Raw genomic sequence first — 43,246 nt, forward strand, 5'->3', positions numbered from 1 at the left:
CGGCTCGCTCGTCCGTGCCGCGGCCGAGCCTTCAGTGGACGCTGTCGGCGATCACCGACGGGGTTGCGTTCGTGCGGGACCAGCGCCAGGACCTGCTCGCCACCAACGCGCTCGGCCGGGCGTTCTACTCCCCGGTGATCGGGGACGGTGGCCGCATTCCGAACCTCGCCCGCTTCCAGTTCCTCGACCCCGCGGCCCGCGACTTCTACCCGGACTGGGACCTGTTCGCCGAGATGTGCGTCGCGATCATGCGCGCCGAGGCCGGCCGCGACCCGCACGACAGAGGCCTCCAGGATCTCGTCGGCGAGCTCTCGACCCGCAGCGACACCTTCCGCCGGCTCTGGGGCGCCCACGACGTCCGCACCCATGGCGCCGGAACGAAGCGGTTCCACCACCCGGTGGTCGGTGACCTCACCCTCGCGTACGAGGAGCTCGCCATCACCGCGGAACCCGGCCAGGTGCTGATGGTCTACACCGCCGAACCCGGCTCACCGTCGGCCGAGAACCTGCACCTGCTCGCTTCGTGGGCGACCGACCACGCAGGCACCCCCCAGGAGAGGAGCACCAGGTGAACCTTCAGGACTTCGTCGACCACGTGCGGACCGGAGCCGTCATCGAAGGCGGCTCCGCGCAGCACACGTTCCAGCACGAGAGCGCCCAGGCCGCGCTCCGGATCACCGCGGAGCTCAACAGCGGCTACCGCACCCCGGAGGAGGTCCGCGAGCTGCTGTCCCGGTTGACCGGAAGGCCGGTGCCTGAGTCGGTGACTCTCTTCCCCCCGTTCTACTGCGAGTTCGGCAAGAACCTGGTGCTCGGGGAGGACGTCTTCGTCAACATGGGCTGCACCTTTCAGGACGCCGGGGGCATCACAATCGGGGACGGCACGCTTATCGGGCACGGCAGCACCGTCGTCACCCTCGACCACGCCGTCGACCCTGCCCGTCGGGCCGACATGGTCCCGGCACCCGTCGTGATCGGCCGCAGGGTCTGGCTGGGCGCCAGCGTCACCGTCGTGCCCGGCGTGACGATCGGCGACGGTGCGATCGTCGGCGCCGGCGCCGTCGTCACGAAGGACGTGCCAGCCAACACCATCGTGGCCGGCGTACCAGCCCGACCGATCCGCTCAACGGGGTTCGACGCCTCCGAGTCGAGCCCGGTCTGGAGTCCCGCGCTCTGACCGGCGCAGCCCGATCACTCTGAGAGTCGTGCGCCCGTGCGTCACAGCCGAAGGCTCGGTGACCGACCCGAAGCAGCCGTCATCGGGACTTCGCTAGGGTCGCCTGCATGTCCTTCGACCTCGCCATCTGGCGTCGCGCGCCCACTGCGAAGACCGCGATGATTGTCGAGGTCTACGACGTGCTCGGTGACGGCGAGCACGAGCACCCAGCGGTCGGGATGTTCGATGCGCAGGAGTTCGTCACCGCCGCCGGAGAGATGTTCGGCAGGCTCCCCGAGTCAGGCGAGGACCCGACTCAGATCTATGTCGCGGATGATGCAGGTGAGGTCGCCAGCGTCTCGTTGTGGGCCTGGACAGGCCGGACGTCCGCGGCCGTCCACGTCTCCGGGCCGTTTCCCTGGCGCAGGTCGGCGATCGGCACGCTCCTGCCCCTCGTCGAGGCGCGCAACCTGATGCTCTACGACCCGCACTTCCAGACGGTGTACAACAACCGGCGCCAGTATCCCGAGCTTCGCGCGGAACGCTGACCGACGACTCCGTCGCCGGGGCGTTGACCGCAGGCGTGCTGCGGGACGTGGCTTCAGAGCTAGTTGCCGCCGGCTGATTTCCACGGGGCTGGGGAGTCGTACAGCGCGGCAAGGCCAGCCGTCAGGTCATCCGTGGCAACCGTCACGCCGCTGAGGGCGCCAGGCACCGCGTCGAAGGTGGCAGTCTTCGTGGCCGTGTCGATCGTCGACGATCCCACGGCCTCGTACCCGGAGCCGGCCGATCCGAGCGCGCTCGAGACCAGGAAGCCGAGGATCTCCTCGCCTGCTGCCGGCACGTCGGCCTCCGTCGGGAAGCCTCCCTCAGTGACGTCCGCGTGGTTCCCGACAGCCGACGTCTGCGCGGGATCAAGGACGTTGAAGCCGACGGGGATCGTGTCACCCTTGTTGAGCTCGGCTGGTGCATCGGGGCGAGCTCCCACCACCTCGGTCACCACCAGGTGCACGACCGCGTAGTGCGTCACGTTGCCCGGCTCGATCTCACCGAACGAAGGCTTGTCCACGACAGTGCCTCGCACGAGGTACTCGCTCGCCTGAGCCAGCTGCTTCGGATCCGTGAAGTTCGTGAAGCTGGCGATGTCACCCGACGTTCCACGGGGAACGTGTGGGGAGTTCACGGCGCTCACGATCAGGACAGCGGCGGCCAATCCGCCGACGGCGGCGCCTGCAATCACCAGCACTCGCCAGCGGCGCGGCCGTCGTCCCTTCGCCGATGGACGTGCTTCGGCCTGCACGCCCCTCTCCAGTGCCGCGCGCGAGACGAGCAGGGCGTCAGGGTCTGGCGGAACGTCGGGGGCCAGGGCCGCGATCTGCTCCATGGCGGCAACCCCGTTCGCGCGAGTCATGAGCTACTCCGGTGGCTTGACGTGGTCATCTGGTCGGTACGAGCGAGTTCCGGCGCGTCCTGGACCTCGATCGCGCTCGTGAGATGCCGCCGTGCGCGTGAGAGTCGCACTTTGAACGCGGCGATTGAGCACCCCGCCACCGTGGCTGCTTGCGCACCGCTCAGTCCGTCCCAGGCCACCAGGAGCAGCGCCTCCCTCTCCTTCGCTGAGAGAGCCGCTAGCGCACCAAGGGCTGTCGCGCGCGCCTCGGATGCCTGATCGGAACTCGACGACGGCTGCGCAAGGTGCGCCACCCGAGCCATCTCACGCTCCAACCCGCGAGCGCGGTGGTGCGACCTGCGTTGATTGGAGATCGTGTTGCGAGCGACGACCAACAGCCAGGGCAGCGGGTCACTCGGGACGTCCTCGAGACGCCGCCAAGCGATCAGGAACGTCTCGGAGACGACCTCCTGGGACGCGTGTCCGTCGACGTGCCTGAGCGCGTACGCCTGAACGCGCCCGGCGTACTGCTCCCACAGGTCCGCCAGCCGACGGCCATCGCCGTCCGCACCCACACGATCTCCGCTCACACTCAGCAATGTCCGGCAAGGCCACCAAGGTGACACGTCGATCGCACATTTCGCTCCGACGCAATCCCGCCGAGGGGACCCGAGGCGCCGCACCGCTGCTCACGTCGCGGCGCGACGACATCGCGGGATCCGTCGACTTCATGCTCCAGCCCGGCGAGGAGGGCCACGACGGTGCCCTGATCATGATCTCGGAGGGCGCGCTCGAGGGCCGTCTGGCGACCGCACGAAGTGTCGAGGAGCACTGTCGATATCAGCTAGATGCCGCGCTCAGTTCGCCGCCGGCCTGGGAAGGCTCCGGCGAGGCCGCCGTACCGCCGTCCTTCCACCAGCGTGCGCCGGCCGCGGCGACGAGCAAGACCAGGAAGCCGGCACCCGACACCACCCAGAAGCCGGACAGCTCGCCGAGCTGCGTGGCCGCTATTCCGCCGATGAAGGCGCCGGCAGCCATGCCGATGACCAGACCCGAGTCCGCGATCGCCATTCCCTCGTTGAGCCGCTCCGGCCGGGTGAGCTGCTGGAGCAGACCCATGGCCGAGATCATGACGGGCGCCGTCGCTGCTCCCACGACGACGGCCCAGAGACCAAAGAGCCAGAGGTTGCCGTCGATGACCAGCGGAACGGGGAGCATGCACAGGAAGAGGATCACGGACAGCAGAAGATTGCGCCGGCGGGTGTAGCTCGTGAGCTTGAGGTTGCCGTAGATCAGACCGGACACGCTCGCACCAAGGCCCCCGAGGGCGAGGAAGACGCCCGGAGACATGTTCGTGTTGAGGGACCCGACGAAAGCGATCGTCGAGATCTCCATGGCCCCCGATGCGAGACCCACGATGGGAAAGAGGGCGACGGCCGCGCTGACTCCCGGGGCCAGCAGTCGGTGATGGACCGCGTCGGGGTCGTGCGGGAACGGGGTCGGCTCCGTGCTGCGCTGGGCAGCGAAGAGCAGGGTTCCCACCAGGAGCAGCGTGTTCGCGGTAAGAAGGCCGGCCGCGGGGCCGAACGCCACGCACAGCCCCGCGGCCACAGCGGGCCCGGAGATGAACGTGATCTCGTCGACGACGCGCTCGAAGGCGTTCGCCCTCTGCATCATCTCCGGCTGGCTCTCGTAGATGCGGACCCACCGGGCGCGCGCCATCACTCCGACGAAAGGCACGCCCGCGGAGAGGAAGTAGGTCACGTAGAGCGTCCACCGAGGCGCGTCGGAGTACGCGCAGATGATGGTGCCCGTGCTCGCGACGACCGAGATCACCGTCGCGGGAACGGCGATCCGCGCTTGTCCGTACCGGTCGACGAGCCTGCCCACGCGGGGCGCGGCGATTGCCACGCCGACGAGCCCAGCCGCGGACACTCCACCGGCGACGGCGTAGGAACCCGTGGCGTCGGCGACGAGCAGCAGGATGCTCACCCCGAACATGCCCATCGGAAGGCGGGCGACGAGGCCGGCGAGGGTGAAGCGAACGCTGCCCTTGGCGGAGAAGAGCAGCCGGTACGAGCGGATCATCGAGCGAAGCTCCTGGTGTGGAGGTGTGTCGTCTGCCCTGAGCAGGACAAGACGATAGAGGCGGCGCCTACCGAGCGGAGGGCGTGGACACAGGTCGGGCGTCGGGAGGGCACTCGGGCCGACGCAACGCGCGAGGGCATCACGGATTCTCCCAGGACAGGGAGCCGACGGCGACGGTGACCGAGCCGCTGCGGGCGTCCTGGCGCAGCAGGTCCGCTCCTCGGTCGCACAGCTCCATGATCCCCGCCAGCCAGCCAAGCCTGGCGAACGGCTCCGCCGCGCACGGGGAGCCCGTCGAGTCGGTCCCTGCACGGCTGCTCTCGCCGACCGTGCGAAGACGAAGCTCAGAGTCGCCGGTGACGGGCTTCGCGAGAAGCAGGGCGAAGCCGGCGGCGGACGCCGGCGCCTTCGCGCGTCCTGCCGGCCCGCTCAGCTCCAGGTGGGAGACGCGAGGGTTGGGCGACGCCTCCACCCCTACGACGAGCACGTCGTGAACTTGAGCGAACCCGAGGAAGTCGTCGACGACCGCCCAGACCTCTGCTGCGGGGTCCGGCCCTCGCACGGAGATGCAGGCCATAGGCCCGAGGAATCCATGCACTCGTGACAGGTGACCGAGCGCCGCGGTAGGCGCCGACTGGAAGAAGAGCAGGGGATTGACAGGCTGGTCCGCGGCCAGACGCTGGGAGGCACCGTCCAAGGTCTCGGTGTCCCCGTGGACACTCGCAAGGACGAGCGCCGTCGCTGCGCCGCCCGAGGCACCCGCAGAGGCTCCGTTGATGCACTCCGTCGCCACAGCGACAGCGAGGGGACCGTATCGGGTGTAGGCGAACCCGGGGACCGAGGGGAGCTCTTCGGGAGCCGCCCCGGGAAGCGCGTCGGCCTCGTCCTCTCCCCAGGGGGCCAGGCTGCTCAGGCCCTTGACGGCGAATACCCGACCAGATCGCTGCACGGGAGTCACCGGGCGCTCCGCTGCCGGACGAGCTCGAGGAGGGAGTACGTGATCCGCGCCGGTCCTCTCAGCGAGTCGAGCTCTTCGACGTCGAACTCGGCCTCGTGGGCGAGCTGCCGGAGCAGAGCCTCGTTCCCGAGACTGCTGAAGCCGAGCAACAGGCGCCCGCCCGCCGAAAGGAACTCGGGAGCCTGCTGGAGGAACCGACGGTGCACGACATAGCCGGAGTCGAAGACCGTGTTGGCCAGCTCGGCCGGGAGGCCGGCAGGCGTGGGCTCGTCGACGAAGGCGGAGTTCCAGAAGACGACGTCGAACTCACCGGCCGGAACGTCGTCGAACAGGTCGCTCTGGAGGGCGCTCACCGAGTCCGCCACGCCATGGCGTCGGGCGTTCAGAGCGGTGTTGCGGACAGCCGCGGCGCTCACGTCGACGGCCATCACGCGAGTGCAGCCGCGGAGTGCGGCCGTCACCGCGGTCACCCCCGCCCCGCACCCCATCTCGAGGAACGTGCCGGTGCCGTAGGGCATGCGCGCGGTGAAGAAGGCAGTCGAGAAGTCGTCCGTCGGCGAGAACACTCCCTCGAACAGGTCCCAGTCCCGCCCGTTGAGCGTGCACACCGTCGGGCCCGTCCGCGCGGCATTGCGCCTGACGAGACCTGCGGCGAGATCGAGGCTCATCGGGCACCTTCCACAGGGGTCTGTTCAACGGCGTGTCGACGCAGGACGCCGGCGTCACGTACGACTTTTCCGGAGACGGTGCGTGGCAACGCATCGCACACGACGAAGGTGGACGGGATCTTGTAGCCCGACAGGTGCTCACGGCACCAGGCGATGAGACTGGCAGTCTGGACGCCTCCGCCGGGGGAGCCGATGTAGGCCTTGACCGACGAGTCCTGGATGACCACGGCCTCGGCGACCTGCGGATGCCGGCCCAGCAGGATCTCCACCTCACGCAGGTCGACCTTCAGGCCGCCTACCACCACGAGGGAGTCGGCGCGGCCCTGGAGCCGGAGCTCACCGGTGGCGTCGAGGGTCCCTCGGTCGAAGGTGCGCAGCCAGCCGTCACGGACCCGGTGCTCGTCGCCCCGGCCGAGATAGGGCGACGTGCCGACGTGCACGAACACCTCGTCGTTCTGCACGACCACACGAGTGCCGGGCAGGACTTTCCCCACGGACGGCGGGGGGCAGACAGCGACCAGTTCGGCCGAGATGACGCCGGTCTCGGTGGTTCCGTAGACCGGGCTGATGGGAACTCCGAGACGCTCATGGAACCTGGCCCAGACGTCGTCCTTCATGATCTCGCCTGCGGAGACCGCCAGTCTGAGCGCCGGCAGCGCCACGGCCGAGATCCGGGAGATGACGTCGAAGTGCATGGGGACACCGAAGACGGCCCGGATCGTCGCGGCCTGCGGCCCTCGCAACGCTGCCGCCAGCCCCTGGCCGGTAGGAAGCATCACTTCCGCTCCGACATTGAGCGCGTGGAGGATCCCGCCGACCAGACCCATCGTGTGAACCGGGGAGTTGAGGACCAGCGTCCTCTCGCCGGCTCGCGGCATGCCCGGCAGCGCAGCGTACTTGGCGAGCTCGTCCTGGATCGACCGCGCCGACCGGCCGATGATCTTCGGCGTGCCCGTCGATCCGGAGCTGAACTGGACCAGGCAGTGCGTCCCCTCTGCCGGCTGCCCGTCTCGGAGCTCCTGCAGGTCGACGCGGCACTCCTCCGGTGCTGCCGAACCGGTGGCGTCGGCCGCAGTCGTCACCAGGGTCTGGGGCCGGCTGAGCTCCAGAAGCCGGCGCAGCTCCGACGAGGTGTGCCGGAAGTCGATGAGCACGACCGTCGCCTGTCGAGACCAGAGCGCCAGCAGCACCTCGATGAGCGTGAAGCTCGGCGGCAGGCACAGGGCGACCGAGCTACCGGGTCCGATGCCGGCTTCGGCGAGCCGAGCGCCGTGATCACTGACGCGTCGCGCCAGCTCACCGAACGTCAGTGTGCCGCCGATGCGGGCGAAGACCGCGTCAGGGTCCGCATCGTCGAGCAGACTGGCGCCCCACCATGCCGGCGCGGGCGTCAGCACCAGGACCCCGCTTTCACCGTACTGAAGAGGAGTGCCGCATTGGCGCCGCCGAAGGCGGCGTTCAGGGAAAGGGCGTGGGTGAGCTCCGCCTGCCTGCTGCTGTGCGGAACGCAGTCCAGGGCGCACTCCGGGTCGGCCTCCAGGTGGCCGACGGTGGGTGGGACACGCTGGTCCGTCAAGGACAGCAGTGTGATGACGGCTTCGACCGCACCCGTGGCCTCCAGCATGTGCCCCGTCGCCCCCTTGGTGGAGCTCACCGCGACGGCGGCACCCTCGCCGAACACCTGGTGGACCGCGGAGGTCTCGGCCTTGTCGTTGACCTTGGTGCCGGTTCCGTGTGCGTTGACGTACTGGACCTGTTCAGGCGAGCTCCCTGCGGCGCTGAGCGCCGACCTCATCGCGCGTGCCATGCCGCCGCCGGTGGGGTCGGGCTGGATGGGGTGGTACGCGTCGGCGGACATTCCCCATCCCTGCAGGAGCGCGAGCGGTGATGCCCCGCGTCGGTCTGCGGAGCGCACGGACTCCAGCACCAGGACGGCTGCTCCGTCGCCGTGCAGCATTCCGTCCCGCTGCTTGCAGAAGGGGCGGACCACGCCGGCACGGCTGAAGGCCCCGCCCGCGTCGAACTTCGAGAAGATGTCCTCCGACACCACATGGGCACCACCACAGACCACCTGGTCGGCCCGGCCTGAGCGGATCAGCTGGGCGCCGTAGGCCACCGCGGTGGTCGAGGCTATGCAGGCATTCGTGAAGGTCACCGGGGTGGCGCCGAAGCCGAACTCCTCCGCGAGGGTGGCGGAGAGCGCAGCAGGCGCGCTGGTCTCGAGCCGGGCGTCCCACCCCTCGCCGTCTTCTCGCCTGCCCCTCCAGAAGTCCACCACCGCGGACCTGTCGCCAAGGGTCCCGAGGAGCAGGGGAGCACCCTCAGCCGCTGTTCCGGCCATCGCGAGCGCCTCCGCCACGGAGGCGCGAAGCAGGTCCAGCTGGTTCGGCCTGCCAGACGCCCAGACCGCGTCATCGTCGCGCAAGGTCGCGGCAACTCCAGCGCGGTAGGGCGCGACGTCGAAACGGGTCACCGGCCGGATCCCCGTCTCGCCGGAGAAGATGCCGCGGCGCAGGGCCTCGACGCCCGCGCCGAACGCGGTGCATACGCCGACCCCGGTCACCGCCACAGGAGCTGGAGGCGAGAGGAGCTCAGACATCATCGACCGTTGCTGAGGCCGTGTCGTCGCAGACGGGCAGAGTCATGAGACGGACGCCGCTTGTGGCTGGTCCACGGACGGGGCGCCTGCCGTGAGTGCGCGCCGCCGGGTGAGCAGGGACAGGCGCGCGGGCAGTCCTCTGTCTTCCACCAGGGTGACCCAGTCCTCGGCGACGCGGAAGAAGGCCGAGTTCAGCACCTGTCCCGGCGAGACCTCGCCCGGCGCAAGCACGCCCCACCGGCTCAGGCTGTTGACGAGGTGCGGATCGAAGGCGGTCCAGACCTCGTCCAGCAGGACCTCGGGCCAGTAGTGCTCCAGCGAGTAGGGACTCGAGAGCAGCAGCCCGAAGCTGCGTCGGGCCTGCCATCCCTCCTCCGTCGCCCGTCGCACCAGGTACCGCGTCGCGAGCTCGCAGTCGGCGAGCGACGTTTCGGCCAGGAACGCAAGGTCGCTCCGCAAGGCCTCAGGGAGAAAGTAGAACTCGACTCCGGCGAGCTCGGCGAAGACTGTCTGCAGGCGCGAAGGAGCCTCGCCGGTGCGACCACAGCCCCCCACGTCGCGGCGCAGTCTGAAGGCTCGCGGCCCTTCGTCCGAGGCCGTGACGAGCGACTTCACCGGACCGGGCAGGCCGAAGTCGCACCGGTGGCCGGGGTCTGCGGAGCCGCACTCGGCGACGACCTCCACCTCGTAGCGGACCGGGTCGTCGGCCACGACGGCACGGAGCACGTCGGGCCACCGTCGCATGGCGAGGTACCGGGGCGAAGGCAGATGCAGGGTGAGCGAGACATTCGCCAGGTCCAGCTCATCGAAGTAGCGCTCGCCGCCCGACAAGCGGTGCGGAAACCCGAGATCCAGCAGAGCGGACAGAACGTCGGGCAGGATCCGATGGACCTTCTGGACCAGGGAGGTGTCCTGGTCGAAGACCCGGTGCTGGTCACCGACGAGGCGAGTCCGCTCCACGACGTCCCGGAGCAGCTCTGCGCTCACTCCGTCCCCACCAAGAACGGGCACGCCGACACCACGGCCTCCGGGAACCCGGTCACCATGCGTCATCGCGCGAGCACCCCCTCGGCGGGTGGCATGACGATGCCCGAATCTCGCACCGCCTCCGGCCATGAGCCGGAGCGCCGTGCGCAGCGGTTGGAGGGTGGTCAGACACTCGCCGCCCGCCCGGTGCCGTAGAACTTCTTGAGCATGGCCACGAGGTCGGGGGCGTAGCGCGCGGCCGCGAGGATCTCAGGGGGCGGCGTGAAGTCTGGGTGGATCATCTCGGCGAACCGGGAGAACTCCAGCCGCAGGCTGTGCTCGATCGTGCGCGGCCACTCGACCGGTACGCGCCAGTCGTGCTCGTAGCCCGTGGCGACCATGTGAGTGACCGCCGTCTCGACGATGTCGCGACGGCTCGCGGTCTGCACCGGAGCACGGACCGGCGAGAACAGGGAAAGGTCGAGGCGACCCTCCTCGCCCAGGATCCTGGCGGACAGCTCGGCAGCCAGAAGCGGCGAGAGGTGGAGCCCGTCCCGGTAGGTACCGGTCAGCATCCACAGCCCCGGCACGGCCGGACCGATGATGGGAAAGCCGTCGAGCGCGACCGGGCGGTTGCCCACCTGGATCCGCTTGACTCCGGAGGTCCAGAAATCGCGGTGCAACTGCTTCGCCGCGCAGTCGAGAAGGAACTGCAGATCGCGCGTGACCGGAGTGCTGACGGGCGAGGTCGAGATGATGTTCGTTGCGCCCACGTACACCTCGCCCGCATTCCTCGGCACGAGGTGCAGACCACAAGCGAAAGCGCGATTGGGAGTACGGATGACGTGCTCCGGTTGCCGCCGCTCCGGCGACGACAGAAGCAGCGAGAGGCCATATCCGGAGATCAGCGGAGGCACCTGTGCCGCGATCTCGGGAACGCTGTTCAGCACCGCCTGGGACGCCGCCCCCGCTGCGAGCACGACCTCCCCGGCCGAAAGCGTCGCGCCCGAAGCGAGAACGACCCCTCGAACGCGGTCACCGACGTGATCGAGGGCGGTGACGGAATCGTCGGCGAAGACCCCGCCGTGGGCGAGGAATGCAGACTCGAGGGTCGCCAGAAGTTCGGCGGCGTTCACGGCGTGCTCGTCAGGCAGGAACATTGCGCGCAGGGGTCGGGCCAACGCGTCGGGCGAGATCCAGTCGACGTTGTCGACGTCCAGATCTTCATACTTCTGCTCGTACATCGTCAGGGCTTGATGAATCGCACGGTAGTTGGCGCTGTCGATGCCGGGGACGCCAATGGCGTTGAGGAGGACCACCGTTCCCTGTGCGGTGAGCAGCTCGGCGGAGGTCCGACCGGTGTCCGCCTCCAGGGTGTCGAGCCACTGCGGCCAGAGCTGCTGGGCCTGCACGCCGAGATTGAGCTTCTGCCGGCCCTGACTGCTCGCGAGGAGCGTGGCCGTCGTCTCCCCGAAGGCCCCCAGCATCGCTCCAGCTGCGGCGGAGGCCGAATACGGGCGGGCCTTCTCGCCCACCAGGACCACGGAGAGGCCCCGACGGGCCAGGCTCAGGCCGAGGGAAAGACCAAGAACGCCATTCCCCACGACGACGACGTCGTAGTTCCCGTTCATGACAACCTCAATGTGCGGCACAAAAGTCTCCTTGGCGGGGCAACGGGCGCTGTTGCTCGATTGCGGTAGGGCTCACGACTCCGGGCTACCGTCGTCAACTGCCGCGAACGTGTCGGGGCTGATGTGGGCCAGGTGGCGGTGAATGGCGCGAGGCGAGTTGAACGTATCCATCACGCCGCGCCCGGGTTGCTCAAGATCGAAACCGCATCGCTCCTCGAGCAGGTGCTGCAACCAGACGAAGCCAAAAGAGTCCAGGGCGATCTCGGTGTCGTACTCAATCGGGACATCGACCATCTGGATGGACATGCACTCCGCCATGATCGCCGTGATGTCACCGCTTGTGAACATTACTTCTCCTGCTCTTTCACGTGTTCGCACCGGCGCGCGGAAGCGTCCCTGCTGGTGTGGTGGGAAAGCGAACGTCACGCTCGTGGGTATGAGCAGACGCTCGCGTTCCGGCTTTGGACTCGAACGCCAAACACACCCATTCGGCGTGACAGCAGCGCGCAGTCTATCCTGCACCCGAGGGGTTATGTCCAGCGCGCCCCACCCGACCGAAGAACGCCATGCGGGGCCGCCGTGACGATCGCCGCCCGGCCGCGTCAAACTGCTCTTCCGTGGGTTTCGGGCAGCTGAAACGATTTCGTGGCGACTGCTCTCCGCCACCCTGTCTTTGGGCCCGAGCGTCGGTGATGAATCGATGCGCACCGCGTGGCCTCGCCGCTGCTCGGGCACCTCAGACCTCGTCCCCAGGCAGGGTGAGGTACCGGTGGCACACCTCGTCGAGGAGACCGGTTGCCGTGTCGTAGGGAGTGTCGTCGAGTGCGGCGATGGGCCGGACGCCGACCGCGGCGCTCGTCGCGAAGGCAACCGGGAAGCCGGCTGCCGCCCTGAGGTCCAGCTCGCGGGTCACCGACGTGACGACGCCGAGGGACTGCACCAGGTGCATCGTCACGCCGAGCAGCTGCTCGCCGGACGGCCACACCAGCTCGGCGCCGTCGTGAAACCCGATGTTCCACGTGGTGCCCTCGAGGACGCGCGAGCGGTCGTCGACGAACAGCGCGTCGTCGAATCCCGCTCGCTGGGCGAGGCGTCTCTGCCGGACCGCCTCGAAGAGCCCCACGTGCTTCACGTCGGGGACGTCGCGCCGGTGTGCCACGGACCGCAGGCGAAGCGGCGGCAGCTCTCCGCCTGGCGCGGGCCGCGTCGTGACGAGGACGTGGGCGTCCAGGTCCGCCCCGGGCCGGGCCAGCTGAAGCTGCGGTGCGTAGACCGTGACACGCACCGTCTGCGGTACCTCGCTGTCGACCCGACGGACGAGCGCACGCACGCGGTCGACGTCCAGCTCGGCGTCGAGCAGCTTTCGACAGTCCCTGACCAGGCGCTGGAGATGCAGGGAGAGCCCCCGCACCCGCCCTTGGCTCATCAGCATCGTCGTGAAGTGCCCGTAGTTGCACAGGGCGAGCCCGGCCACATCGTGTGCTGTGACGGCACGGCCGTCGAGCTCCATCACTCCGGCGACGGCGCGTGCACGTCGTTGCTCACTGACCGCCGTGCGGGCGGCGACGCGCTCGTCTCCGCCGCACCGGCGGGCTTCAGGCCGGTGAACAGCCCGGTGGGTCGACGCAGCTGGAGCGCTGCCTGGAACCCGCCGTAGTCGAAGAGCAGCTCGACCGAGGCGCACGCGAGGCGTTCCACGACGCCGCCCGGTGAGGACGGGTGGTCGCCTCGTAGCCGCCGGGCACGCAGGGCCACGATGAGTCCGAGGACCACGGGCGCCACGATCAGGCTCCATCCGCCGGTCCGGGGCGCGAGCGCGACTCCGGCCGCGGCGGCAAGCGCCGTGACGGTGAAGGCGTTGAGCACCGGCTGGCGGTGGTGGGGATGAACGCTGCAAACCCACTGTTCCGAGCGACCGTAGCCGTAGAGCCTGCGGCCCGCGGTGGCGACAGAACTCGTGATTTCCTGGTCGTGGAACACGACCGCCTCGGGGTCGCAGGTGATCGTGTATCCGGCATCCGAGATCTTGATGCCGAGGTCGCAGTCCTCGCCCCCGACGATGTCGAGGCTCTCGGAGGGGAATCCGCCGACCTCTTCGAACACCTGCCGGCGAACGGCAAGGTTCGTCGTCGTCGCCCAGGTGACCTTGGCGGCTTGGCCGGGGCGCTCCAGATCGTCGTTGATCAGCCTGGACCACCGCAGGACCCGACCGGCCCGGGTGTCCGGGTGCTCCACGAAGGTAGGGCCCGCGACGGCCCCGACGGTGGCGGCGGCGGCCCGTAGCGTCTCGACGTGACGCTCGAGGACATCCGGTGACACGCGGCAGTCGGAGTCGGTGAACAGGATCAGGTCGTACCGTGCCCGCTCGACCCCCAGGTTGCGCTTGGCGCCGACGTGAGCGGGGCCGACCACGTAGCGGGCCCCGAACTCGTGGCAGTTCGCTCTGTGGGCCGCTGCATCCTCGGGTTCCGAGTCGTCGACGACAAGGATCTCCGCTGCCTCCGGGCTGCGGTCCAGTGCGGCGCGCAGGGAAGCCAATTGTTCGCGCAGCAGCGCAACTCGGCCCTTGACCGGAATGACGACGGAAATCCCGTGCGGCGACACTGCCGTAGACACACACACTCCTGGGGCCGGTGAGACATGGGGCTAGGGACGTGTACGGTACTGCACCGTGCGAGTGCTTGTGCACTCACGCGAACCTGCCCGCCAGGTCGTGTTGTCATTCGTCAGGGGTGCGCTTCTACCAGGTCGCCGAGCCCCTTGCCTTCTTTCGGACGCACACCGAAGATGCTCGACAGTTCCAGAAGCCCCTGGCACGATGCCTGACGCGAAAGAAGAATTCGTGAACCCCCTGTGCGTGTGGTCGTTGGCCGGTCCCGGAGAAGGGCAGGAAATGCCGACGCAGCAAGACGCGTCGGCGTGGACGGCCCCGAGCGGGCGGTCAGGGCGAGTTCGCGTCCGGGCCGGTGGCGCGCGGCACGCGCACGGGTCGATCCCTGCCTGCACATCGTCGCGCGACGGCCAGAGGGCCGCACGTGCCTGAGCCGACGACGTCAGCCGCGCTGGAGCCAGAGTTCGAGGCCGTGCTGCGGACATGCCTGTACGGGCTGCTCGAGCCCCAGGATGCTCTCCACGAGGACACCGACCTTGCGGCGCTCGGTATCGACTCCCTCGTCGTGGTCGCGCTTCTGGTCGCCGTGGAGGACACCTTCGGTGTGTCCATCCCTGACGAGGTCATCGGGTTCGAGATCTTCGCCTCCCCCGGCGTCCTGTGGGGCATCGTCTCGGGCCTTCTGGAAGAGCAAGGTCGACACTGACGTGCTCGACCTCGTCCAGCCGACATGACGCTCGCCAGAGTCGACATCCGCCGCAGACGCCGACCGCCCGAGAGCAGCACCCTGTGCGCGACCACACCAGCCGACGAGGTGGCCCATGAGTGAGTACCCGAGCGACATCTCGGTCTTCGGCACCTGCCCGCCCTCGGTCCAGGAGCACGGCCGGGACTACCTGGACCGGGTCCGGGACGTCGCCCGCTGGAGCGACGAGGCAGGTCACGAGGGAATCCTTGTCTACACCGACAACAAGTCGGTGGACTGCTGGCTCGTCGCCCAGACCGTCATCGACGCGACGGCCAGGCTGTCCCCGCTGGTCGCCGTCCAGGCGGCGTACATGCATCCCTTCAGCGCGGCCAAGATGGTGGCCGGTCTGGCCTACCTGTACGACCGGCCGGTCCACCTCAACATCGTCGCCGGCGGATTCGGAGGTGACCTGGAGGCACTCGGGGAGTCCCTCCCGCATGATGCGCGGTACGACCGCGCCGTGGAGTACGCGACGATCATGCGGCAGCTGCTGACATCCCCGCAGCCCGTCACCTTCGACGGGGCCTACTACTCCGTCGCAGGGCTCCGCCTGGAGACGCTGCCGGCGCCGCACCTCGCCTCACGCTTCCTCGTGTCCGGCTCCTCCCCGGCCGGGATGGCCGCCGCGTGCGCGCTCTCGGCGACCGCCATCGTGTACCCGGAGCCACCGGAGCAGCAGGCGCCGGTGGTTTCCTCGGTCCCACAGGGCCTACGGATCGGGGTGATCGCCCGTCCCACCGCGGCCGCGGCCTGGGAGGTGGCGCACGCGCGCTTCCCGGAAGACCGAGCGGGTCGGATCAGCCACCGGCTGGCTATGTCGCACTCCGACTCGAGCTGGCACCAGCAGCTGTCGCAGGCCGCCGACCAGCAGGGCACGTACTGGATGGGACCTTTCAAGAACTACAAAACGTTCTGCCCGTACCTGGTCGGTGATTACGCGACGGTCGGGCAACAGATCGGACGCTATGTCGAGCTCGGATACACCACATTGATCCTCGACGCACCGGCCGAGCAGCGGGACCTCGAGCACACCGCTGTCGTGCTGGACATTGCCCGCGGCAGCCTCCGGGTGCGCGCATGAGAACTCTGCTTATCGACAACTACGACTCCTTCACCTATAACCTGGCGCACTATCTGGGCGAGGTCACCGGATCTGCGCCCACGGTCATCCGAAACGACGAGCCCGGGTGGCGGCTGGACCATCTTGACTCCTTCGACAACGTCGTCATCTCCCCCGGGCCCGGAACTCCCGGAGTTCCGGCCGACTTCGGAATCTGCCGCGAGGTCATCTCCACCGGCAGCATTCCGCTGCTCGGGGTCTGTCTCGGTCACCAGGGCATCGCGATGCTCGGCGGCAGCGGTTCCATCGCGCTCGCCCCAGAGCCTCGGCACGGTCGCAAGTCCCCCGTCCTCCACGACGGCACCGGTTTGTTCGCGGGCATCCCGTCGCCGCACGAGGTCGTGCGCTACCACTCGTGGGCCGTGGACCGACTCTCGGACGACCTCGAGGCCCTCGCCTGGACGCCCGACGGGGTGCTGATGGCGCTTCGGCATCGGCACCGCCCTCAATGGGGGGTGCAGTTCCATCCTGAGTCCATCGCCACGGAGCACGGCCACCGCCTGCTGGCGAACTTCGCCGAGCTGAGCAGCGCATGGAACCAGCGCCGCGGCCGGGTTCCTCGACCGCAGCGCCCGCAGCCGGCGCCCAGCCGACCCGAACCACAGAAGCTGGTCCAGTACCGCCTTCTGGTCGAGAAGCTTCCGACGCTGTGCGAGGCCGAGCAGGTCTACGAGGCGCTCTTCCTGGAGCAGCCCTTCGCGTTCTGGCTCGACAGCAGCCGACCGGACCCGCGCCTGGGTCGCTTCTCGATCATGGGGGCGGCCGACGGCCCCTCTGCGACGTTGGCGACGGCGAGTGTCGCGGACGGCACAGTCACCGTGCGGTCGGGCGACGACTGCCATACCGAGGTCCGGCCGCTGCTGGACTGGTTGGACGACCAGCTCGGCGGGGCAGAGGTCGTCGGCGGGGCAGACCTGCCTTTCGATTTCCGCGGTGGTTGGATCGGCTACCTCGGCTACGAGCTCAAGGCCCAGTGCCACCCGACCCAACGCCCCGAACGGCAGGGCGGCGGACCCGTTCACCTCGCCGAGCAGCCCGACGCGGCCCTGCTGTTCGCGGACCGCAGCGTCGTCTTCGACCACCTCACCTCCACCACCTACCTGCTCGCTCTGCACCTCGAAACAGACGTCGAGGCGGCGGCGAACTGGCTTGCCGACACCCGCGCTCGCGTCCACGCGATCACCGGCGCCCCCAGGCGGACGGCCGTCGAGCCGACAACTGACACGACTCGGGTCTCGCTACGCCACGACCGCAGCGCCTACCTGGACCTCATCGAATCCTGCCAACGCGCCATCACCGCCGGCGAGAGCTACGAGCTCTGCCTGACGAACATGATCGACGTCGAGTGCACGCTCGACGTGTGGGCCGCCTACCTCGAGCTGCGCCGGAACAACCCGGCTCCGTTCGCGGCCCTGCTTCGCCTGGGTGAGCTCTCCGTGCTCAGTACCTCCCCCGAGCGGTTCCTGCGGGTCGACGGCGAGCGGCGTCTGGAGGCGCGTCCCATCAAGGGCACCCGACCCCGCGGCCTCTCGACCGAAGAAGATCGAGCCCTCCGGGACGGACTGGCCTTCTGTGAGAAGGACCAGTCCGAGAACCTGATGATCGTCGATCTGCTGCGCAACGACCTGGGGCAGGTCGCGACGATCGGTTCCGTCACCGTCCCCGAGCTGTTCAAGGTGGAGACCTACGCGACCGTTCACCAGCTGGTCAGCACGGTGACAGCGCAGCTGCGTCCGGGCAGCAGCGCCGTCGACTGCGTCCGGGCAGCCTTTCCGGGTGGATCGATGACCGGTGCCCCGAAGCTGCGCAGCATGCAGATCATCGACCAGCTGGAGGCAGGGCCCCGCGGAATCTACTCCGGGGCCATCGGGTACTTCTCGCTCTCGGGGACCGTCGACCTCAACATCGCGATCCGCACTCTCGTCGCCCAGCCAGGGCGGGTCAGCTACGGGATCGGCGGTGCGATCGTCACCATGTCCGACCCTGTCGCGGAGTTCGACGAGACGGTCGTCAAGGCCACGCCGCTGCTCGCCCTGCTCGGCATGCACTTCCCCGAGGATCGTGACTCTTCCGTGGGCGCGTCGTCCGGGAGCACGCGATGATGCTCTATCAGCGGTTCGCGCAGGCAGTCGCCCGAAACGCCAGCCAGACAGCGCTCGAGATCGACGGCACGCGGTACAGCTACGGTCAGATCGGCGACATGGCCGAGGCGCTCGCCGCCCGCATCCACGGTCAGCCGGACGCCGTCCCTGCGAGGATCGGCCTGCTGGCCAATCGAAGCCTCCTGGCCTACGTCGGCTACCTCGCCGTCCAACGCCTGGGCCGGTCCGTCGTCCCGCTCAACCCGGCCTTCCCGGAAGCGCGCACACGTGCCATGGTGGTCGACTCCGGCGCCGGTCTGGTGCTCGCCGACCTGCAGGCCACTGCTCCTCAGGTCGACGGTGTCCGCATCCTGGCTGTCGACCCCACGCTGGTCGACGTCGGGACACCAGCCGGATCGCCGCCGCCCCTGCTGGACGAGCCTGCCGCGGAGGCGTACCTGCTGTTCACTTCTGGCTCGACCGGCGTGCCCAAGGGTGTTCCGATCCGCCAGAGCAACGTCTCCGCCTTCTTGGAGGCGACTCAGGACCGGTACGACATGGCGCCGGGCGACCGCTGCTCCCAATGCTTCGACCTGACCTTCGACCTGTCCGTGTTCGATCTCTTCGCCGTCTGGTCCGCAGGGGCCACCCTGGTGGTGCCGAGCCGGAACGACCTGTTGCGCCCGGTCCGCTTCGTTGCCGACAAGGCTCTGACCCACTGGTTCTCGGTGCCCTCAGCCATCAGCACGGCGCAGGCCAGCGGACGGCTGCAGCCGGGCACCATGCCGTCCCTGCGCGCCAGCCTGTTCTGCGGTGAGCCGCTGACCCGGCAGCAGGCCTCGGCCTGGAAAGAGGCCGCTCCCGCAAGCACACTGGTCAACCTGTACGGGCCCACCGAGCTCACCATCAGCTGCAGCGACTACGTTCTGCCAGCAGATCCCGGCGAGTGGCCCGCAACGTCCAACGACGTCCTCCCGATCGGAACGATCTACCCGGGGCTGGAGTACGCAGTCCTCGACGAGTCGGGGCACGACACCCCCGAGGGTGAGCTGTGCGTCCGGGGACCGCAGCGCTTCGCGGGTTACCTGGACCCGCACGGGAATCGGGGTCGTTTCCACCCGGAGCCCGCCGCCGCGGACGACCGCGTCGTTCCCAGGGACCACTGGTATCGCACGGGAGATCGGGTCAGCGTCCGTGGGGGCCTGCTGACCTTCCTCGGTCGAGCCGACCAGCAGGTGAAGATCAACGGCTACCGGGTGGAGCTCGGCGAGATCGAGGCAGCGCTGCGTTCCCTCGGCGGCGTCGCTGACGCCGTCGTGGTGGCCGTCCCCGACCAGGCCCACGTGCTGGGCCTGTACGCCGTGTGCCTGTCTCACGACAGCGAGCCCGCCCACCTGCGGGGGGAACTCCTCCGTACTCTGCCGGCGTACATGGTGCCTCGGCGGGTGCTCGTCGTCGACCAGCTGCCCAGCAACGCCAACGACAAGGTAGATCGGCGGGCCGTCGCGGAGCTGGTCAGGACGGCTCTCGCGCTTCCCCCGGCCGAGTCGGCGCGAGCGGCTCGGAACGACCGGACCTCGACCGGGGCGATGTCGTCGTGAATCTCGCGCACCATCCGGTGGCGCCGATCCGCGGCGCCCGACCGGGCTGCGGTCGCCCGTGGGCGTGTACTGAAGGACGGATGCAATGTCGGATCGGGTGATGTGGTTCAACGGGCGTTGTGTGCCCTGGGAGGACGCGCGCGTCCACGTCTGGGATGAGCTGGCGCTTCGGGGCGCCAACGTGTTCGAGGGCATCACGGCGTTCTGGAACGCTCGGGAGCTGCGGCATGAGGTGCTGGCCGGCGACGCGCACCTCGACCGGCTCTTCCACTCTGCTCAGGTGGCCGACATCCCGGCGCCGATGACCAAGCGGGAGGTGTTCGGCGCCCTCTGCGAGGTTGCGGCGCAGCTGCCCGGCACGGACATCTACCTGCGCCCGACCTTCTACGCCAAGAAGGGGCGCTCTGCGCTGGCTCCGGACAGCGAGGGCGCCATGTACATCGGCGGCTTCCCATTCCGACCCACCCGGCCGCCGGCCGTCCGGGCTGTCGTGAGCGAGCACTCGCGCTACGGCGGGCCCATCGGGGCAGATGCGAAGTCCGGCGGCTCTTACCTGGACTTCCGTGTCTTCGAGCGAGAGCGCATCGAGCACGGCGTGGAGCACGTGTTCTTCCTCAATGATCGCGGGCACGTCGCCGAGGCAGACGGTGCCGCGATCCTGCTGGTGCGCGACGGCCTGGTCATCACACCGTCGGTGGACTCCGGGGTACTCGACTCGATCACCAAGAGGATCGTGCTGGCCATCGCACTCGACCTTGGCCACCGGGTCGAGGAGCGGCCGGTTCAACGCGACGAGCTGTACCAGGCACAGGTTGTGCTGGCCGGAACGCTGCTGGGGCTCCGGACGGTCGACGAGGTGGACGGGCAGCGTGCCGGTGACCGCGCGGGCGCGGACACTGCGGCGGCACTGATCTACGAGTACAACCAGTTGTGCCGAGCGGAGAGCCCACTGGCCGGCGCTCACCTGGCCCCCCTGCAGTGAGCCCACCCGCCATGCACCTGGTCAGCACCAGCACGTCCCACAGCAACCCGTGGTTCACCGTCGAGCGCCGGCAGTACGAGTCCGAGAGCGGTACGCGGCACCCGTACTTCATGGTGTGCCGCCCCGATTCCGTCCTTGTCGCCGCACGCCGCGATGGCCGGTACGTCCTGGTCGAGCAATCCCGTCCGACGATGGACGGCGCGCGGAGCCTGGAGTTCCCCCAGGGCTCCCTGAGCGGCGATGAGTCCCCCGACGTAGCCGCCCGCCGGGAGGTCCGCGAGGAGACCGGGCTGGAGCTTGCTGGCCTGCGTCATGTGGGCACCTTCGCGGAGAGCAACGGCTTTGCGACGTCGTCCTGCCATGCCTTCGTCGCCGAGGTCGGAGGAGTCGGCGAACCCGATCGGGACCTGTTCGAGGCGGACATGGAGATGCACCTGCTCTCCTGGCCGCGGTTGAGGGAGCTCGTGGCGGCCGGTGCAGTCCGGGACTCCGCGACGCTGGCCGCGCTTGCCCTGATCGAAGCGCGCGGCCATGCCGGTTGACAGCCTGGAGGTCGTCGTCGGCCTCGCCACTGACGTCCGGGTCAATCTGCGCACAGGCGACCTCACGGCGAGCACCGGCACGAGCCAGGACCGGCTGCTGCTGGCCGGGCTGGGCCCGCTCCGGTGGGCCGCCCGGTACGACGAGGACGTGGTGTTCCTGGAGACCGTCGAAGGGGAGCGCTGGCTGGTACGAGTGTCGCCCATCTCCGGCTTGGTCGCCGCAGTCGAACCGGCCGTCGGGGTCCGGCCGCCGCTGCAGGGAGACGGTCTATGCGTGACGCGGACGTAATCGTGGCTGGCGCAGGGGTGGCCGGATTGTTGACCTCACTGGCCCTGGCGCGCCGAGGCGCCCACGTCCTGCTCGTGGAGCCCTCACGGCTCGGCGCCGGCCAGTCCGGGCAGTCTCACGGCTACCTCCATCACGGCTACGCCTATGGCCCGAACGAACCGAACCTGCCGGCTCTGCTCAGCAGCGCCTGCAGGCAGTGGCAGGGGCTGCTCGAGCGGGTCGCGCCGGTGACCACTCACTCCACCATCGCCTTCTCTGACCTGGCTGCGGTACGACGCGCTGAACGGTACTGGCGAGACTCGGGGTTGCCGGTGTGCCCACAGGTTTCCCCGCCGTGGCTGAGCCGCACAGAGGTCACCTGCTTCGACAGCGCCGAACCGACGTACAACGTCGGTGAGATCCTGCGCGGACTAGGGGCGCAGGCGAGCGCGGCCGGGATAGAGGTGCGCCGTGGCACGGTCGAATCCGTCGAAGAGCTCGGCCTCGGCATCCGCGCCCGGGTCACGGGGATGGATGGGGATACCTCCATCGTTCGCGCCCGGACCGCGGTCCTCGCGGCGGGCGCCGGTGCGCCGGGGCTGCTCGTCCGGTCCCGGTTGCCTTCCGCAATCCAGCTGCGTCGCGCGTTGATGCTGGTGCTTCGGGGACGTCTGCCTGCCGTCAGCGCGGTGTTCCGCGGACAGGAGGAGCACGGCTTGTTTCTTGCCAGCCGGCTCGACGAGGACGGGCAGGCCACCTGGCTCATCTCCGACTTCCATTCGTTCGACAGCGGTCACAGCGATCATGGCCAGCTCTCGGGCTGGTGGGCGCGCCGGGTGCTGCTGACGCTGCGCCGGGTCGTCGACGCGGCGATCCTGGCCCGCGTGGACTCCGTCTCGGGGTACACGGCCACGAAGTCAGGCTTGCTCCCGACCAGTGGAACGGTGGCTCACGAGTTCGGCATCGAGCTGCTCGACCGGCGGGTCGTGGTCGCCAGCCCGTCCAAGCTGACCCTCGCGCCGCTGGCCGCCCGACACGCGGCGGGGGTCGTCGCGGCCCGGATGGGGCTGCGGGCCGACACCGACGGCTGGGAGCCGATCAACCCGGTCGAAACTGATCAGTCGCCGGCCCGCGAGAGCTGGGAGACCCCCATGTCGACACTGAACGGACCGGATCTGCTGGGGGAACTTCCCGGCATCGGGAGGCTCAGCGAGCTCTACCGTCGCGCGACCACGTGACTTCGGCGCTGCCGTACGCGCTCGTCGCGACGGACCTCGACGGCACCCTGCTGCGTTCTGACGGCACGGTCGGCGCCCGGACGCGGGCGGCGCTGGACGGGCTCGCCGCGCGCGGCGGTCAGCACGTCGTCGTGACCGGCCGCTCCGTGGCGTGGACCAGACCGGTGCTGACAGCGCTGGGCTACACCGGCCTGGCGGTCTGCGGTCAGGGCGGTCAGGTGTACGACGCGGGCGCGCGACGGGAGCTCACGTCGTACTCCCTGGACCGGGACGTGGCTCGGCAGGCCCTGGCGGCCATCGAGGCCAGGACCGGCCCGCTCGCTCTGGCCGCCGACGAGGAGGGCCTGGAGGGCGCCGTCCTCGCCGGCCCCGGTTACCGCCCCGACCCGCTCGACGGCCTGCCGGTGGTGCCTACCGACGTGAACGGCTTGTGGGCGACGCCGGTGCGGAAGTTCTATGTCCAGCACCCTCGCTTCGACGAGAACCGGCTGCACGAGATCGCATCGCGGCTCGCCGGGCACCTGGTGAGCATCGCGATCGCCGGACCAGGCGAGATCGAGATCCTGCCCCTCGGGCTCTCCAAGGCGACGGGGATAGCCCATGTCGCCGATCTGCTCGGGCGCTCTGGCGCGGACTGCATCGCGTTCGGCGACATGCCGAACGACGCCTCGTTGCTGGCCTGGGCCGGGTACGCGGTGGCGATGGGCAACGCGCATCCCGACATCAAGGCACTCGCGGACGAGGTGGCGCCCAGCAACGACGACGAGGGTGTCGCGGCGGTTCTCGAGCGGATCGTGGGCACGTGCTGACGATCAGGTCGTTCGCCGCGGGTACCGATGAGGCGGCCACGGACCACTTCCTCTGCAGCGGCCCGCTATGAACGGCGCCGGAGCAAGCCCGCGAGCGCAACCAGGCTCATCGGTCGGCGCAGGTCTGCAACCGTCAAGCCGTCGAAGCCGCTGTCCTTGAGCAAGGACAGCACGCGGGGGGCGGAATGGAGCCGGCCGCCGACCGTCAGGTAGGTGCCGCTCATTCTCAGCTCGGTCAGCTCGTTGGCACCGGCTACCGCGTCTCGCAGCGCGTGTTCCGCCGCTCCCTCAGGTGCGAGCGCCGGCCGATCCGTCCCGGGTCCCGCCACCGTGCTGCCGTCCGAGCGACGAACGACGAACTGCTGCGGACTCAGGAAGGCGGTCCGGCCGTTGTCCGTCGAGAGCAGGAAGTCCCGGAGCTGCCACGGCTCGATGTCCGCGGTGACGTAGGCGGTGAGTTCATCGCCTTCCTCGCGCACGTCCGCGTGCTGCACTGCCGGATGCTCGAGGAGCCGCGCACTGAGGAAGCCACGGTCCACCCACAGGTCGCCTACCCGAGCTTCGCCGGCCTCCGGCCGCCATCGTCGCGTAGCGAGCCCTTCGGCCTCCGTGAAGCTGAGGTCACCGGATGCTGCGGCGTGGACCAGGATCGACTCGATCAGCGTGGCGAGTGCCGCCGAGTCGTCCTCCCCCATGACTGACCCGTCGAGACGAACTTCGATCAGCAGCCGGCCTTCGACGCCGAAGGCGCCGACGTAGAGGTTGCAGCCCTCTCCCGCCGGCTCGTTGGTCTGGTAGGTGACCATGCGCGAGTCCGCCCGCAGGGCGCGCGGATCGCCACCCGGCTCCAGCGACTCGAAGTCGACGCCGTCCAGGGTAGGGCTGACGATCTCGGGAGCCGGAAGGAAGGTGCCTCGCTCAGCCAGTACCTGGCCTGCGGTCTCATAGAAACCCAGAACGTCGAAGCTCATGTGCCGACCGGCGACGAGGATCGCCTTCTGCAATCGCCGCACGACCTCGGTGAACGACGGTTGCCCGTCGAGATCGACGAGCAAGGGCATGTCCCGGAAGATCGCAGCGACCAGGTCTCGCGTGGTCGGGAGCTCCCGGAAGGACCAGGACAAGTTCAGCCCCAGCCGGACCCGCCCGAACTGGATCGCCAGCGCTTCGTACACCGCGGCGGTGAAGATCGATGCTGGTGTCGCGGCGTACGTCGTGTGCAGGCGCGCCAGAGCCACGGTCGCGGCCGACGACTCGAGCTCCGCCCGCACCACGGCGGCTCCCGGCCTGCCGCGGCGCACCGGCAGGGCAGTCACGGGAAAGTTCCGCAGGGTGGTGTCCCAGAACCGCAGGGCGGACTCGGCACGGGACCGGCCCTTGTCCCGCTCGTAGAGTGCCCGGTCGAGAGGCTGCGGGACCTCCCGATCGTGATTCGGCGCTCGCCGCGGTTCTTGCGCGGCGGCCAGTAGTTCCGTGAGTTCGGAGTACAGGATCCAGCCGGCCGTCCCGTCCCCCACCATGTGCGCGTGGGTGAAGATGAGATCGCCCTCCGACGTGCGGCCGAACCGAATCGGCGGTTCGCACGCGACGTCGAACGGATCCTCAGTGAAGAGGCGACGAGAGTGTTCGTCGTCGATCCGCGGAAATGCGACGTGGATGCTCTCGTACACATTCTGACGCGGCTGCCCGGCAGCGTCGGCGTCGAACGAGGTGCGCAGCCCTTCGTGCCGGAGCAGCACAGTCGTCACCGCACGAGACACGGCGTCGTCGGACACACCGTCGGGCACGGAAACGACCCAGGTGAGGTTGGGGAACAATCCGTCGCCGACACTCTGGTAGGACAACCACTCCAGCTGACAGAGCCCGGAATGCAACGGCCCCGAGCGCTGCACTTCCCCCGCGAATCCCGTCAGTTCTTCTCGCATGCCCTGCTCTCCCCGTCGTGAGTACCTGAAACAGCTCGCCAGGCATCGGCCCCGCGGTCGGACGACCGACCAGCGCGCCAGATCGAGTCCCGCGGAGTAGCGGTCAGACCGGAGACACGACTCGGCGTAGAACCTCGACCGCCCAGCGCGTTGTTGTCCCCTGGACCACCCGTCTGTTGCCGACGGTGCACGACTTCGACGCGACCAGCCACGCGACAGGCAACCACCGGTGCAGCGCCCACAAGATACAGCACTGGTATTCACCCGACCGGTGACCGAGGAAGTGCCCCCGTCGGCGTGGAGCACGCAGATCACGCACCTTGCGCCGGAACTCCGACGGCCGCGAATACGGCACCCCGCCACGGATCACGTCGCACAAGAATCCACGATCCGACTCCATGGAAGGCGAGGCCCGCCATTTTGCGAGACTGGCGCCATGACCGCGACAGACAGTACTGAGGCCGTGCTGAGCCTGAGGGCTCCCATAGAGCCAGCGAGCGAACGAGCGCGTTGCCAGGTGGGCACGCCCGAGCTGGACTCCGACGGCACAGCACGTATCCCCGAGACGCTGCCCACCTACTCGGACTGGCCCGAGGTACGGAGCAGCGTCCCGCGGGACGAGGCAGTGGAGTCCCGAGTCGCGGCGCTGCTCGCCACGATGAGCGTGGCGGAGAAGGTCGGTCAGATCACGCAGCCGGAGATCCGATCGATCACCCCGGACGAGGTTCGCGCATTCCACATCGGTTCGGTGCTGAACGGGGGTGGCGCCTGGCCGGGGGACGACAAGCACGCCTCGCTTCAGGGCTGGCTCGACTTGGCGGACGCCTTCTGGGAGGCCTCCGTGCACGGCAACGCGGCGGCACGCATTCCTGTCCTCTGGGGGAGCGATGCCGTTCACGGCCACGCGAACACCTACGGCGCCACGGTGTTCCCGCACAACATCGGGTTGGGTGCTGCGCGCGAGCCGGAGCTCGTACGCCGCATCTCGGCTGCGACGGCGCGACAGATTCGCGCAACCGGCCAGGACTGGGCGTTCGCGCCGACCGTGGCCGTCCCGCAGAACTATCGGTGGGGCCGGAACTACGAGGGCTTCTCGGAGGACGCGAGCATCGTGCTCGCCTACGGCTACGAGGCCGTACGTGGCCTGCAGGGTGACTCCCTGCCCGACCCGGTCGGCAGCTCGGTGCTCGCGTGCGCGAAGCACTACATCGGCGACGGCGCAACGGACGGCGGTGTAGACCAGGGCGTCGCCACGGTGTCCGAGGACGTTCTGCGCAACGTCCATGGCCAGGGTTACATCAGCGCCCTTGCCGCCGGCGTGCAGACCGTCATGGCCTCGTTCAACAGCTGGAACGGCCCCGACGCTCCTGAGGGCAAGGTGCACGGCAGCTATCGGCTCCTCACCGGCATCCTCAAGGAGGCGATGGGATTTGACGGTTTGGTCGTCTCCGACTGGAACGGAGTAGGCCAGGTCGAGGGCTGCGCTGACGACCGCGCCGCTCAGGCGATCAATGCCGGGATCGACATGGTCATGGTTCCGGAGGACTGGCGGAGCTTCATCGCCAACACTCTGAAGCAGGTCGAGTCCGGTGAGATTCCCATGAGCCGGCTCGATGACGCCGTCACTCGCATCTTGCGAGTGAAGATCCGGTCCGGGGTCATGGACGCTCCCAAGCCGTCCCGGCGTCCCTTCGCCGGCGACGTTTCTGCCCTTGTACACACGCACCTTGCGCGCGAAGCCGTGCGTAAATCGCTGGTGCTGCTGAAGAACAGGGTCAATGTGCTACCGCTGGCGCCGAGCGCTCGCGTTCTCGTCGTCGGCAAGAGCGCCGACAGCGTGCAGAATCAGACCGGCGGTTGGACCCTTACCTGGCAGGGCAACGAAAACAGCAACGCCGACTTCCCTGCGAGCAGCACAGTCCTCACGGGCCTGCGCGACGCCCTCGGTGACAGCAGCGTCGTCTTCGACGAGACGGGAGAAAGCGCGAACCCGGCTGACTTTGATGCCGTCATTGCCGTGCTCGGGGAGATTCCCTATGCCGAGGGGTTCGGCGGCGACCTGGGCGACCACTCATTGGATGCCTCCCTCTTGTACCCCGAAGACCTCGCCGTGCTTGACCGCGTCAGCGGCCTGGGAGCTCCCGTGATCACGGTCTACATCAGCGGACGACCCCTCTGGGTCAACAGCGAGATCAACCGCTCCGACGCTTTCGTCGCCGCATGGCTGCCCGGAACCGAAGGTGCGGGAATCGTTGATCTTCTCGTGCAAGGCGACAATCGTCATGACTTCACGGGTCGGTTGCCCAACAGCTGGCCGCGGAGCCCATGGCAATTCGAGCTCAACGCCGGCCACGCTGGCTACGACCCGCTCTTCCCGCTGGGATACGGGCTGTCGCTCCATGACTCGATCGACGTTGCCCTCCTTGACGAGGCTGCCCCTCCGCGGCCCCACGACACCCTTTCTCCGGCTCGCGTGACGGACACCAGCCCCTTCAGGAACTTGGCTTAGAACGCCGTGTGCTCGGGCACCACGCTCCCACCTTTGGTCACGCACCGCGGACGCCTCTCGGGCGTTCGCGCGGCCGCACGGTGTCGTCGTCGATCCGGCCACCTGCGGTTCGCGCCTCCAATCCTGTGACCTGCTCAAGTCGACGGCCCCGCGAGGATGGGCAAGGTCGCAGGCCCGGGCGAGCTTCTGTGGGATGCCGTGGGCGGGCCGCCCTCCGGATGACGTGCAACGCCACGTGAGCTCGATGCTGCTCTGGACGTTGGTGCTGCCGACCGTCGCGGCGATCCAGGTCGCGTTGCGGCGGTCTACCTGATCGGTGTGCTGCCGCCATGGGTGCCGGCTCCCGAGTGGATGACTCTCGTGCTGGTCTGCGCCCTGACACCTGGCGGGGTCATCGCGACCACGGACGACGAGATCGCTGCCCGAGAGGCACGCAGGTCGGCCGCCGCTGAACGTCGTTCGTTGGCGTCGACATCGGACGATCCACGGGCACAGGGTTGCCTCGCCCTCTGGCGCAACCGGACAAATCCACTTACTGTCCTGTCAGTAAGTCAACCAGGACGAGGCAGCGCAGCCCCTTCCTGATGCACAGCACCGGACTCACAAGGTCGTGATCGTCCCTCGCACGCAGGTTGACCCCTGCACGCCCGGCCCCTCCCTGCCGCAGCAGCGCTGCGGCGCATCCCTCAGCCTTCTGCGACCTCTCAAGGAGCGTCACCATGGCCCGATCTGCTGGGACCGCCACTCTCGTGGCGCCCAAGCCGCTGACACGACGTCTGTTCATCATCTTGTTGACCGCGGTTGCGATGCTCCTGTCGTACGCGACCGTCACGCCGCTCGTCTCCACCGCGCACGCCGCTGGCCAACTGATCTCCCAGGGCAAGCCGGTGACGGCCTCCTCGGTGGAGAACGCAGGAACCGCCGCGGCGAACGCGGTCGACGGCAACGCCGGCACCCGCTGGGCGAGCGCTTTCTCCGATGCGGAGTGGATCCAGATCGACCTGGGCGCGACGGTCGCCATCGACCAGGTGGTCCTCAACTGGGAAGCGGCGTACGGACGCGCCTACCAGATCCAGGTCTCCTCCTCGGCGACCGGACCGTGGACGAACATCTACTCGACCACCACCGGTGACGGCGGCGTGGACACCCTCGCGGTGACCGGCTCCGGCCGCTACGTCCGCATGAACGGCACGCAGCGCGCGACGGGATACGGCTACTCGCTGTGGGAGTTCCAGGTCTTCGGCGCCGGCGACCCGCCGCCGCCCCCCACGTGCAACACGGGCGTGAACTCGGCGCTGAACAAGCCCTCGTCCGCTTCGTCGACGGAGAACGGCGGCACCCCCGCCTCGAGCGCCTTCGACGCCAGCACCACCACGCGCTGGTCCAGCGCCGCCTCCGACCCGCAGTGGGTCCAGGTCGACCTCGGCGCCACGCAGAGCATCTGCCGCGTGGTGCTCAACTGGGAGGCGGCGTACGGCCGCTCCTACCAGGTCCAGTCCAGCGACTCGCCCACAGGCCCGTGGACGAACCTCTACACGACGACGACCGGTGACGGCGGCATCGACACCCTGACCGTCAAGGGCAGCGGGCGCTACGTGCGCATGACCGGCACCATCCGCGGTACGGGCTACGGCTACTCGCTCTGGGACTTCCAGGTCAACGTCGGCGAAACTCCGCCTCCCCCCGCCTGCGCCTCCCAGCCGACCGTTCCCGACTTCGGCCCGAACGTCCGCATCTTCGAGGACAGCACGCCGGACGCCACGATCCAGACGTCGCTGAACGAGGTCTTCGAGGCCCAGAAGAACACGCAGACCGACCAGTTCCACGACCGGCGTGACGCGCTCCTGTTCAAGCCCGGGTCGTACAACGTGTACGCCAACATCGGCTTCAACACCTCGATCCAGGGTCTCGCGCAGAACCCCGACGGCGTCACCATCAACGGTGCCGTCACGGTCGACGCGTTCAACGCGAGCGACGCCGGGAACGCGACGCAGAACTTCTGGCGCAGCGCCGAGAACATGACGATCAACACGAACGGTGGGCGCAACCGCTGGGGCGTGTCCCAGGCCGCACCGTTCCGCCGGATGAACGTCAACGGCGGCCTCGACTTGTTCCCGGCGTCGTACGGCTGGTCCTCGGGTGGCTACATCTCGGACACCCGCGTCACGGGCTCCGTGGTGTCGGCGTCCCAGCAGCAGTGGTACAGCAAGGACAGCACCTTCGGCAGCTGGAACGGCTCCAACTGGAACATGGTCTTCTCCGGGGTGAACGGCGCTCCGGCGACGAACTTCTCCACCTCGCCCAGCGGAGTGCACCAGACGAACGTCGGCGCCACGCCGGCTTCGCGTGACGTCCCGTACATCTACTTCGCCAACAACGAGTACCGCCTGTTCCTGCCGAGCCTGCGCACGAACGTGAACGGTCCCAGCTGGGCCGTCGGCGCGCCGACCCCGGGTACGTCCGTCAGCTTCAGCCAGGTGTTCGTGGCACGTCCGTCGGACAGCGTCGCGACGATCAACGACCGCATCGCTGGTGGCTGCCACGTCGTGTTCTCGCCGGGCGTCTACAACCTCAGCGCCCCGATCGTCGTGAACCGGCCCGACACCGTCCTGCTCGGCATGGGCTACGCCACGCTGGTCCCGCAGGGCGGCGTCACGGCCATCTCGGTCGGCGACGTCGACGGTGTCCGCGTCAAGGGCCTGTTCATCGACGCCGGTACCACCAACAGCAACTCGCTGTTCACGATCGGCACGACGGCGGGCATCGGCACGAGCCGCGCCGCCAACCCGGTCACCGTGCAGGACGTCTTCTTCCGCATCGGCGGACGCGTGGCTGGCAAGGCGACCAACTCCCTGGTCGTCAACAGCAGCAACACGATCGTCGACCACACGTGGATGTGGCGCGCCGACCACGGCAACGGCGGCACCGTCGGCTGGACGATCAACACGGCCGACACCGGGCTCGTCGTCAACGGCAACAACGTGCTCACGACCGGCCTGTTCGTGGAGCACTACCAGAAGAACGAGGTCATCTGGAACGGCCAGGGCGGACGGATCATCTTCTTCCAGAACGAGAAGCCGTACGACCCGCCGAACCAGGCCGCGTGGATGAACGGCTCGACCCAGGGCTACCCGTCGATCAAGGTCGCGAACAACGTGACCTCGTTCCTCGGCCAGGGCCTCGGCAGCTACGTGTTCTTCCAGGCGGACCCGTCGATCACCCTCTTCAACACCTTCGAGGCGCCCGTGAACAACCCGAACGTGCGCTTCCAGAACATGGCCGTCGTGTCGCTCGGAGGCGTCGGCAACATGACCCACGTCATCAACGGCACCGGCCCGGGGGTGAACAGCGGCACGAACAACGCCTACATGCTCAGCTACCCGTGACGAGGGGTGACAGCCTCCTCATGAGACGCAGCAGGTGAAGTGCGCCGGCCGGCCCGATCTGACGGGCCGGCCGGCGTTCCTTCGTCGGGTCACAGGTCGCCCGCCGTGCGTGCTCGCCGGTCGATCAGTCCCGACGCGGAACGAGACGATCTCCCTGAGTGGAAGCTGGCCTGGACTACGCCGCCAGGCCCGGGACGACGCGATCGACGACGAAGCGCTGCACGAGCTCGGCGATGTCGTCAGGTCGGTCCTCCTGCAGGAAGTGGCTGGCGCCGTCGAGCAGGTGGACGTCAGCCGCGTCCAGTCGCAGGTCGTCGACGAACCGCTGGACGAGCCGGTCGGCGCGAAGGACTGGGTCGTGCGTGCCCCACACGACGGCCGCCGGAGCGTCGAGACGTCGCAGCGCCGCGGCGTACCGCGGAAACTCGGCGGTGAAGGCGGGCAGGTCCTGGGCGAACGCCCGAAGTGCTGTGGTGCCACCGTCGCGTAGCGCGAGCCAATGCGGCTCCGTCACGGCGGGATCGAGGGACTTCCCGGCATGGGTGAAGCCGGCCACCATCTTGTGGACCATCGGCCTGCCCAGCGGCGAGCGCATCATCGCCAGCATCGCCGGGCCGAGCGGGCCGCCGAGGGCGCGGATGTCCCGGGGCGGGGTGAACGCGTCGGCGTAGGCGGTGGTGTTCAGCACGACGAGCCCCGCCACGCGTTCGGGGTGCCGGTCGACGAGCTCGAAGCCCCACGGCCCGCCCGCATCGTGCACGACCAGCGTCACCTGGGACAGCCCGAGATGGTCGACGAGCGTCAGGAGTCGGTCGGCCTGCTGTCGCGCGGCGTACAGGTCGCGGCCGGCCGGCTTGTCGCTGGCGCCGAACCCGAGCAGGTCGGGCGCGACCGCGCGCAGCCCGTCGGCGGCGAGCCGGGCCGCGATCGTGCGGTAGAGCCACGACGACGTCGGGATGCCGTGCAGCAGCAGCACCGGCGGACCCGCCACAGGCCCGACGTCGAGATAGGCGAGGTGGCCACCGCTGACCGCCAGGCGTTTCAGCGCGGCCGTGTGCTCGTCGAACATGTCGCCTCTGTTCTGAACTGATCGTTCCAATATGATAGTGGCATACTAGACTGACCGTTCCAGAACCTGTCAACCCGTGAGGCAGCCGTGACCCGACCCCGGGAGTTCGAACAGCAGGCGGTCTTGGACGCGGCCGTCGACGTCTTCTGGGAGCAGGGGTACGAGTCGACGTCGATCGCCGACCTCGAGGTCGCGACCGGCCTGTCCCGCTCGAGCCTCTACCAGGCATTCGGCAGCAAGCACGCCCTGTACGAGTCGTGCCTGGACCGCTACAAGACCCGCAACATCGACCCGGCCCTGGCCGCCATGTCCGCGCCCGGAGCCGGCCGGGCCGAGCTGGTCACGTACCTGACCACGCTGGCCACGGTCTTTCGTAGCGACCCGAGCCTGGCGATGCGTGGCTGCATGATCGTCAACGGTGTCGCCGAGCGCGGTGCGCACGATCCCGAGGTCCGCCGGGCCGGTCTCGCCTACCGCCAGGCCATCGTCGACGCGCTGGCCAACGCCTTGCGCGGCGCCGCCCGCACCGAGTCGCAGCGCGCCGACGCCTCGAACCGGGCAGCGCTGATGTCCGTGACCCTGATCGGCGCCCTGGTCACCGCGCACATGGACGCCGAGGGTGCCGCTCGGATCTGTCAGAAGCTTGCCGCGGATCTCCCTTAGCGGCGCGTTCCTCACGTTCGAGGAGGACCCTCGACGCGGGTGCCGAGCACCGGAGGCACCTGTCGCAGCGGGTAGTAGTACCCACTCACCACCGGTGCGCGCCCGGGACGTGTACGTCGATGTCGGCGCCTCAGGGCCGCTGCGCGGCGGACGCGCGCCTGTCCGTAGACAGTGTGCTCGGCTCCCTGCCAGGCTGGACGCGCTCCACACGAGTTTGCGACGTTTGCTAACCAGCATGGGGGCCGATCGCATGCGCGTTGCCATCACAGGCGAGGCAGAGTCCGTCGGGGCGTTAGCGCTCGACGGGTCGTCGCTCCAGATCCTCTCGGTGGAGCCGACACGCGACGACACCGAGCAGCAGTTCGGGCTCGCGGAGCTCGCGATCGTGGTCGCCGTCGTCAAGAGCGCCGCCGAGCTGGCCGAGTCGCTGCACACCTGGTGGGCTCGCCGGAAGTCCCCGCGGACGCAGACGCTGCGGATGTCCACCTCGATCGGCCGCGTCACGATCGAGCTGTCTGAGGACGTCACGGTCGACGACCTGCGCCAGGCCCTGACGCCGTTGTTCGCCGCCCTGCCATGATCGGGGCCGCGTCGCAGCAGGAGTACGGCGCGTTCAACCCGCGCTTCGTCGGCATCTCGCTCTCGTTCGAGTCGGGCGACAACCTCCAGGAGTTCTTCCGGTATCTCCGGGACACGGACGGCGCCGAGCGCGCGGACGGGTCGCAGGCGGACTTCAACACCATCGCCCTGCGCTCCACGCTCCAGCACGAGGTCCGCCACTTCCACGACTTCCTGATCAGCGGGTACAGCAGCAACATCTTCTGGCTCCGCCTGCAGGCCGTGGCGAACGGCAGCCTGATCTTCACCACCGTGCGGGATCTGCCCGGGACGTGCCTGCCGATGCCTCTGGTGCGTTGGCTCGGGCTCTCGGACGACGACCGGAACGAGGTGCTCGCGGCGTGGAGCGACGACCTCGGGATCGAGGCCGTGACCCCCTCGCTGCCGCACCTGACGCGCGAGCAGCTGCTGTCCGGCTCACTCGCCGCGAGCCCGGGCGTCTACCTTGTGGACGACCGGCCGGCGGACGAGCAGTTCCGGCTCTACGTCGAGTCGACCGCCATCGGGTACGCGGGGATCGAGCAGCTCGTCCGCGGCCCCGGGACCGCGTCGCTCCCTCCGCGGCTCGTCCACGAGGTGTCCGCACTGTGCGCGCAGACCGCCGCCATCGAGCGGGACCAGGGTCCGGTCGCGATGCAGCGCTTCGTGCTGTTCCTGCTCGAATCGGAGCTGCCGCAGGCGAAGTCCTGGCGCTTCTTCCACTACCTCGGCTCGATGTTCGCCGGCGTGGACCCGCTCGAGGTCGAACCCCTCTCGACGACCGCGAGGATCCAGCGGCTCGCGCTCTGGTGCCTCATCGGCAACTACGAGCGCGAGGGGCTCAATGCCTCTCCGTCGGCCCGGGCCAGTGCCCTGGCCGAGGTGGCGCTGGGCGCCTCGCGACCCCCGCCGTTCGCGAACGAGGCGGAGGACCCGTCCGCGACCTGGGACGCGTGGGACACGAGCACCGAGGTCGTGCCGTGGCGCGACTCGCTCCGTGCGCTCCTGGAGCGGTCACGGCGGACCACCGAGCGATACCGCGATCTCCTGGAGCGGTCCGAGGGCGACACGGCGATCCCCGCCCTCATCGCCCAGGTCGACAACGACGTGAGCGCGCAGCGACGACAGGCCATCGACGTTCTCCTCGCCGACCCGGGCGCGCTGGCCGACCCGTTCCGCTACGTCAGGCTCCCGGAAGACACGCTGCCGTTTCCCGCGCTCAAGCTCGAGCTCACCAGCGACTTCGACGCACTCCCGGTGCGCACCGACGGGCCGGGGATGCGACTCCTGCAGCAGATCGACGCCCAGGGGAAAGAGGTCGGGCGCGGTGTCGCGCTCGCCTCGCCGACCGAGCAGGACGGTGCCGAGATGCTGGACCGTGCACTGCAGCTGGAGCGGTTCAGCTCCTGGCTCGACGTGCAGTTCTCGGACATCGACGTGCCGGACCACGTCGCCGCCGCCGCACGCGCGGGCATCCGCGACATCACGGGGAAGATCCCGCTGTCGATCGTCTAGCTTTCACGGCTCCGGTCAAGTGGGCGGGTGAGCTGTGACCGCGTGAGTCCGGTGCCCCTGGACCGGGTGCCGCACGAGATCCGTCAGCTGGCTGGGCGGTGTCGAGCTGCCCGTCCGTCGGCTGGTCGGCGCTGGCGCTCAGGACCTATCTCTGCATCCGAGTCAAGGCATCCTCCAGTCGCGCGAGAACCTCGGCTCCAGGTTCCAGCAGGGGCGCCGGGAGGCGTCCGGTCTCCAGACCGAGGATCTGACCGACGGCGTGCACCACCCGAGGGCCGCCCTCCGTGAGCGCGATCTCCGCCACCGGCCGGACGTCGGCGAGAAGCCTGTCGACGGCCTGGCGGTCGCCGACGACCGCCGCTCGCGCGATCGCGACGAACACGGACGGCAGCACCGACGCGAGGCCTGAGTGCCACGTCCGGGCTCCCACCAGCAGACCCTCGACGCCCAGCACCTCGCCGCTGAATCCGAGCTCGACCGTCGGCGCCTCGGCCAGGAGCCGACCGGCGCGCGCCTGGATATCGGCCCTGTCGCTCCCTCGGTCCTTCACCCCGGCGATGCCCGGCAGCGCGGCGACCCGCAGCAGTGTCTCGATGCTGAAGGCGAACCTGGTGGTCACGGGGTTGTGGTAGACCCACACCGCCGTGTCGAGCGCACGCGTGACGTCCGCATAGAGGCCGACGACCTCGTCGTCCGAGAGTGGCAGGTACGACACGGTCGGCAGGAGCAGGGCGTTCGCGCCCGCCCGTACCGCGTCATCGGCGTGCGCAAGCACAGACTGGGTCGTGGTTGCGCCGATGCCGACCACGAGCGGCACTCGCCCGGCAACCGCCTCAGCGGCGACCTCGACGACCCGACACCTCTGAGCCCGGTCGAGGTAGGCCGCCCCGCCGGTGGACCCCAGGACCGCGACACCGTCGACGCCGGCGCGCACCGCCCGGTCGACGAGTGCTGCGAGCGCCCGCTCGGAGACCTCACCGGCCGCGTCGCGCGGAGTGGGCGGGTACGCGACGAGAGGACCCAGGAGTGCCATCCGCGCAGGGTAGCGTCGGACGCCACGCTCCCGCCGGTCGCGGCGGCTTCCTCGGGGTTCGGCACGCTGCAACGGCCCCCGACGACTCGAGGGCCGCGATCGACCGGCTCGTCCGCGCCGGCGCCACGGTCATCGCGGAGCACGCCGCCGGACCGGACGCCTGGACGATCCTCGCGGACCCGACCGGCGACCAGTTCCGCGTCACCGGACGCTAGAGGTACCTCCGAGCGTCTGATCCGGCCGCGGCGCCTGCCTGCATCGCGCCTGAACCGGCTGGTTGCTGCTCGGCCATGATCCAGAAACGATGAGGCCCGTGCTACCCACGACGATGCCGCGACTTGAAGGGTCCCAGGTGGAGCTCCGCTCTTTCCGGGAAGGCGATCAGGACGTCGTCATGTCTGTGGTCTCTGACGCGCTGATTCCACTCATCACGACAGTTCCGGCTCACGGTGACGCCGATGCCGTGGCGGCGTACATCGAGCGCCAGCGTGGGCGCCTCGCGGAGGGCGCCGGCTACTCGTTCGCCATCGCAGATCGTGGGACCGCCTGGGCGACCTCGCTCCACGACCTCCGGCGACTTCAGCTGTTCGTCGAACCGTGGAACATCGGGTCATGGCTCGCCGCAGAGGCCTGCGGGTACGAGCGTGAAGGACTGCTGCGCGGATGGGAGCTCATCGGCGACGAGTACAAGGACATGTACGTCTACGGTCGCCTCACGAGCGCCTGACGGTTGAGGGCACGACGAGGTCCGCGCCGTGGCCCGGCACTGCCGATGCATTCTCAGCGGGTGCCGGCAGGCTCCGACAGCGCGATGCGGCTTAAGTCTCGGGGGTGAGCCCGTAGGTCGCCTTGAACCGACCTCGGCTAGCCCTCGGACCACGGTGTCGGCGACGGTTCGAGCGGGTGATGTCCTGAGCCGTCAGCGGTCGGGCGCAAGCGGATGGCGAGGATGGCGACGTCGTCCTGGGGGTAGGGCGGCAGCATCTCGGCTAGGAGCTGGTCGCAGAGCGTCTCGAGCTCGAGTCCGGCAAGCGGGCCCAGGGTCGCGCTCAGGCGGTCGAGGCCCGGCTGAAGTGACTGGGTGCGGCTCTCGACGAGGCCGTCCGTGTACAGGAGCAGGGTCGCGCCCTGGCTGAGTTCCAGGGTGGACTGCTGCCGGTCGGTGTCAGGATGTACGCCGAGCAGAAGGTCCGCGCGGGCGTTCTCGATCCGTGTGACGGCACCGTCGGGGGTCAGGAGCATGGGCGGCGGGTGACCGGCGTTGGACCAGCGGATCGTCGCCGGGCCGGTGCTGGGTCCGGCGGCGGGCGGCTCGATCTGCGCGACGACGACGGTGGCGATCGCTCGCGAGTTGAGGGTGCGCAGGGTCTGGTCGACGCGCGTGAGCAGGTCGCCGGGTGCGGCGCCGGTGGCCACGGCGACCGCGCGCAGCTTGGAACGCAACTGCCCCATGGCGGCGGTCGCGCGCAGGTCGTGGCCGACGACGTCGCCGATGACGAGCACGGCGTGCCCGTCGGCCTGCATGAAGGCGTCGTACCAGTCGCCGCCGACGTGAGCGGCCTCGGCGGCGGGAACGTAGCGGACGGCGACCTGGACGTGGTCGGGGTGCGCAGGTGCGCTGAGCAGGGACAGCTGCAGGCCCTCGGCGACGCGCCGCTGCTGGTGGTAGAGGCGAATGTTGTCGAGCGCGAGGCCGGCGCGGGTGGAGATCTCCTGGGCGAGGGTCAGGTCCTCGGGGCTGATGCCGCCACGGCCGGCCGAGTTGAACATGGTGACCAGGCCGGTGGTGCGGCCGCGTCCACGCAGACCGAACATCAGGCCGCTGTCGGGGGCGAGCTGGGCGAGCAGGTCGCGTGCCTCCCCGGGCGGCAGGTTCGCACCCATGCTCGCGGCGGAGCCGGCGGGCACGGCCATGACTTCGCCGGACTGTAGCGCGCGTTTGACGTGAGGGTTGTCGACGGCGGGTTCGCCACGGGCCTTGACGTACCGCTCGACCAGGGGCAGGACAGCCGGGTCGGTGTGGGCGCAGGCGACCTCGTGGACCAGACGCGCACGGCCGGTGTCGTGCCCGTCCACGGACGTCACGACGCACCAGTCCGCAAGTTCGGGGACCAGCAGGCGGGCCAGGCGCTTCAGGCCCTGCTCGATGTCGAGGACCTCCGCGAGCTGGGACGTGACCTCGGCGAGCAGAGCCGCGCGCCGGGCCTCGCGAGCGTCGTGCAGCTGGGCCTGGCGGCGGGCGGTGACGTCCTGGAAGTACACCGCCAGGCCGTCCGGGCCTGGCCAGGCGCGCACCTCGTAGGCCGTCTCACCATTCAAGGAGCCGGGCGCTTCGAACGTCACCGGCTCACCGGTCGCGACCGCGGCCCGGTAGTGCCGCTCGAAGTCCGTTCCCACGATGGCGGGGTAGCACCGCCACAGGCACTCGCCGAGCAGCTTCGCGCGCGTCGCGCCCAAGAGCGCCTCCGCGGCGGAGTTGACGTAGCTGAACCGCCACTCGTCGTCCACCAGAAACATCGCTGCCGGCATCGCCTCCAGCAAGCGAGCGACCAGCCCGTCGTGCGCGTGATCGCGATCCACCGGCCACCTCCATCACACGGCGGCTGAGGTCCGCTCCCGTCGCAAATGCTAGCCCGCGACGTCCAGTCCGCAGGCGGATCGTCTCCGCAAGCCCAGGTCCACGCACCTCGTGCGGTGCCGATGGTCCCGCAGGCAAGACGGTGTGGTTCCAGATCGCCTTGGACCTGAGCGTTTAGGCGCGATCGGCTCCGAGTTACCGCCGCCGCCACGCACGGGCCGACCTGGCCACCCAGCGGGCGACGTCTTCTCCTTTGCGCCCGGGGCGGGTGCTCGCCAGGACCACCGCGATGGCGGGTGCGTACACGGTCATGGCGCCACGGCCTCGGCAGCCTCCGCCTGTGCGTCGTAGGCCGCGAACATCTCGACCAGGGCGCGCGGCGAGCCCTCGCTGAACATGAGGTCCAGGCTGCTCGCCGACTGACCTGCAGCCTCGGCGGAGCGCGGGAACAGCGCTGTCTCGTAGGCCGCGATCGCCGTCTCCACATCGCCGGGGTGCTCGACGACGGCCAGGGCCAGGAGCGCGCCGTCGTACATGGCGAGGTTGGCGCCCTCGCCGGCGAACGGCGACATCACGTGCGCGGCGTCGCCGAGCAGCGTCACGCCTGGGACCGGCTGCCAGGAGTGGTCGACGGGCAGGGCGTGGATACGCCGAGGCTGCAGCGGACCGTCGGCGTGGGCGACCAGACCGCGCAGCTCGTCGGACCAGCCGTCGAGCATCGCCAGGACGCTCGACCTCGCCGCGGAGGCGTCCGTGAAGTCGATCGTGTCGACCCAGTCCTCGGAGGCCCGCACGCCGAGGTAGAAGTGGAGGCTTCCGTCGCTCTCCTTGTGCCCCAGGATCCCGGTGTTGTCCCGGAACGCGAAGAGCATGCCGGCACCCATCACCTCGGCCTCGACGGCGTGCTGACTGTCGGCGTCGTGCAGATCGCCCTCGATGAAAGAGATGCCCGTGTAGGCCGGTGAGGCGTCCGAGACCAGGCGACGCACCTTCGACCAGGCGCCGTCGGCGCCGATGAGCAGGTCGGTCGTGATCGACTCGCCGTCGGCGAACTGCACCTCGTGGCGCCCCGGCACGCCCTCCACGCGACGCACGGCCGTGACCTTGCAGCCCCAGTGGATCGCGTCGGCGGGAAGGGAGTCGATCAGCAGGTCGCGCAGCTGGCCGCGGTCGACCTCCGGGCGGCTGAGCTGCCCCTGGTCCTCCTCCTCGCGCAGGACGGCGCCGGTGTGGTCCAGGATGCGCATGGCCTCACCGCCGGGGTGCACGATCGCGGCGAACGGCTCCCACAGGCCGGCGGCACGGATCGCCTCTTGCCCGTTGTACTCGTGGATGTCGAGCATCCCGCCCTGGACGCGCGCCTGACGGCTCGGCTCCAGCTCGAAGATGGTGGCGGCGACGCCGTTCGTGTGCAGGACGCGGGCCGCGGTCAGGCCGCCCAGGCCGGCGCCGATGATCGCGATCGGGTGGTGCGTGCTCATGGTGTGCTCCTTGGTCGTGATCGGGACAGTCGGCTCAGGACTCGGTGGGTGTGGTGGCGATGCCCTGGACCAGGGCTCGGATCGCCCAGGCCTGGCGTTGCGCCGGTGTACCGGCCAGCAGGGCGTCGGCATGTGCGACGACGTGGGGGCTCTCGGCCGCGTCCGCACCACGAAGGGCCCGGCGGAGCGTGTCCATCTGCGCCGCGCCGTCAGGTGGTGCATCGACCTCGTTCGGTGCGGCAGCGCTGTGCTCGGCCGCGGTCGCGGTCACGTGCTGCAGCAGCAGGTCCACGCCCCACGCGGCTCGCTGCACCGCGACGCCGCCCTCCAGCAGCAGTCCCAGGACCCGGTCGTAGAGACGGACGGCGTGCGGACCGGTGGGTCGCAGCACGAGGGCGGAGCGCGCCAGGCCGGGGTACGTGAACAGCACCTCTGCGTACGCGTCCAGCACCGACTCCAGACGCGCCAGCCAGTCGCCCGGCTTCGGCTCGATCGACGCGATCAGCTCGTCGAGGACCGCCGCGTGCAGCTCGGCGGTGTTGGCGACGTACACGTAGAGCGACGCCGGCCCGGTGTCGAGCGCCTGCGCGACCCGGCGCATCGTGGCTCGCTCCAGTCCTTCGGCACGGATGATCGCGATGGTCTCCGCGACGATCCACTGCAGCGAGAGCGCAGGCTTCGCGGGGCGGTCGCGGCGGCTTCCTCCGGGGTTCGGCATACGTGGAACAGTACACCGAACCCGTTCGTTACGAACATGTTCGTTCGCGTGTCGTGCGTCACCTCGTCGGGGCTGCCGGTCGGCTCCGGGGAAGTGCTCCACAGGTTGCACAACCCTCAACGTCTCGCCGTGACCGTGCAAACTCACGACGCGACAGGTTCGCATCACACGAGAGCGGGCGTGCAGCACGACCCGATCCGCCGTCGTGCCGGCGCAGTTGGACTTCTTGGCGTACGACTCCGATCGGTCAACGGCGCACCCGATAGCGCAGGTGAAGCACCCGGTCGCCCTGGACAACCAGGTCGGGGTCCTCCAGCAGGTGCAGCCCGTCGACCGACCCGAAGTAGCGCTTGCCGGACCCCAGCACGACGGGCGCGACGTCCATGCGCACCTCGTCGACCAGGCCCGCGGCAAGCGTCTGGCCACCGACGTCACCGGCGGCGACCTCGACGATGCGGTTGCCCGCGAGCTCTTGCGCCTTGGCGACCGCCGCCTCGATGCCGTCGACGAAGTGGAACGGTGCCTCGGGATCCCAGCCCTCGGGCTGCGGGCGGTGCGTCACGACGACGACGTGGTCGATCCCGCCCGGCGGCGTCCCGTCCCAGCCGTCCGTGATGTCGAAGACGTGGCGGCCGGCGATGGTCACCCCGACCTGGTCCCAGTAGGGCCGGATGTGGTCGTAGGACGCCTGCGACACCTTCAGCACGCCGCCGTCGTCCAACGGCACATCACCGCTGACCAGCCACTCGAACAGCGGACCGGGATCGTCGTTCCCAGCCGCAACGAAGCCATCCACGGAGACCGACGCGTTCATGACCACTCTTCCCACGGGTTCCTCCTCTGTTGGAGTCCCGAGTCTTGCGTGCCGTGAGCGATCGCTCTTGTACGAAATCATTCGGCCGGCAGCGGCCAGCCCTCCAGCGCGTGGTCGGGATGATCGCGCAGGAATCGCCGCCGGACCTCGACGTACCGGGTCGGCGTGAGCCCGGTGAACTCGCGGAACTCGTGGACGAAGTGGGCCTGGTCGAAGTAGCCCGCGCGGGCGGCGACGTCAGCCCAGTCGATCGGTCCGGCGACGTCGATCGCCAACACGGTGAAGGTGAAGCGGTAGCTGCGAGCCAGCCGCTTCGGCGTGACGCCGACAATCGCCTTGAACCGCCTCGCCACATAGGTGCTGCTTGCACGGCTCGTGACGCCGAGGTCGCTGATCGGCACCGCTCCACCGGTCGCCGCGATGGCGCTACCCATGTGGCGTACGAGGTCCAGGCCGTCGATCTCGCGCAACCGCCTCGTCAGCTCGTCTTCGAGCAGCGCCAGCATCTCGTGCGGCTCGTCCGCCGCGGTCAGCCGGTCGCGCAGCTCAGCAGTCGCCACCGGGCCCCACGTCCGCGCCACGGACACCGGCCGGTCGGTCAGCTCGGCCGCCGGCATCGGGAGGAACGAGGCCAACCCCCACGGCTGGAAGTGGACGCCGACGGACCGGGTCGGAGTCGGGTAGCTGAACTCCCACGCGCGGGTCGGCGTGGTGACCACGCAGCCGTCGGTGTACTCCACGGCTTGTGGATCGGTGCCAGCCCGGATGAGAAACGGCGCCCCGAGGTTGACGATGAGCAACGGGGCCGGCGCGGCCGGCAGCATCAGTCGGGAGTACGGCGGCGCGCCGTCCAAGTAGTAGAGATCGTCGATCAGCCCGTCGAGCGGCGGACCGGGCACCCTGGACACGTACTCCATGGCCGACATCATCGCCGACGGCCCATCTGGCATCACGCGCCGGCCGGTCCGACGTCGGCCGCCGTGGCGGGCGGTGCCCTGCCGTGACCTCCACCCTGACGCTGCCTGGTGCGCGAGCTGGCGGCCGGGAGCACGTCGGCACGTCGTCTGGTTCGCGGGCGCGCTGCCCGGCGAAGCCGTGGTACTCACCACCCGGACCGCAGGCGAGCCGTCAGATCCGGCGTATCGGTCGTTGTCGAGCTGCACGCCGGATTGACCGCGGCCGGGCGCGCATCGTGACGAGGACATCGACACGCGTTCCGCCCCTGGGTGAGCTATTGCTCTGGCCCGAAGGCCGAGCCTTCGTGGGGCTAGCCCGTCCGCCTCGACCTACGCGGGAGCCAGGTCCTCCGAGGCCGCCAGCCAGGCCCGTGGCGAGGACCCGATTCCCTGGGTGAACGCTCGGGAGAACGCGGCAGGCGTCGCGTAGCCGAGCGCGGTTGCCGTCCGGCCCACGGACGCCCCGGAGCGGAGCCGCTCCTGGGCGACGGTGAGGCGCCAGTTCGTCAGGTACTCGGCGGGCGGCTGGCCGACCAGCTTCCTGAA

The 43,246-nt window shown here is 69.4% G+C and carries 40 protein-coding genes (1 of these 40 running past the window's edge); 19 read left to right on the forward strand and 21 right to left on the reverse strand.

Annotated features, from left to right (window positions below; translation table 11 throughout):
* The 3 genes from I847_RS0110175 to I847_RS0110185 all read left to right on the forward strand — a co-directional run.
* On the forward strand, positions 1-572 hold the 3' portion of the coding sequence (locus I847_RS0110175; RefSeq protein ID WP_028049606.1) for a helix-turn-helix transcriptional regulator. 313 nt of this gene lie to the left of the window's left edge; the window shows 572 of its 885 coding nt (coding positions 314-885); the start codon falls outside the window, past its left edge; its stop codon occupies positions 570-572.
* Positions 569-1,177: a sugar O-acetyltransferase gene (locus tag I847_RS23095; RefSeq protein WP_051274740.1), complete on the forward strand. Its 609-nt coding sequence runs from the start codon at positions 569-571 to the stop codon at positions 1,175-1,177. Before I847_RS0110175 ends, I847_RS23095 begins: the two co-directional genes overlap by 4 nt.
* A 107-nt stretch (positions 1,178-1,284) precedes the next feature.
* Complete coding sequence (locus I847_RS0110185; RefSeq protein ID WP_028049607.1) at positions 1,285-1,704, forward strand: hypothetical protein; 420 nt, start codon at positions 1,285-1,287, stop codon at positions 1,702-1,704.
* A 59-nt stretch (positions 1,705-1,763) separates the two neighbouring features.
* Here I847_RS0110185 and I847_RS0110190 read toward each other — a convergent pair whose 3' ends face one another.
* The 12 genes from I847_RS0110190 to I847_RS23130 form a co-directional block, all read right to left on the reverse strand.
* Positions 1,764-2,567 carry a hypothetical protein gene (locus tag I847_RS0110190; protein ID WP_155856102.1) on the reverse strand — a complete coding sequence of 268 codons (804 nt, stop codon included), beginning with the start codon at positions 2,565-2,567 and terminating at the stop codon, positions 1,764-1,766.
* On the reverse strand, positions 2,564-3,229 hold the full coding sequence (locus I847_RS0110195) for an RNA polymerase sigma factor (RefSeq protein WP_369751719.1): 666 nt from the start codon (positions 3,227-3,229) through the stop codon (positions 2,564-2,566). The genes I847_RS0110190 and I847_RS0110195 overlap by 4 nt, the downstream gene beginning before the upstream one ends.
* A 157-nt stretch (positions 3,230-3,386) precedes the next feature.
* Entirely contained in the window at positions 3,387-4,634 is a 1,248-nt protein-coding gene (locus I847_RS23100) for an MFS transporter (protein ID WP_051274742.1), read from the reverse strand.
* A 139-nt stretch (positions 4,635-4,773) separates the two neighbouring features.
* Positions 4,774-5,592: a ketosynthase gene (locus I847_RS25630; protein ID WP_155856103.1), complete on the reverse strand. Its 819-nt coding sequence runs from the start codon at positions 5,590-5,592 to the stop codon at positions 4,774-4,776.
* A complete protein-coding gene (locus I847_RS0110210; protein WP_028049610.1) occupies positions 5,589-6,260 on the reverse strand; it encodes a class I SAM-dependent methyltransferase in 672 nt (223 codons plus the stop codon). Before I847_RS0110210 ends, I847_RS25630 begins: the two co-directional genes overlap by 4 nt.
* Positions 6,257-7,657, reverse strand: a complete 1,401-nt coding sequence (locus tag I847_RS23110) for a class I adenylate-forming enzyme family protein (protein WP_051274746.1) — start codon at positions 7,655-7,657, stop codon at positions 6,257-6,259. The genes I847_RS0110210 and I847_RS23110 overlap by 4 nt, the downstream gene beginning before the upstream one ends.
* A complete protein-coding gene (locus tag I847_RS0110220) occupies positions 7,651-8,862 on the reverse strand; it encodes a beta-ketoacyl synthase (RefSeq protein WP_028049611.1) in 1,212 nt (403 codons plus the stop codon). Before I847_RS0110220 ends, I847_RS23110 begins: the two co-directional genes overlap by 7 nt.
* A 39-nt stretch (positions 8,863-8,901) precedes the next feature.
* Positions 8,902-9,870, reverse strand: a complete 969-nt coding sequence (locus I847_RS25635) for a hypothetical protein (RefSeq protein ID WP_155856104.1) — start codon at positions 9,868-9,870, stop codon at positions 8,902-8,904.
* Between the two features lie 140 nt (positions 9,871-10,010).
* Positions 10,011-11,456, reverse strand: coding sequence for an FAD-binding oxidoreductase (locus tag I847_RS0110230; protein WP_034609782.1), 1,446 nt, complete (start codon positions 11,454-11,456; stop codon positions 10,011-10,013).
* Positions 11,457-11,528: 72 nt separating this feature from the next.
* Positions 11,529-11,804 carry a hypothetical protein gene (locus I847_RS0110235; RefSeq protein ID WP_028049614.1) on the reverse strand — a complete coding sequence of 92 codons (276 nt, stop codon included), beginning with the start codon at positions 11,802-11,804 and terminating at the stop codon, positions 11,529-11,531.
* 388 nt (positions 11,805-12,192) lie between these two features.
* Positions 12,193-12,930 (reverse strand): aminotransferase class IV, encoded by a 738-nt coding sequence (locus tag I847_RS0110240; RefSeq protein ID WP_231384162.1) that lies wholly within the window; start codon positions 12,928-12,930, stop codon positions 12,193-12,195.
* Positions 12,931-12,965: 35 nt separating this feature from the next.
* The gene (locus I847_RS23130) at positions 12,966-14,072 is read right to left on the reverse strand and encodes a glycosyltransferase family 2 protein (RefSeq protein WP_196804528.1); all 1,107 of its coding nucleotides are present in this window, start codon (positions 14,070-14,072) and stop codon (positions 12,966-12,968) included.
* Between the two features lie 419 nt (positions 14,073-14,491).
* On the opposite strand from I847_RS23130, the gene I847_RS0110250 reads away from it, so the two are divergent.
* The 9 genes from I847_RS0110250 to I847_RS0110290 all read left to right on the forward strand — a co-directional run bounded on the left by I847_RS0110250 (position 14,492) and on the right by I847_RS0110290 (position 23,456).
* Positions 14,492-14,773, forward strand: coding sequence for a phosphopantetheine-binding protein (locus I847_RS0110250; RefSeq protein WP_028049616.1), 282 nt, complete (start codon positions 14,492-14,494; stop codon positions 14,771-14,773).
* A gap of 115 nt (positions 14,774-14,888) precedes the next feature.
* The gene (locus I847_RS23135) at positions 14,889-15,896 is read left to right on the forward strand and encodes an LLM class flavin-dependent oxidoreductase (protein WP_051274750.1); all 1,008 of its coding nucleotides are present in this window, start codon (positions 14,889-14,891) and stop codon (positions 15,894-15,896) included.
* Entirely contained in the window at positions 15,893-18,037 is a 2,145-nt protein-coding gene (gene pabB, locus I847_RS0110260; protein ID WP_028049617.1) for an aminodeoxychorismate synthase component I, read from the forward strand. Before I847_RS23135 ends, pabB begins: the two co-directional genes overlap by 4 nt.
* On the forward strand, positions 18,034-19,617 hold the full coding sequence (locus I847_RS23140) for an amino acid adenylation domain-containing protein (protein WP_081680741.1): 1,584 nt from the start codon (positions 18,034-18,036) through the stop codon (positions 19,615-19,617). The genes pabB and I847_RS23140 overlap by 4 nt, the downstream gene beginning before the upstream one ends.
* Before the next feature lie 85 nt (positions 19,618-19,702).
* Complete coding sequence (locus I847_RS0110270) at positions 19,703-20,599, forward strand: aminotransferase class IV (protein WP_028049618.1); 897 nt, start codon at positions 19,703-19,705, stop codon at positions 20,597-20,599.
* A gap of 11 nt (positions 20,600-20,610) precedes the next feature.
* A complete protein-coding gene (locus I847_RS0110275; protein WP_028049619.1) occupies positions 20,611-21,141 on the forward strand; it encodes an NUDIX domain-containing protein in 531 nt (176 codons plus the stop codon).
* Entirely contained in the window at positions 21,131-21,430 is a 300-nt protein-coding gene (locus tag I847_RS26710; protein ID WP_028049620.1) for a hypothetical protein, read from the forward strand. Before I847_RS0110275 ends, I847_RS26710 begins: the two co-directional genes overlap by 11 nt.
* On the forward strand, positions 21,412-22,647 hold the full coding sequence (locus I847_RS0110285; RefSeq protein ID WP_081680743.1) for an FAD-binding oxidoreductase: 1,236 nt from the start codon (positions 21,412-21,414) through the stop codon (positions 22,645-22,647). The genes I847_RS26710 and I847_RS0110285 overlap by 19 nt, the downstream gene beginning before the upstream one ends.
* Complete coding sequence (locus I847_RS0110290) at positions 22,644-23,456, forward strand: HAD family hydrolase (protein ID WP_028049622.1); 813 nt, start codon at positions 22,644-22,646, stop codon at positions 23,454-23,456. Before I847_RS0110285 ends, I847_RS0110290 begins: the two co-directional genes overlap by 4 nt.
* Positions 23,457-23,521: 65 nt before the next feature.
* Here I847_RS0110290 and I847_RS0110295 read toward each other — a convergent pair whose 3' ends face one another.
* Complete coding sequence (locus I847_RS0110295; protein WP_081680745.1) at positions 23,522-25,381, reverse strand: condensation domain-containing protein; 1,860 nt, start codon at positions 25,379-25,381, stop codon at positions 23,522-23,524.
* A gap of 517 nt (positions 25,382-25,898) precedes the next feature.
* Between I847_RS0110295 and I847_RS23145 the strand changes: the two genes are divergently transcribed.
* Both I847_RS23145 and I847_RS0110315 read left to right on the forward strand, forming a co-directional pair.
* Complete coding sequence (locus I847_RS23145; protein WP_051274752.1) at positions 25,899-27,890, forward strand: glycoside hydrolase family 3 protein; 1,992 nt, start codon at positions 25,899-25,901, stop codon at positions 27,888-27,890.
* A gap of 719 nt (positions 27,891-28,609) precedes the next feature.
* A complete protein-coding gene (locus I847_RS0110315; RefSeq protein WP_081680749.1) occupies positions 28,610-31,276 on the forward strand; it encodes a discoidin domain-containing protein in 2,667 nt (888 codons plus the stop codon).
* Positions 31,277-31,451: 175 nt separating this feature from the next.
* Here I847_RS0110315 and I847_RS0110320 read toward each other — a convergent pair whose 3' ends face one another.
* Entirely contained in the window at positions 31,452-32,345 is an 894-nt protein-coding gene (locus I847_RS0110320; RefSeq protein ID WP_028049626.1) for an alpha/beta fold hydrolase, read from the reverse strand.
* Positions 32,346-32,432: 87 nt separating this feature from the next.
* Here I847_RS0110320 and I847_RS0110325 point away from each other — a divergent pair, with 87 nt between their 5' ends.
* The 3 genes from I847_RS0110325 (at position 32,433) to I847_RS0110335 (ending at position 35,120) form a co-directional block, all read left to right on the forward strand.
* Positions 32,433-33,008: a TetR/AcrR family transcriptional regulator gene (locus tag I847_RS0110325; protein ID WP_028049627.1), complete on the forward strand. Its 576-nt coding sequence runs from the start codon at positions 32,433-32,435 to the stop codon at positions 33,006-33,008.
* 250 nt (positions 33,009-33,258) lie between these two features.
* The gene (locus tag I847_RS0110330; protein WP_028049628.1) at positions 33,259-33,588 is read left to right on the forward strand and encodes a hypothetical protein; all 330 of its coding nucleotides are present in this window, start codon (positions 33,259-33,261) and stop codon (positions 33,586-33,588) included.
* Entirely contained in the window at positions 33,585-35,120 is a 1,536-nt protein-coding gene (locus I847_RS0110335) for a hypothetical protein (RefSeq protein ID WP_028049629.1), read from the forward strand. Before I847_RS0110330 ends, I847_RS0110335 begins: the two co-directional genes overlap by 4 nt.
* 145 nt (positions 35,121-35,265) lie before the next feature.
* On the opposite strand, the gene I847_RS0110340 is transcribed toward I847_RS0110335, so the two are convergent.
* Positions 35,266-36,153, reverse strand: a complete 888-nt coding sequence (locus tag I847_RS0110340) for a dihydrodipicolinate synthase family protein (RefSeq protein ID WP_028049630.1) — start codon at positions 36,151-36,153, stop codon at positions 35,266-35,268.
* Here I847_RS0110340 and I847_RS26715 point away from each other — a divergent pair.
* Positions 36,147-36,368: a VOC family protein gene (locus I847_RS26715; protein ID WP_155856106.1), complete on the forward strand. Its 222-nt coding sequence runs from the start codon at positions 36,147-36,149 to the stop codon at positions 36,366-36,368. The genes I847_RS0110340 and I847_RS26715 overlap by 7 nt on opposite strands.
* A gap of 179 nt (positions 36,369-36,547) precedes the next feature.
* Positions 36,548-36,880 carry a GNAT family N-acetyltransferase gene (locus tag I847_RS26170; RefSeq protein WP_231384165.1) on the forward strand — a complete coding sequence of 111 codons (333 nt, stop codon included), beginning with the start codon at positions 36,548-36,550 and terminating at the stop codon, positions 36,878-36,880.
* Positions 36,881-37,017: 137 nt separating this feature from the next.
* Here I847_RS26170 and I847_RS23150 read toward each other — a convergent pair whose 3' ends face one another.
* From I847_RS23150 to I847_RS0110375, 6 genes are all read right to left on the reverse strand, one after another.
* A complete protein-coding gene (locus I847_RS23150; RefSeq protein WP_051274755.1) occupies positions 37,018-38,733 on the reverse strand; it encodes a SpoIIE family protein phosphatase in 1,716 nt (571 codons plus the stop codon).
* A gap of 306 nt (positions 38,734-39,039) precedes the next feature.
* Positions 39,040-40,212 (reverse strand): NAD(P)/FAD-dependent oxidoreductase, encoded by a 1,173-nt coding sequence (locus I847_RS0110355; protein ID WP_028049632.1) that lies wholly within the window; start codon positions 40,210-40,212, stop codon positions 39,040-39,042.
* 34 nt (positions 40,213-40,246) lie between these two features.
* Positions 40,247-40,930 (reverse strand): TetR/AcrR family transcriptional regulator, encoded by a 684-nt coding sequence (locus I847_RS0110360; RefSeq protein ID WP_028049633.1) that lies wholly within the window; start codon positions 40,928-40,930, stop codon positions 40,247-40,249.
* 247 nt (positions 40,931-41,177) lie between these two features.
* Positions 41,178-41,759 (reverse strand): dihydrofolate reductase family protein, encoded by a 582-nt coding sequence (locus I847_RS0110365; RefSeq protein ID WP_028049634.1) that lies wholly within the window; start codon positions 41,757-41,759, stop codon positions 41,178-41,180.
* Positions 41,760-41,821: 62 nt separating this feature from the next.
* Positions 41,822-42,661, reverse strand: coding sequence for a helix-turn-helix domain-containing protein (locus I847_RS0110370; protein ID WP_028049635.1), 840 nt, complete (start codon positions 42,659-42,661; stop codon positions 41,822-41,824).
* A 369-nt stretch (positions 42,662-43,030) separates the two neighbouring features.
* Positions 43,031-43,246, reverse strand: a 216-nt coding sequence (locus I847_RS0110375; RefSeq protein WP_028049636.1) for a helix-turn-helix domain-containing protein, incomplete at its 5' end; no start/stop codon positions are given.

The organism is Cellulomonas sp. URHD0024, from assembly GCF_000426185.1.
Lineage (GTDB): Bacteria > Actinomycetota > Actinomycetes > Actinomycetales > Cellulomonadaceae > Cellulomonas.

Excerpts from the sequence above, each read along its gene's own strand:
- I847_RS0110295 (WP_081680745.1), bottom strand. The coding sequence starts at position 25,381 with ATGCGAGAAGAACTGACGGGATTCGCGGGGGAAGTGCAGCGCTCGGGG.
- I847_RS26170 (WP_231384165.1), top strand. The coding sequence starts at position 36,548 with ATGTCTGTGGTCTCTGACGCGCTGATTCCACTCATCACGACAGTTCCG.
- I847_RS26710 (WP_028049620.1), top strand. The coding sequence starts at position 21,131 with ATGCCGGTTGACAGCCTGGAGGTCGTCGTCGGCCTCGCCACTGACGTC.
- I847_RS0110330 (WP_028049628.1), top strand. The coding sequence starts at position 33,259 with ATGCGCGTTGCCATCACAGGCGAGGCAGAGTCCGTCGGGGCGTTAGCG.
- I847_RS0110220 (WP_028049611.1), bottom strand. The coding sequence starts at position 8,862 with ATGATGTCTGAGCTCCTCTCGCCTCCAGCTCCTGTGGCGGTGACCGGG.
- I847_RS0110360 (WP_028049633.1), bottom strand. The coding sequence starts at position 40,930 with ATGCCGAACCCCGGAGGAAGCCGCCGCGACCGCCCCGCGAAGCCTGCG.
- I847_RS0110340 (WP_028049630.1), bottom strand. The coding sequence starts at position 36,153 with ATGGCACTCCTGGGTCCTCTCGTCGCGTACCCGCCCACTCCGCGCGAC.
- I847_RS0110275 (WP_028049619.1), top strand. The coding sequence starts at position 20,611 with ATGCACCTGGTCAGCACCAGCACGTCCCACAGCAACCCGTGGTTCACC.
- pabB (WP_028049617.1), top strand. The coding sequence starts at position 15,893 with ATGAGAACTCTGCTTATCGACAACTACGACTCCTTCACCTATAACCTG.
- I847_RS23135 (WP_051274750.1), top strand. The coding sequence starts at position 14,889 with ATGAGTGAGTACCCGAGCGACATCTCGGTCTTCGGCACCTGCCCGCCC.
- I847_RS0110185 (WP_028049607.1), top strand. The coding sequence starts at position 1,285 with ATGTCCTTCGACCTCGCCATCTGGCGTCGCGCGCCCACTGCGAAGACC.
- I847_RS23100 (WP_051274742.1), bottom strand. The coding sequence starts at position 4,634 with ATGATCCGCTCGTACCGGCTGCTCTTCTCCGCCAAGGGCAGCGTTCGC.
- I847_RS0110315 (WP_081680749.1), top strand. The coding sequence starts at position 28,610 with ATGGCCCGATCTGCTGGGACCGCCACTCTCGTGGCGCCCAAGCCGCTG.
- I847_RS23140 (WP_081680741.1), top strand. The coding sequence starts at position 18,034 with ATGATGCTCTATCAGCGGTTCGCGCAGGCAGTCGCCCGAAACGCCAGC.
- I847_RS0110270 (WP_028049618.1), top strand. The coding sequence starts at position 19,703 with ATGTCGGATCGGGTGATGTGGTTCAACGGGCGTTGTGTGCCCTGGGAG.
- I847_RS0110320 (WP_028049626.1), bottom strand. The coding sequence starts at position 32,345 with ATGTTCGACGAGCACACGGCCGCGCTGAAACGCCTGGCGGTCAGCGGT.
- I847_RS0110370 (WP_028049635.1), bottom strand. The coding sequence starts at position 42,661 with ATGGAGTACGTGTCCAGGGTGCCCGGTCCGCCGCTCGACGGGCTGATC.
- I847_RS0110235 (WP_028049614.1), bottom strand. The coding sequence starts at position 11,804 with ATGTTCACAAGCGGTGACATCACGGCGATCATGGCGGAGTGCATGTCC.
- I847_RS0110285 (WP_081680743.1), top strand. The coding sequence starts at position 21,412 with ATGCGTGACGCGGACGTAATCGTGGCTGGCGCAGGGGTGGCCGGATTG.
- I847_RS0110355 (WP_028049632.1), bottom strand. The coding sequence starts at position 40,212 with ATGAGCACGCACCACCCGATCGCGATCATCGGCGCCGGCCTGGGCGGC.
- I847_RS0110210 (WP_028049610.1), bottom strand. The coding sequence starts at position 6,260 with ATGAGCCTCGATCTCGCCGCAGGTCTCGTCAGGCGCAATGCCGCGCGG.
- I847_RS0110230 (WP_034609782.1), bottom strand. The coding sequence starts at position 11,456 with ATGAACGGGAACTACGACGTCGTCGTCGTGGGGAATGGCGTTCTTGGT.
- I847_RS0110190 (WP_155856102.1), bottom strand. The coding sequence starts at position 2,567 with ATGACTCGCGCGAACGGGGTTGCCGCCATGGAGCAGATCGCGGCCCTG.
- I847_RS0110335 (WP_028049629.1), top strand. The coding sequence starts at position 33,585 with ATGATCGGGGCCGCGTCGCAGCAGGAGTACGGCGCGTTCAACCCGCGC.